Raw genomic sequence first — 54411 nt, 5'->3', positions numbered from 1 at the left:
CGGCGAAGTGGAACGCCTCGGTCAGCCCCGTGATCAGGGTGATCAGGAACAGGTTCACCGAGAACTTCATCAGCAGCGCGCCCGGGACCGCGCCGCAGCCGAACGTCTCCCGGTGCATGGGGGCGAGCAGAGGCCGTACGGCCGCCACGGCGTCGTCGTCACCCGCCAGCATCCCCACCAGGTCGCCCTGCTCGGCGGGGACGCGGGATCCGGATACCGGGGCCTCGACGTAACGTCCGTCCGCGGCCCGGATGTCGTCCTGGAGGCTGCCCGAGTACTCGGCCGAGGTCGTGCCCATGTGGACGACTGTGTGACCGGCGACGCGCGCGGCGAAGTCCGGGGTGCCGCGCCCCAGTACGGCGTCGATCGCTCCCTCGTCGGCCAGCATGAGAATCACGGTCTCGGTCCGGTCGAAGACCTCGCTCGGGCTCGCCGCGACCTCGGCGCCGGCCGCGCGCAGCGGCTCGCACCGGTCGGCAGTGCGGTTCCAGACCACGAGCCGTGTCCCCGCGCGGGCCAGGTTGAGTGCCATGGGCTGCCCCATGACCCCGAGGCCGACGAAACCGACGTACACGATGCGCCGCCTTCCTGGCTCACGCCGAGGCCGAGCCGCCGCTGTCGCCACCGACTATGACAGCGGTCATAGTAGTGGCGGCTATGACGGCGGTCATAGTGTGGGCTCCGGAACGCGCGGGACATGATTGCTGGAGGTCGAAAATGACGGTGCCCGAACGGGGACCGCGCGAGCGGATGGTTTTCAGCGCGGCCCAGCTCATCCGGCGGGACGGGGTCGACACCACCGGCATGCGTGACGTCGCCGCCGATGCCGCCGCCCCGCGCGGATCTCTCCAGCACTACTTCCCCGGCGGTAAGGTGCAGCTGGTCAACGAGGCGGTGGACTGGGCGGGCGGGTACGCGGGAGGCCGTGTCGCCCGATTCCTGGCCGCGCTGCCCGAGCCGACGCCGAGTGGGCTGTTCGCCGAGATGGTGCGTCAGTGGACCGACGAGTACGAGGCTGTCGGCTTCGCGGGGGGCTGCCCGGTGGCTGCTGCCACGGTGGACTGTGCGGAGTCGGTCCCCTCCACGCGGGAGGCCGCATCCGCCGCGTTCGCCACCTGGAACGGGGCGGTTGCCCAGGCCCTGGCCGACATGGGAGTGCCCGAGGAGCGGTCCGGTGCGCTCGCCACGCTCATGATCAGCGCCCTGGAGGGGGCGATCCTCATCGCCCGGGCCGAGCGGGATATCCGTGCCCTGACGGCCGTGGCCCGGGAACTCGGGCCCCTCCTTGACGCGGCGGTGAGCAGGGACGACTGACCCGCTTCCCCTGCTGAAGGGTAGCCACGAACTTTCCAAGCCGGGCGAGCCCCCTTCGCGTAGTTCGTCGGCCGACGCCCCGTACGAGAGGCAGACGTGGCTGTCCGCAGTGCGGATGACCAGTGCCGGCGTCGCCTGGTCACTGGATTCGCCAGACGGCGACGTCCTTACCCGGGACTGGGCGCTGGAACTGATCGGCCGGATCGTCGCTGCCGTCGCGGTTCCGGTCACCGCTGACATCGAGGGGTGCCCGAATCGACACCTTCCTGTCCGGGCCCGGCACCCCGGACACCCGGCTGACGGAAACTCTCTCCCGGGCGCACTTGTACGTCGATGCGGGCGCGGACGGCATCTTCGTCCCCGGCGTCCCTCGCCGAAGGCATGGCCTCCCCGGAACTCAACGCGCTGCTCTCCGCCCCCTCACTGACCCTGATCGCGTCGGGCGGCGCGGCCAGCGCTGCCCCCCTGCCTGGCAACGGGTACGGGCGCAGATCGTGCTGCACGCCGCGCGGCCGCTCCAACGCCCGCATCGCGCGGGAGGCGCGTCCGACGACGAGTACGTCATCAGCGCAGACGCAGAGCCTTATTGCTGGGGACCAAGATCATCTCGAGGTGGCCCGCAAGGACGCGGCCAGTTACTCCGAGGACGTGTAAGGGGTTCCCGGCGTCGGTCATCCAGGCCAGCCCCGTAGCGCCGACTCGAGCGACCGAGGTCGGTGACTGGTGGGGTGCGGTGCAGGCGTCCGACCAGGGCGGATGGCATGCGCACGGTGCCGCCCGCGCCCACGCCCTGTTCCTGCTGACCGCGTACGTGAGCGGCGCCGAGCTGCCCGGACGGCAGCGGGTCCTCGGAGTAGTACTCGAAGTTGCGCCCGCACAGCGGGGATCGCTTGATATTCACGCCGGACCCCAGGACGACATGCACACCGAGCGCACGGGCCTCGCGTCCGACCGCCGCGCCGATGCGGGCGGCGACCTCCGGGTCCCCGTTGCATCCCACCGCCACCGCGGGAGGAGGCAGGTGGACGGCAGGCTCTCATGGATCCCCATGTGGTCGAACGCCCCCACCCGGCGTCACACTCCATGCGGCCTGTCGGTCAGAACGACCGGGGCGACACCGACCTCCTCCAGCGCGCGAGTGGACCAATAGTCCCGCCCCGACAGCAGCGAAGCCTTCTGCTCCAGGGACAGGAGGGACAGGTCGATCTGCGGCATCTGGGCATCCTTCGACCTCGTGGTGGCGGAGCCCCGGCACGGGCCGGACCTTCCGTCGGCGGGCACGGGGACACCTGCGTGGACGATCGCGGGTGGCCGAGCGTCTGGGGCCGGGAAGCCAGGGCAAGTGACCGCACAGCGGCTTACTGACGCGCGTCAGAAACAGCGCCGGTTCTGCCACCCGCACAGCTTGGCGCAGACGCGCCATCCAGACGGCACGTCACATCGCAACAGGGCGAATGTTGCCGGGCCTGCCCGGGCCTATCTGGTGCGGCGCTGCCGACTTCATGCCTGCGCGTGGCCGTACCGCGCCCTGGCCGAGGTCAGGTCGGGTTCGCCGAACCGGGCACGCAGAAGGCCGAATGCGTGGACCTTGTCCGCGCCGAACCTCTCCACCTGCGCTGCATAGGAGTCGGCGGTGAGGAACGTAGGGGGTGTCGTCTTGCTGTGGAACTTGTCCGCGTACATGACCAGTTGCTCTTCGATGGTCTCGGCCAGGTAGTCAGCCTCGGGTATGGCGAGCTTCTGCTCGCGGATGTCGTGCCGGGAAAGACCGACTCCCGTGTGACAGGAGCAGAAGCGGCGCAGGGGCTCCGGGAAGCCCTCCTCGTGGAGGATCTCGTAGCCGAGGACGCCATGGCGGATGTAGTTGCGGTGATCGAGCCGGCCGGCCTGGTCATAGAGCCGGTAGACGCCGATGTCGTGGAGCAGGGCGCCGACACGGACGAGGTCGGCGTCGAGAGGGACGGCGGTCTGTGCCACAAGCTGTGCGGCGATGCCGCAGACGATTTCGCAGTGGGTGAAAACGAGGTCCAGCGCCTCATGCGACGGCGCGTACCGCTCGTGCAGCGCGCGTACCTCATTGACCGTCGGAAGGATCACTCCGGCAGCGTACTTTCCCACCCCCGAGCAATCTGTCGCCAACACACCAGCCAGCCGGGCGCCATGAGGGCGTGACTCCCGGCAGGGACCGTCAAGCAGGGCGAACGTTGCCTGATGCGGCACTAGGGTCCGTCTTCAAACGGATCTTGCCGGTGCCCGAGTCGCCGATGAGCACGAGCGGCCGCCCCTCGCGGACTCAGGACGGGCTTTTGAGGTCGCCGACCGTCTCGGGCAGCACGTTGGGGTTGCGCTCGTAGTCGAAGTCCTCCAGCCGCTTGTGCCGGGGGAACTTCGCCGCGCGGACCAGCCGCTGCTGGCGGCGGACGTCGCGGTCAGCGACCTCGACCTGCAGCAGGTTCAGCAGGTAATGCTTGTAGGAGGCATGCTCGTGCCGGGCAGTGGCCGCCGGCTCCGCAAAGCGTTCCCGGAAGGCAGGAAGCCGCAGGCCCCGGCAGGCTTCGTCGATCAGGACGTCCTCCGGGTCGCCCTCGGCAAGCGGCATCCGGGTGGGCGGGACTTCGGCGCCCGTCTTGGCGGGGCTCATGCGCTGGTGCCCTTTCTCTGCTCTTCGCGTGGTCGGCGAACGGCGTCAGCAGCCGGTCGTACTTGCCCATGTCGGGCAGCGCGGGCCGGGCATCGGGCGGTGGGGGTGCAGAGAGATCACCTTCGCCCCCTCGTCGGCGAGGCCGGGCTCGTCGTCCAGGCCGGCGATGTGGTCGGTGCAGGCTCCGGCGGGATCGGCCGCCTCGTCCAGGCCCTGGTGCTCCATTGCCTTGCGGGCCTCGACCGCCACCAGGTCGGTGCTGATCGCGCCGATCCTCAGCACCGTCTCCATGATGACCGCCGGGGCGGGCAGCTGGCGGTGCAGCAACAGCACCTCGATCAGCATCCTGGTGCCCTCTTTGTCATCGCCCTTGGCCTTCGCCGCCGCTCAGAACGCCTCATGGACCCGGGGGCATCCGCCTTCCGGGCCTGAGCCAGGGCTGCGGCCCCGGCGAACGCACCGGGCTTGACCAGCAGGATCTCCAGGTAGTGGTCCAGGATGTCGTGGTAGGTGTAGCGGCGGGTCAGCCTCGGGTGACGGGCGACGACGTTCCGCCCGTCGAAGATCCACACCTCGTTCGCCCGCAGTTTCACCCTCACCTTGGTGCCGATGAACTTCGCCGGCATCGAGTAGTAGCACTGGCGGACGGTGACCCGGCCATTGCGGTGGACCACCGGCGTCAGGTCGATCCCGGTGATCATTGCTCATTTCCCTGCGAGGTCTTCTCGGCCAACGCCAGGGTGACGGCGCCGAGTTGGCGATCCAGCGCTGTGGCGCGGTCGGCCGATGTGGATCGCGACCCGGTTCGACGACATCCGGGCCGCCCTCGGCGACCCGCGGCCCAGCGCGGACGACCGCACGCCCGGCTTTCCCGTCCCCAGCTCTTCCGGACCGGACGTGGCCCAGGCATGCATACGGTTGGACGCCCCGGAACACACCCGCCTGCGCCGGATGCTCACCGGCGAGTTCACCGTCAAGCTGCTCGGTGTGCCGTACGAGGACCATGCCTTCTTCCAGGAGCACAGCGCCACCATCGTCACGGCCGACGCCACGGAGGAGGAACGGCGGACCGCCTCCGTGGCGCTGGCCGGCTATCTGTACGAGCTGGTGGCACGCAAGGAGCGCGAGCCCGCCGACGCCCTGTCAGCCGACAGCTCCAGCGGGTCGCCGCGGGCGAGATCGGCCGCGAGACCGTGGTGGTCAAGCAGCAACCTCCGGGTACTCAGGAATTCAGTCCGTTGTCCACCGGGCGCGAAGCAGGTGTGCGGCGCCCTTCGGGCGGCGGTCGCGAGTGAACACGCCTTTCTTGTTTCCATCGACGCGGAAGATTGCCGCCGAGGTTTGAAAATCGGCGAAACTCCAGACGTGCTCACCGATAACGGCATCGATGCGATCGAATACGCGATGATACAGGTCCAGCAACGCGCTCTGGTACTCCTCGCTCCACGGCTGCGAGTGCACTGAGTGCAGCCCGGCGAGGGTGTCGGCGCCGTATTCTGTGATGATCAGTGGTTTGCCGAGCAGTCGTTCCCAGCGTTTCAGTTCGTCCTCAAGGTGCAGCTCTGCGGTGTCGAGGTCGTTGGTGTCCTCGTACCAGCCGAAATAGCGGTTGATGCCGATGACGTCGAAGAGATCCGCGATACGGTCGGACTCGGGCGGCGCCATGCCGAGGTTGGCGAACATGACGGGGCGGCTGGGGTCGGCTTGTCGGGTGAGTTCGACGAGCGGCTCGAAGTACTCGCGGACGCCGTCCTCGTTGGACGCCGGCTCGTTGGCGATCGACCATAGAACCACGGAAGGGTGATTCTTGTCGCGGTCGATGAGTTCGCGGATCGCATCCGCGTGAGCGGCCCGGGTGCGGTTGTTGATGGTGTTCGGCGAGAAGGTTCGCTCGTTCTTGGATCCGAAAATGCCGCCACCGATGTTGAGGTTCAGCCCGACGGCGGAGACCTCGTCGATGACGACGATGCCGTGGCGGTCGGCGTATTCCAGGACTTCCTCGGCATAGGGATAGTGGGATGTGCGGAAGCTGTTGGCGCCCATCCACTGCATCAGCTGGAAGTCGTGCACCATATATGCCGGGTCGTGTCCCTTGCCGCGTATGGGGCTGTCCTCGTGTTTGCCGAACCCGGTGAAATAGAACGGCTCGTCGTTGATCAGCAGCCGCAGGCCGTCCACCCGGACGGACCGGATGCCGACGGGAAGCTGGTACGTGTCGATGACATCACGGCCGTCGCGGAGCTGGACGCGGAGCTGGTAAAGGTAGGCGGCGCCGGGTTGCCACGGGTGTGCCTCGGGTACGACGAGCCGATCGTTGTCACCAGTGCCACTGGCAACAACGCGCTCCTCAGCCTCGATCAGTTCGGTGTGGATGGTGCAGCCACGCTGGGTGGCGTCGATCCGGTAGTCGACGATGCCCGTGGCGTCGACGAGGTCGGTGACGACCGTGATGTCGTCGATTCTGGCCCGCGGCGTGCTGAACAGCGTCACCGACCGTGCGAGACCGGCGTAGTTGAAGAAGTCATGCAAATACCGCTGTTGTCGACGGCCGGTCTCGCTCGTGGTGACCGAACCCGGTGGGATCGTCTCGTTGGTCAGCACGTTCTCGACGCCGATGGTCAAGCGGAACTCGGTGCCGGGTGTCACGAGTGCGGTGATGTCCGCCTCGAACGGGGTGTATCCGCCGACGTGTTCAGCGACCAGTTGATCACCGACGTAGACGCGGCCGCGGTGAGTGGCCGCGTCGATGCGGATGAGGATGCGCTGGTCGCGCCAGCCACGCGGCACCCGGACAGAACGCTGGTACCAGACCCAGCCCACGTGTTCGCGCAGGCTCGGGTTCACGAAGATGTCGTTGTAGCTGGCCGGGACCGGAGCCTCCAGTGTGCCGGGCAGGACACCGGTCCAGGGCTCATCGCCGGTGACGGTGTCCGGTGCGAATCGCCACAGGCCATCCAGGGGCAGAGTTTCCCGAGTGGCGGTACTCATGGGCTTCAGCACGGTGCTTCCTCCGCGTGCTCGAAAAGCACGTCTTCCAGGTCGTGTGGCACGTCAGAATCGCTGGTGTAAACGGCCCGCATCGTCGCGGGCAGGTCAAACGGCGGCTTGCCCTGAGTGCTGTCCGGCTCCGCGAGGACATCGAAGATGGCTCGGTCAGGTGTGCCGATCAGGCCGGCGACCCGTTCCGCGACGGGCAGCGTCGGGTTCTCGTACGGCTCCATGACGCCATTGCCGTTGAGATCGCGGAACGGTGTCCCGTTCGGTGCGACCGAGAGCGAAAGGTAGGGGAAAGACAAGGTGATTCCTCTCAGCGGACGCGGCGGATTGCCCCAATGAGCACGGCGGATATGACGGCTAGGACGACGGCCAGGATGAACAACATGCGGTAACCCATGCCGGTGCTGAAGGCGAGGGCGGCGAGCCCGGGCGTGACGAACCGGGGCGCGGTATTGGCGATGTTGAGGATGCCCATGTCCTTGCCGTGAGCCGCGTCGTTCGGCAGGACATCGCTCATCAGCGCCTGGTCGACGGCGATGTAGACGCCGTACGCGAGGCCGGCGACCCCGATGAACAGCAGGAACGTGGTCTGCGATGGCCACAGGATGAGCGGGACGAAGGTTGCGCCGATCACCAGGGACGCGGCGACCACGAGGGGTTTGCGGCGCTTGATGAGGTCCGACAGCGGCCCGGAGATCAGTGTGCCGATCGCCGCGGACACTGCCATGAGCGTTCCGCTGATCGCGATGGCTCCGGCGACACCGGCCTTCGACAGGTGCAGGTAGTCCTGCAGGATGTAAAGCTTGTACATCAGAACGCAGTTGAAGGCCAACAGCAGCAGCATGCGGCCGAACAGCGCGAACAGGTAGTCGCGGTCCAGCGGGATGCGGAAGGTGCGCAGCACCTCGCGGAAGGTGAGCTCCACCGCGGGTTGATCGCGGTTGGACTTGTCGCGAGCGAAGACAACGAACAACGCGCTGGTAAGGCAGACGATCAACGGGATCGTGCCCAGGCCGAGGCGAATGTCGCTCAAGAAGGCCGCGCCGACGACCGCGCCGAGGCTCTGCGCCAGGAGCGTGCCGCACCCGATGAGCGTGGATGCCAATCCGCGTCGGCTCGGGTGCACCCGGTCGGGCAGCACGGCCGCCAGCGGCGCCAGCAGCATGTTCAACCCGATCTCGTACGCGACGAAGAGCAGCACGAGCGTCGGAAAGGCGGTCGCGAGCGACATCGCGGCGAGGGACAGGCCGGCGAGCACGCCGCCGCCGAGGATCCATGGGTTGCGGCGGCCCCAGCGGGAGCGGGTGCGGTCGGAGACGGAGCCGAACACGATATTCGCCACGAGGCCCGTCAGTCCGCCGATCGAGGACAGCGTGCCGTACAGCGCGACTTTGGCCGACGCGTCCACCTGCTCCATGAGGGCGGGCAGCAGGGTCCCGGAGATGCCCGAGGCGAACATCCAGCCGAAGTTCGCCTGGAACAGCATCACCCCGAGGGCGCCGAGTTTCGGCTTTGGTTGGTTGCCGGTGTGGGGGACCGGTTTGACGCTGTCGCCGGGTAGCTGGGCTGAGCCCTGAATGGCTTCCGACATGACAACTCCTTGCCTTGTTACAGGGGGGACTGGCCGCTTGGCTGATCGTGGGAGCCGGATGGAGGAAGAAGCACCGGCAAGTGAAGTGCCCCCACCTTCCGGATCTTGCGTTCCGCGTCATCCGGGGGGCTGAAGAGCAGGGCGCGGTTCTTCCTCACTCGGGAAGATGCCTGCAAGCGGTGAGGTACGTCCGGCGGCCCGTGACGTCCACGGTGTCTCCGGCGATCTCAACGAGCTCACTGAGAGGGAGGCTGTCCGACACGGGCCCGACGGCGACGGCGACGGCGACGGCGATCGGACCGGGGCCGACAATCCAGCCTCCGATGAGCCCGCGGTATGCGGGGATCGGCAGTTCGACGTCCCCGCCGATGGCCCACTGTCAGGGTGTGTTGAAGGCGTACGGGTGGATCAGCGAGCGCCATGAGGCAGATGGGGCGGGCCCTTCGGTACCCATCGCCCACACGGTGATATGGCTACGGGCCGGTGGGCTGCCGGTCGGACCGTCTGCGGAAACCTTGGTCGTGTCTGGGGTCGGGCGGCCGCGCCCGGCCGGGATCAGTGCCGCGGGCAGGCCACCGAGGAGTGTCCTCGCGACCCTTGATGTGAACATCGTTGTCCTGTTCCTCTCCACCCTTGGAACACGTGCGTCGTTCCATCGCATGTCGTGGTGTGGGGGTGAGCGAGACGGTACTCCGAAAGCCGAACAGGTGCCATAGTTTCGGCGTGGCCAAAATCCGTACTTCTGCCGCCGCCCTCGCCGCCGCGTGGACCGCTGATCGCCCGAGCGAGGGCTCGGGCGGGGAGGGCGGTGGAGGGAAGTACGCCATAGGGTCGACACCATGACCGAAGAGATGAGCGCTCGTCCCGCCACTCGGCGGGGCCCGTACGCCAAGAGCGCGCGCCGCCGGGCCGAGATCGTCAACGCCGCGACATCGGTGTTCGCGGCGCGCGGCTACCGAGGCGGGTCTCTGCGGGAAATCGCGAAGCTGATCGGTCTCAGTCTGACCAGCGTCGTGCACCACTTTCCCACCAAGAGCGCGCTCCTCGTGGCCGTCCTCGATCACGCCGACACCGCAAGGGCCGACTCCTTCGACTCGGACAGCCGGAAGGAAGGGGTGAAGTACGCCATCCTGCGATACGTTCGTCGCAACCTCGATCGACCGGAAATGCTGAGGCTGCTTGCCCTCATGGCCGCGGAGTCCTCAGCACCGGACCATCCCGCGCACGAGTGGTTCCGCGAACGGTACGAAGCGGTGATCACCGCCGTCGAGATCGCCGTGCGCCGGGATCAGGACGAGGGCCGTATCTCCAACGGCAGGGCCCCGAGGATGGTCGCGGAGTCCGTCGTCGCCAGCTGGGACGGACTCCAGCTCCAATGGCTCATTGACCCGAGCCGCGACCTCGTCGCGGGGATGACAGCCGCACTGGACGATCTGCTGGGCACTCAAGACATCCGAGACGCTTAGCTGAGCCCCCCGCCGCTGCCGACATCTCGTGCTGACCGCGAGAACCAGCGCGCGGTCGCCCCGCAGGCAGCCGAGGTCGTGCCCGAGGAACCGAGGAACTGCTTCCCGGGGCGGCTCCTCGAGGCCCCCCATGCCCCGGGACCGTCGCTCCAATCGCTGCCGATGTCCCCGCGTCTGGCCGAACGGGTGCGGTAGCGGCGCCCGGGAGACGGGCAGGCGCAGGACCAGGAGGCGGGGCTGGGGGACTTTGCGACGGCCCCGATGTCGTGCGGGCGAATCGGCTGGGGGAGCTCGGACCTTCCTGAAGCCGTGTGCGTGCAGAAGTGTCGCTATCAACCCCGTCCACTACCCGTCGAGCGCGGCCGCGTACGCCTCCTCGGGCTGTTCCCCTTGGAGGACGATGCCGTCGCGGAAGCGGACGACGGGGATCGAGCCGGCGTCGATGCCGAGGTCGCGTACGCGGGCGAGCGCCGCGCGCAGCTCGTCCGCTCCGGTGTCGTCCGTCACGACGCCGGTCTCGGCGGCGAGCCGGGCCAGGGTGGGGCGGTCGGAGAGGTGTAGGCCGTCGGTGAAGTAGGCCCGGAACAGCCGCTCCGCCATCTGCTCGCCGCGGCCCTGGGCGGCTGCCTGGCCGAGGAGGCGGTGAGCGTCGAAGGTGTGGGTGAACAGGGCCCGCCGGAAGTTCAGCTCCAGGCCGTCGGCGGTGCCGAGGGTGGTGTCGGAGGCGATCTGCCGGGCGGTCGCTTCGCCGAAGTCCCGCTTGTGGACCTCGAAGAGCGGTTCACCGGCGGCGGGGGCGTCCGGTGCGGCCTGGAAGGGGAGGAAGGCGAGTTTGACGTCGCCACGGTGGCGGTGGGCGGCGCGGCGGAAGCGGGTGAAGCCGATGTAGCAGCGGGCGCAGACGAGGTCGAGGGCGAGTTCGACGCGTTGTGCCGTCATGGGTGCTCCGTTCTCCGGGAGGGTTACCAGGGGAGAGGGCCGGTGGCGGAGAAGTAGCCGCCGGTGGGGCCGTCGGCGCCGATCGTGGCCAGGCGGACGATGATGTCGGCGCCCTCGGCCACGGTCCGCGACCCGGCGTGCCCGTTGAAGTCGGTCGCGGTCAGGCCGGGGTCGACGGCGTTGAACCTGATGCGCGGGCAGGCGTGGGCGTACTGCGCGGTGATCATGTTGAGGGCGGCCTTCGAGGAGCCGTACGACAACGCGGGGATCCAGTCGGGTACGTCCGCCGCGCGGGCGGCGGGATGGGTGGCGGCGGCGATGGACCCCAGGCCGCTGCTGACGTTCACGACGACGGGCGCCTCGCCAGCCTCCAGCAGCGGCAGGAAGGCGCGGACGACGCGTACGGGGCCGAAGACGTTGGTGTCGTACACCGTCAGCAGGTCGTGAGCGGTGACCTCGGCGGCGGGGCGGGCGGGCCCGGCGATCCCGGCGTTGTTGACCAGGACGTCGAGATGGCCGGTGCGTTCCCGGACCAGCTCGGCCGCCGCCCGTACGGAGTCCTCGCAGGTGACGTCGAGCGCCACGGCGTGGGCCCCGGTCAGTCCCGCGGCCCGCTCGCCGCGCCGGGCGTCGCGCGCCCCGAGGTACACGGTGTACCCGGCCTCGGCCAGCCGCCGTGCGGTCTCCGCGCCGAGGCCTCTGGTGGCTCCGGTGACAAGTGCTGTCCTCATGCGGCCAGCCTCGGCGCCGGGACGACGGACAGGAAGTGCCCCGCTCTTCCTGGGAACGGGGGTACCAGGCTGGGCCCGGGCCTCCGGGCGGATACTGGGGCGATGAGCGATGGCCCGGACGACGAACTCGGCGGGGCGCTGCGCCGATGGCGGGACCGGCTCGATCCGGCGGCGGTCGGCCTCCCCACCGGGCGCGGCCGCCGCGCCCCGGGGCTGCGCCGCGAGGAGGTGGCGCTGCTCGCCGGGGTGTCCGTCGACTACGTCATCCGCCTGGAGCAGGGGCGGGCCACCGCGCCGTCGGCAGCGATCGTAGAGAGATCCGACGGGGGGCTGCGACTGCAGGAATCTGAGCGCAGCCATCTATCCCTGCTGGCGGGACAGCTGCCGCCCGCCGACGCCCGCATGACGGGCCGGCTCACCCCCGGCGTACGGCGGCTGCTGGACCAGCTGGCCGACCCGGTGGGTGTGTACGACGCGGCGTGGACGCTGATCGCCTGGAACCCGCTGTACGCGGCGCTCCAGGGCGACCCGTCCGGCTGGCCGGAGCGCGAGCGCAATGTGCTGTGGCGCCACTTCACCGGAGGGCCGCATCGGGTCCGGCACACCCCCGAGCAGGAGACCCGCTTCGAGGCGGCGGCGGTCGCCGACCTGCGGGCGGCTTGCGCCCGCTACCCCGCCGACGCGGGACTGCGGTCGCTGGTCGCCGACCTGCGGGCCGCCAGCGACCGGTTCTCCCGCCTCTGGGACTCCCACGCCGTCGGCAGCCACACGATGGACACCAAGACCGTCCATCACCCCGACGTCGGTCAGCTCACCCTCGACTGCGACGTCCTCGGCGTGCCCGACAGCGACCTGCACGTCGTCCTCTGCACCGCCGCCCCGGGCAGCGAGGCCGCCGCCAAGCTCGGTCTGCTGAGCGGGGCGAGCGCTATCCGGGGCGCTTGCGAAACTCCATGACGCAGAACGTCCGCCCGGCAACGGGTGTTCGTGGCGGCCGACGGACAAGCCGCGTATCGCCGGTGTCAGCGCGACCACGGCGACCGTGCGCGGGCCCAGCGGAATGTCCCCGTCGGATTCCCGGCCGTCGGGCTGAACGTAGGTGCGACATCGCACCTTCAGGACGTCCCCGGGGCGATGTCGTGCTGTCCGGCGCCGTCAGGGAAGTGGCTCGACCTCCAGATAGCGGTGGCGGCCGCGGCCGCGGTACTCCAGGGCCTCCCAGCCCAGCCCGCGCAGCACGCGCGCGCAGTTGCCCAGCTCCTCTGCCGCCGCGTACGCGGCGCCACTTCCCGCGGGCCCCAGCCACTCGACCCGTACCATCCCCGCCTGCTCGGCCTCGCCGCAGCGGTATCCCGTCGCCAGCCGGTCGCCCTCGGCGCCGATCGCCGAGGGTGGAATGCCCGCCGCCTCCAGGGTGATGGCCACGGCCCGTACCGGCTGGTGCCGCTCCCAGGCGGCGGGCCGCTCGGTGTTCATCAGCCGCCGGATCTCCAGCAGGCCCTCGAACGCCGCCCGCACCGCCGCCGTTCGCTCCCGCGGGTCCGTCTCGATGGGCGCCTCATCGCCCGTGGCCGCATCGAACTGCGCCGTCACCCGCCGCCTCCACGCGCGACGCGGAATCCCACGTCGTCCACCCGGAAGGTCGGATGGCTGCGGCGTCGTACGGAGGCCCGGCAGCTCCAGTGTTCGTCGAACCAGCCACCGCCACGGAGGACGCGGTAGGTGCCGTAGACCTCGGCGTCGTAGAGGTCCCAGCACCACTCCCAGACGTTGCCGAGCATGTCGTGCAGGCCCCATGCGTTGGGCTGCTTGTCTCCCACGTCGTGGAGTTGCTCCCCCGAATTGGCGCGGTACCAGGCGATGTCGTCGAGGGGCCCGTAACGCGGTCCGGTCGTACCGGCGCGGCACGCGTGCTCCCATTCGGCTTCGGCCGGCAGCCGGTACCCCTCCGCGGACGCGTCCCACTCCACACCGTCGCCATCGGCATCCAGGCGATAGGCGGGCGCGAACCCGTCCCGCTCCGACAGGGCGTTGCAGAACGCCACCGCGTCCCGCCACGACACGCCCTCGACGGGCGACGCGTCCCCGTGGGCGGTGCTCGGCCGCCCGCCGGTGACCTGGGCGTACAGCGCCTGGGTGACCGGGTACGCGCCGAGCTGGTACGGCGCGAGCCGGACCGGCCAACTGCGCTGGGTGCGCCGGTCCGACAGCGTCACCTGCCCTGGCGGGATGTCGATCATCTCGTGCCCTGCGCTCGCGTCCACGCACAGACGGTACCGGCTGGACGTCTGCGGCTGGATTCCCTATTTTTCCTACTGGGTTAATAGGGAATCATGGCGCAGGGTTTTCGCCGGATGAAGAGGAGCGCGCGTGACGGTCGTGGAAGCGGTAACGGAGACACCCGACCGCGCGCGGTGGCTGCATATCGCCCGTGAGGCGGCGGACGACCTGGCCACCGACGCGGTGGTTCGCGACCAGGCGGGGAAGACACCGTTCGACGAGGTCTCGCGGCTCCGGGAGGCGGGACTGCTGTCGTTGCTGATACCCGTCGACAGCGGGGGCGGCGGGGCGGACTGGCCCACGGCGCACGCCGTCATCCGGACGATCGCCGCGGCCGACGGGGCGATCGGTCAAGTGCTCGGCTGCCACTACCTGCTCTCCTCCAGCGCGCGGTTCTTCGGCGGACCCGGCATCGCCGCACGCGTCGAGCGGGAGTCCGCGGCGGGCCAGTGGTGCTGGGGTGGCGGGCTGGCCTCCGTGGAGCCGCGGCTGACGCTGACCCCGGGGCCGGACGGCTATGTGCTCAACGGGCGCCAGGGGTACGCCACCGGCGTCCTGGTCGCGGACCGCCTCGCGGTCCGCGCCGACCACTCCGAGACGGGCGAGCCGCTGGCCGTGCTCGTCGACGCCGCCCGGCCCGGTGTGGTGTCCGGGGGCGACGGCGGGGAGACCTTCGGGCAGCGACTGGCGGCAGGCGGGAGCGTGGAGTTCGACGAGGTGGCGGTCGAGCGCGACGCGGTCCTCGGCCCGCTCTCCCCGGACGACGGCACCCTGTCGCCGTTCGCCGGGCTGTCCGCGCCGACCGGGCGCCTGGTCTCGGCGCAGATCTGTCTCGGGATCGCCCAGGGGGTGCTCGCCGAGGCCCGCGAGTACAGCAGGGCCGTGGACGTGCCGTGGCAGCTGGACGGGCCGTCGTACAGCTCGCCCCGTAATCCGTACGTACTGACGACCTACGGCGAGCTGACCGTCGCCACGTTCTCCGCGTCCGCGCTCGCCGACCAGGCGCTGGAAGCGCTGGACTGCGGGCTGGCGCGCGGCGAGGACCTCACCGACGAGGAGTGCGCCGAGATCACCATGCTGGCGGCGGCGGCCGAGGCGGCCGCCGCCGGTGCCGCGCAGGACGTCACGGCCCGCGCGCTGGACGTCCTCGGGGCCCGCTCCGCCGCCTCGGCGTACGGCTTCGACCGCTTCTGGCGCAACGTACGCACCCACACCCTCTGTGTGCCGGTCGCGCCCCGGCTCCAGGAGGTGGGGGACTACTTCCTCCACGGCGAGCACCCTCCGTTCGCCCTGCCCTTTTGATCGCCACGCGTCCCGGTGGCGGATAATCACCGCATGCGGATCTCTGCGAAGGCGGACTATGCGGTGCGGGCGGCTCTGGAGCTGGCGGTGGCGGTGGACGGTGTCTCCGTCAAGGCCGAGGCGATCGCCGCGTCGCAGGGCGTGCCGCACAAGTTTCTCGAAGGGATCCTGGGCGATCTGCGCCGGGGCGGGCTGGTGGCCAGCCAGCGCGGCGGGAACGGCGGCTACCGGCTGGCCCGCCCCGCCGACGAGATCACGATCGCCGATGTGATCCGCGTGGTCGACGGACCCCTGGTCTCGGTCCGGGGCGTGCGCCCGCCCGAGCTGTCGTACTGCGGCCCGGCGGAGTCGTTGCTGCCGCTGTGGATCGCGGTGCGGGCCAACGTCCGCAAGATCCTCGGCGAGGTCACCCTCGCCGAAGTCGCCGCCGCCGAGCTGCCCGACCAGGTCCTGGACCTCGCCGAGGACCCCGAGGCGTGGACGAACCCGTAGCCAGTACGTGGGACACCCCTTGACGTGACTCGCGGGGCGCTCGACACTCCTCGGGAGGGATTCCTAGCGGATAGGTGGGGAATGATGGGGCCAGGGCAGGCGGCCGCCGGTCACGCGGTCCGCGCGCATCGGCCATCTCCCCTTCTGACCTCTCCTCTTCTGACGTCCCGCCGCCACATCGACCTGCTGCGCGTCTGCAGCGCCGCAAGTCTGCCCTTCTGGGCCTTCTGAGCTTCCTGAGCCTCCTGACACGCGACGACGCTCGCGGGCGCCGCCACGCGCTCACCACAGGCCGCTCACCGTACGTCTCACCACCAGCGAAGAACACGATCTGGGGAGAAACGTGTCCGTCACACCTGGGAAAGCCGCGCAGTCCTCGCTGTCCGTCGCATCGTTCCGGGGCAGGATCGGCCGGGACGCACGCAGTGGACACTATGCCGTGCCGCGCCGCTACCGCCTCCATCTGACGCTGTCCTGCCGCCACTGTCTGCGGATCGCCATCACCCACAGCCTGCTCGGCCTCGAAGACACCCTCCCGGTGACCCTGTTGCCCGCCGTGCCCGACGGACCGGACGGCGGCCACTCCGCCCTGCGTCTGATGTACGAGGCCAGCGCGCACCGCTACGCCGGGCCGACGGCGGCGCCGGTGCTCAGCGACGACTGGTCGGGCAGGATCGTCAGCACGCACGCCCCCGACATCCTGCGCGACCTGGACCGCCGCTTCGGCAGCGGGAGCCCCGACCGCGCCGTGCTCCACCCGTCCGGCACGGAGCGGGAGATGGAGGCGATCGCGCACCTCTGCGAGCACGGCATCAACGAGGCCGTCCAGCGCGCCGGACAGCCCGGCGCCGACGACGCGCCGCGCGAGGCCGCGCTCAGCACCGTGTTCCGCGCGCTGGACGCGCTGGAGCGGCGGCTCTCGACCCGGGACCACGTCCTGGGCGACGCGCTGACCGCCTCCGATGTGCAGGTGTGGGTGACCCTGGTGTGGCTCGACACCGTGCACCGGCAGCATCTGGACGCCGCCGCGGTGCACCGGATCACGGAACATCCGCACGTGTGGGCCTTCGCACGGCGGCTGGCCGCCCACCCGGCGTTCGGCCCCCACCTCGATCTCGACGGCATCGCCCGCCGCCACCACGCGCACTGCCGGGGCCTGGAGGCCGCCGGAGCGGCGGTGCAGATCCTGGACTGGGCGGCACACACCCGGACCAGGACCGCCGTCGAACCCGGCTGACGCCACGTCACGAGCCGCCGCCCTGCGTGTATCCCCCGCGCGTGTCACCGCCACAGCCGGGTGCGCAGGGCGGCCGCTTGTCCGCGCAGGCGCTGCACCGGAGTGGGCGGCAGCGTACGGGCGGCCCCGCGCGCGTAGTGGCGCTCGACGTAGAACTGCCCGGCGCTCAGCACCGTGGTGACGGCGATGTACCAGAGGGTGGCGACCATCAGCAGCGGGATGACCTGGTACGTCTGGTTGTAGACCAGCTGCACCGAGTAGAGCAGGTCGTGCACGGCCAGGACACTGACGATGCTGGTGCCCTTCAGGGTGCCGATCAGCATGTTGCCCGCTGTCGGCACGATGGAACGCATCGCCTGCGGTACGACGATCCGGCGCAGCGTGCGCCACCGCCCCAGGCCGAGCGCCTGGGCCGCCTGAGTCTGGCCGGGGTCCACGGAGAGGATGCCACCGCGCACCACTTCGGCGGCGTACGCGGCCTCGTGCAGCGTCAGGCCGATGACGGCGGTGAGGGCGGGGCCGAACAGGTTGACGGTCTTGACGGTGATGAACTGGGGACCGAAGGGAATGCCGACACCGAGCGTCGGGTAGAGGGCGCCGATGTTGAACCAGAACAGCAGCTGAACCAGCAGCGGTGTGGAGCGGAAGATCCACACATAGCCCCAACCCAGCGTCGCGAGAACGGGGTTGACGGACAGCCGCATCACGGCCAGCAGGGTGCCCAGCAGAAAGCCCAGCACCATGACCACGGCCGTCAGCCACAGGGTGAGCAGCAGCCCGTCGAGCACGGCGGTGGTGGTGAAGTAGCGCCCGACGACGTCCCATTGGAACGCGGGGTTGCGGACGACTGAGTTGACCACCATGGCGAACACCAGCAGCGCGACGGCCGCGGTGAACCATCGGCCGGGGTGACGGCGTGGCACGATGCGCGGCAGGTCGCCGGAATCGCCGGGGCCGGGGGAGCCGTGACCCGGGCGCCTGTGTACGGACACCGATACGGCGTCGGATAGGGGGTCGGGGGCCGGGGCGGTGACTTCGGAAGGCGTGGCCATCTGAGGGTTCTCCGGGGGAGGGGCGCGGGCGTGGGCGGAAAGACCCCTGGCAGCAAACGGCACGGTGGCCAGGACGGGGCCAGGGTGGGGCATCATCACGCTCGCCGCGTCCCTCAACGCGGCCGGAGAGGCTGCCGCGCGCGGGCGGAGCCGGTCCAAGGGTGATGGTATGCGCCGTCAGCGTGCAAATGTCAATGCGGCAGGAGAAGTGGCGGGAAGTCAGGCCACCGCCCGTCCGCCATCCGAGCACTGGTTGACGCGACGCCGTTCGTCCTGCTCAATTAATCCCATGACTGCCCAGCTGCGCTTGGTCTCCCGCGACCACATCGACTTCGGTCGTGTGTGGTCCGCGATGTGTTGCGCCTGACTCGGCAGCGGGCTGTCTGACCGGCCCTTCCCTCCCTCGGTGACCCCGTCGCGGGCCGAGTTCCTTCCTCGCATGAACGCCGTCCCCGGGCGCTGACCCGGGGTACGAACGGCTCTGCGTACCCAGACACGCGCTGCCTTCGCACCCCTCCGGCCTCATCACGCTGACGCACCGCCACATACGGCTCAAACAGCGGTAGTCCGCCCTGACCGCAGGACACCTCCGTTCTGACGCAGGACACCTCCGCCCTTTTCCGAAAGGCCCTACGCATGCCTGTGGAATTCCTCGGCATCGCCGCCACCCACGACGGCTCCGAGACCACCCCGCGCTCCGGCGCCGCCTTCGACAAGGACTACACGCTCCGGCTCGCCCGGGCACACGAGGACCACGGCTGGGACCGGGTGCTCTTCGCCTACGGATCCGGATCGCCGGATCCCGCCCCGGCCGCCGCGTACATCGCCAGCAGGCTGGACCGCCTGCAGATCCTGCTCGCCCACCGGCCCAACGTCTCGTACCCCACATACGCCGCCAAGACCTTCGCCACCCTCGACCAGATCAGCGAGGGCAGGCTGACGGTGCACTTCATCACCGGTGGCAACGACCACGAGCAGGGCCGGGAGGGCGACACCCTCACCAAGGACCAGCGTTATGAGCGCACCCGCGAGTACATCCGGATCGTGAAGAAGATCTGGACGGACCGCGAGCCCTTCGACCATGAGGGGGAGTACTACCGCTTCCACGACTTCGTCAGCGATGTCCGCCCCGTGCAGCAGCCCAGGCCCCGGGTCTCCTTCGGCGGCTCCTCCCCGGCGGCGTACGCGGCCGGGGGAGCGGAGGCCGACATCTACTGCCTGTGGGGCGAGCCCCTGGAGAAGACCGCGGAACAGATCGAGGCGGTGAAGTCGGCCGCGCGGGCGGCGGGCCGCACCGATGTCCCGCGCATCCAGGCGGCCTTCCGGCCGATCATCGCCCCGACCGAGGAACTGGCCTGGGAGAAGGCCCACCGCACGGTCGGCGCGATCCGCGCGCGGCGCGAGGCGGGGCTCGTACGGCACCACCGGAGCGGCGCGCCCGAGAACACCGGCTCCCAGCGGCTGATCGACATCGCGGAGCAAGGGGAGCGCTACGACCGCGCGCTGTGGACCCCGACCGCCGCCGCCACCGGTGGCGCGGGCAACTCCAACGCCCTGGTCGGCACCCCCGAGACGGTGGCCCAGGCGCTCCTGGACTACTACGACCTGGGCGTCGACATCCTCTCGGCCCGGGGCTACGACCTGCTGGGCGACGCGATCGACTTCGGGCGGCACGTCATCCCGATCGTCCGCGAGGAGGTCGCCAAGCGTGATGCCGAGCGCGCTTCCCAGCGCGCTGCCGAGCAGCCCGACGGCGAGCGCGCCGCGCGCGGCTCACAGGCCCTCGCGGCGGTGCGCGCATGACCGCTGTCACGCAGCGTCCGGCCACCGGGCTGACCGTCGTCACCGTCGAGGTCGGCGACCCGCGCGTGGCGCCGCTGTTGCGTGAACTGGGCGATGAGTACTCCACCCGCTACGGCAAGGACGCCCACGCCGAGCTGGCCCGGTACCCCGACGAGGAGTTCACCCCCGCACACGGCGGCGTGCTGCTCCTGCTGCTGGAGCAAGGCGAGCCGGTGGCGGGTGGCGCCTTCCGCCGGTACGACGCGACCACGGCCGAACTGAAGCGGATCTGGACCCACTCCGGCCACCGCCGCCGGGGCCTCGCCCGCCACGTCGTGGCCGAACTGGAGCGCGAGGCATGGGACTTCGGGTATCGGCGGATCTATCTCACCACCGGGCCGCGCCAGCCCGAGGCCCGCGGTTTGTACCTCGCCACCGGCTACACACCGCTGTTCGACACCGAGGCCGACCCGGAGACCATCGGCCCGCTCCCGTTCGAGAAACACCTCGCCACCGAGGGCGGCACCCGCACCGGCGCCCGTACCCGAAAGGCCATCGCCCCGTGAACCACACCCGCACGAGTCCGCGCCTTCGTCCGGCCGCTGCCGCAACCGTTCTCGCGTTGACACTTGCGGGCTGCGGCTCCGGCGGCACCGCAGGGACCTCGGCGGCGGGCGCCGCGTCCCCCGCACCGACCCAGAATCCGGCCGCCAAGGTACACAAGGTCGACTCCGTCGCCGCCCTGCTGCCCGCCGACGTCAGGAAGTCGGGCAAGCTGCGCATCGGCAGCTCGGTCGGCGGACCGCCGGGCGCGTACTACCCGGAGGGGACGGGCGGGAAGCCGGTGGGCCAGGACATCGACTTCGCGGACGCGGTGGCCAAGGTCCTCGGCGTAAGGCTCCAGCGTCAGGACGCCTCGTTCGAGACGATCCTGCCCGCCCTCGGCAGTGGCAAGTACGACGTCGGGACCGGCAACTTCGGCGTGACCGCCGAGCGCCTGAAGACGATCGACTTCGCCACGTACATCAACGACGGCCAGGGCTTCGCGGTGAAGAAGGGCAACACCGCGCTCGGCGGCGGCAAGGTCACCGACCTGACCAAGCTGTGCGGCCGGACCATCGGCACCGGCGCCGGAACCACCTTCGAGGCGACCCTCGAAGCGCGGAAAAAGGTGTGCACGAAGGCGGGCAAGAAGCCGTACGACGTGAAGGTGTTCTCGGAGAACGGCGCCCTCCTCACCGCCCTCCAGCAGGGCCGCGTCGACGTGGAGATGTCCACCATCAACGGCCTCCGCCACCAGGCGGCGCAGCAGGCCGCGCAGACCACCTTCCTCGGCGAGTACCACCGCCTCGACGTGGGCTTCGCCTTCAAAAAGGGCTCACGGCTCACCCGGGCCTTCCAGGCCGCCGTCAACGAGCTGATCAAGGACGGGACCTACGCCCGCATCCTCGACAAGTGGGGCACCGGCCCCTCCGCGATCAAGACGTCGCAGATCAACCCGCCCGAACACCCCTCGTAACAGGCGAACAACCTCGCCGGGCCGAATCGCGTCTTGATCGGCAGCGGACGCGCGGCGGACAACCCGGCGGGGGTTGTTTCCGACCCGCTATACACTGAGTGTATAGCGGTGCTGGACAGAAAGGTGGCGCGCGCTCCGGGAGATCGACGACGGAAAGGCACCCATGTACGGCAAGGCATTCGCCCCGGAGTACCAGGGCTCCCTCACCACCCTGTCCGTGAACTCTTCGCTGGCCGACGTACTGGCCGCGGGCACCGAGCGGTTGCGGGCCGCCGAGCGGAGCGGCTGCCCGCGGGAGACGGCGCGTGTGGGACTGGCGGTGGCCGAGGCCCACCGGAGGCTGGGGAATGTGTCGGATGCCGACCGCGAGTGGAAGTCCAGCTATCGGGCGGCCCGCACGGCGGGGGACGCCGGGGCGATGGCGTGGGCGCTGTGGAGCGGCGGCACCCTCGCCCGGCAGCGGGGCGCCCTGGCACTGGCGTGGCGGCTGCTCGGGTTCGCGGCCGAACTCGGCGAACAGGGAGGGGATATCCTCGCCCGCGGCTACTCGCTCGCCGGTTTGGCGGAGACGGGCCGTATCCAAGGGGACTACGACGCGGTGAGCGCGCTGCACGAGCAACTCCTCGCCGAGGCGCGGGAGCGCGGCGAGGCGCGGCACACCGTATGGGCGCTGGAGGGGATCGCCCAGATGCATCGCAACACCGGGTCCTACGACACGGCGTACGCGATGTTCGAGGAGTCCGCGGCGATCGCCGCGCAGGCCGATGACCGGCGCGGACACGCCTGGGCGCTGCGGGGTCTGGCCGACATCGTCTCCGTGCGCGACGGGGACGCGGACCGTGCGCTGGACCTGCTCGCCGAGGCGGAGGTGACGTGTCGGACGATGAAGCTGATGAGCGCGCTCGCCTACAACCACAAGATGCGCGGCAATGTGCTCTACCGCGCGGGCCGCTTCGCGGAGGCGCGTGATGTCTACCAGGGGGCGCTGACCGAGTTCCGCGCCATGAGCGAGCCGCGCGGCGAGGCCCTCGCCCGGCTGGGGCTCGTCAAGTCCCTGGCCCAGCTGGGGCGTGACCGGGCCCGGACGGCCGCCGACCTGACCGAACTGGCCGGTGTGCTGGACCGGATCGGACTGCGGCACGCCCGCCGGATGGTGGACCGGGCACGGGTGGAGTTCGGCATCACGGAGGAGGACGTGGTCCCGGAACACCTGAGGGAGGCCGTCACCGTCGGCGGGTGAGATCCGGTGGCCGTCGGCCACGGCGAGGACCGTCGCCCCGCCGTGGCCGAGGTCAGGACGGCCGGGGACTTACCCGGACGCCTGGTCGTTGTCCTTCATCGAACCCCAGCCGTGCCACCGCTCGACCTCGATCCAGGCACTGGTCCGGGCGCGGACCCGGTCCGGGTAGGGCCCGCCGATGTAGTGGTGTGCGATGCGGTCGATGTCGGCCAGACCCTCGTCCTCGCGCATCTCCACGACACGTCCGATGAGCGTGACATGGGTGTACCAGTCGTCCTTGTCCAGGACGGTGAGGGTCACCCGCGGATCGCGGCGCAGGTGCTTCAGCCGGACCCGGCCGTCGTCCAGGTTGACCAGGACGCGCCCGTCCTCCCACGTGTACCAGGTGGGAGTGGACACGGGGGTGCCGTCCGAGCGCACGGTGGCCATGACGGCCGGATTGGGGCGGCGCAGCAGGTCTACGGCCTCGGGCGGCAGCGGCGGCTTGGACATGAGAACTCCTTGCTGACGGGTGGCGAGGCGAGCGGTGTCCGGTGGCAGGCCCCGCACTGCCCGGATGGTACGTGAGAGGGCGTGCCCCAGCCCAAGAGACGCAAACAGGGGTCACTGTCCGAAGTGGCCGAGCGGTTGCGCCCGGGCGGTGGTGCTGAGGGGTACGAAGTCCTGCTGCTGGAGCGGCAGACCGTCTACCGAACTGCTGCGGCTCGGCCTGGAATAGAGCCTGCTCGATGCCGGTGGCACCTATGTGAACCGTTTCGTCTGCGACCCTCGCTGGCGCGGGGGCCGACACGCAGCGTGGCCACGGGCGCAGGCCGGTCACGGCGGGGCGGTCACGCGGGTCACGCGGGACCGGCGGCCGTGGCTGTGTTGACGAGCTTCTCGAACAGGAACTCGTGCTTGAGGAAGGACACGTCGTACTCGTGGCCCGGGTAGGGCGGGATGAGTTGCGACGCCTGGAACAGCCGCCAGCCGTCGAGCAGTGCCGCCACGCCGGTGGCGTACGGCGGCTCGTCCCCGTCCCCGGCGGTGGGTGAGGTGGTGCCCGTGCCGTCGTAGCGCGCCCAGCCGATGACGCCGCTGTCGAGGGAGGAGTTGTTCAGGTAGAGGACGAGCACCTGCTGCCGGACGGTGCTGGCGAGGGCGGGCTCGGCGGTCGTGGGCTGTGTGGTCACGGTGGACAGCTCCTGGTGTGAGGCGACGGCGGGGGAGGGGCGGAGGTGAAGGCGGCGGGCGGGACGGCGCTCAGGCGTCGACGGTGGCCCTGCCGGGCCGGTTGGTCACCCGGGTCACCCAGTGGTCCAGATCGAAGGACGGATCCCCGGTCAGCGCCCGCCACAGCCTGATCCGGTTGTGCAACTCCAGCCGCCCGGTCGCCTGCTCGTACCACGGGAACCGGGTCCGCAGCTCCTCGGCCACCGCCGGGTCGCCGAGGTCGTCGGTGTTCCACAGGCGGACCTGCGGGACGGTCGGATTGAAGCGGATCTTGAACATGTAGCGCGGGACACCGCTGTCGTTGCGTCGGCCGCCGTGCCAGATGCCGTGGTGCAGGATCAGCACCGTGCCCGCCGGACACACCATCCGCTGCTGGCCGAGCAGGTTCTGGTACCGGCCGGTGTCGCTCTCGTTGGTGCGCCTCAGATGGCTGCCCGGCACGATCAGGGTCCCGCCGGCCTCCAGCGTCACCTCGCGCGGGTAGTACATGAGCTGGACGTCGAAGGCGTCCGGTCGGACATCGATGATGGCGTCACCGTGCAGCGGCTGGGCCTGGCCCTCCCGGGGCTGCCGGATGTGCACGGCGTGGTGGTCGATGGTGGGGTCCTGGCCGACCAGGCTGTAGAGCGCACCGGCCACGGCCGGGAGGTCGAGCAGGCCGCGCGCGAAGGAGCCTTCGGGGAACGCCTCGGCGACCGGAGTGCCGTAGGGGACGGCCGGCACGCCCGCGGCGAGCACACCAAGGGCTTGGTCGTTGAGGGAGTCGGGGACGACGGAGTCGAGGCGCAGAAAGCCGTGGGCCACGAACCGGGCCATGCGCGCCGAGGTCAGGAGCTGTTCGCGAGCGGGTCGGGCGGCCATGTTCTCCTCCGGTCGGGAGAGCGGGAGTGGGTGGTCACTCGTGGTTCGTCTCCACGACGCTAGAACGCGGCCATCCCGGGACGCGTGGGCCTTGCTCACTATTACTGGTAATTTTTCACCATGACGGGCATGACGGGAGCAGCTCCCGAGTCCCAGCCGCAGCGGGTCCCGGTCCGGCTCGACTCGCCCCCGCACATCGAGGGGCTCGGCGTCGGCGTCCACGGCACGCGGCGCCCCCGCGACGTCTTCCGCCTGCCCGACCTGTGGCAGCTGCACCTCTACCGCTACACCGCCGAGCTCACGGTCGACGGCGTCGCCTACACCGTGCGGCCCGGTTACGTCAGCCTCGTCCCGCCCGGTGTCCTGGTGCGCTACCGCTATCGCGGGCGCTCCGAGCACCTGTACGCCCATCTGCGGCTACCCGACCGCGGGACGGCCCGTACGGTGCCGGTGGTGCAGAACGCGGGGGCCCAGACGGCCCTGCTCTCCAGCCTCCTGCTCCAGGCCATCGCGGCCGTCCCCAGGGCCCCGGCGCAGGCGGTCGCCGAGGTGTGGTCGGTGCTGTGGCGCGTGGCGCAGCTGTCCGTCCCCACCGGCACGGGCGGCGGGCACCCCGCCGTCGCCGCCGCGATCGCGTACGTCGAGTCGCGTCTCGCCGAGCCGCTCACCGTGCCGGACGTGGCGCGCGGGGCGGGCGTCTCGCACAACCACCTCACCCGGCTCTTCCGGGCCGAGACCGGGGACACGGTGGTGGCCCACATCCGGCACCGCCGCATGGAGCGGGCCCGGCACCTGCTGCGCGAGACGACGCTGCCGATCGCGACGATCGCGGCGTCGGTGGGGATCGCGGACCTCCAGGCGTTCAACAAGGCCTGCCGCCGCGAACTCGGCGCCTCGCCGCGGGCGATCCGCGCCGGAGCTACCTCGGCCTTGGCGCACCGGTCGGTCATCGATCCCGCTCGGGCATGAGCGATCGACGCTGGTCGGCATGGCCGAACGGGTGCGGGTAGCAGATGCCCGGAGAGGGGGCAGGCGCAGGACCAGGAGCTGGTCCTCGAGGACCCCTTCGACCTCCGCCAGCCCGGATAGACCCAGCTCACCGACGAGAAGAACACCGCGTTCAAGCGCCTCGGGCTAGCGGTCGGGGGCTGCCTGCACGCCTGGTGCCTGGCCTGAGCACCCCACCGCGCGCCCTCGCCCTGTCACCCGGCGGGGGCGGCGCCGGTCCGACTGCTGTGGGCCTCGCCGGTCTTGCCCGGCGCCCTCCACGATGTCCGCGCGGCTTGCGAACACGGCATCATCGACGCCCTCGCCGAGGCCGGCGTCACATGCTGGGCAGACAAGGCGTATCGGGGCGTGGGCGGAACGGTCCGCACCCCGTGCTGGGGCCGCTGGGAAACCCTTTCCGCCGGTCAGAAGGCCGTCAGCCGGTCCCACACCGCTCTCATCCAGGCCATCCTCGCCCCGTACCTGGCCAGCTCAGCGTGAGGATGGAAAGTGAGGCTGCGGGCGGTCAGATCTGGTTGAGGCCGCCATCGACGAAGAGTTCGGTACCGGTGACGAAACTGCTGTGGTCGCTGGCGAGGAAGAGCGCCGCGGCGGCTGCCTCATCTGGGCGGCCCATGCGGCCCAGGGGCACCTGGCTCGTGAAGAAGCCCCATAGCTCGGCTGCCTCATCCGGATTGGGAGCGAGACCAGCGGTGCCGGCTGTCGCGATGGGCCCGGGGACGAGGACAGCCCCCAGCGCTCCTTCCTCGGCCACCGCTTCCGCCGAGCTTCCCGACCCCCGGCCGCCGACGAAGCACGGGCGGAATCGGCCGAGTCGACCGTCTGCCCGCTCGGCGGAGGAACGGCCCGGGTCGTCGACCCGGGCCGTCTTATCGTTCAGGTCCCGGAGGACCCTTGCGATCTCTTGAGGTCCCCTCAGAACCCCTCAGGGATGGATCCGTCCTGGTCGATGACGTTGTCGCCGGGGCCGCCGTCGATGCCGTCCTGGCCGGGGCCGCCGAAGAGGTAGTCGTTGCCCGGTCCGCCCTTGATGGTGTCGTCGCCCTCTTCGCCGTCGATCGAGTCATCGTTGCCGGCGCCGTCGAGGTAGTCGTCGCCGGGGCCGCCGTAGATCTCGTTGGCCACGTCATCGCCGATGACGATGTCGTCGCCGTCCCCGGCCCATACCGCGAACGAGTCGGTGATGGTGTCGTTGCCGGCGTTGCCGTTCGCGTTCGTGGCGTGGCTGACGGTGTCGCCGCCGTCGCCGCCCACCGCGACGGAAGCGCCGCTGATGGTGTCGTCTCCGGACCCGCCGTAGACGTTCACATCGCCGCCGGAGATCTTGACGCTGTCATTGCCGTCGCCGAGTTCGACGTTGCCCTGGTCGCCGCCGTGGTCTGGGTCGGGGACGGGCACGGTGCAGGTCACATACGTCAGGTCGGTGGTAGTGGGGTGGGTGCAGTCGGTGCCGGCGGTGATCTCGACAACGTCGTCGACGCCGAAGGTCAGCGTGGTGTCGGTCTCGCTGACCCGTTTGACGATGAGCTTGTTGGGCTGGCCATCGGCCGCCCTGTAGGCCATGACTCCGTCGGTGACGGTCACGGTGGCCGACGACGCGGCCGACGACACCGGCGGCGACGACGCGGGCGAGGTGGCGGCCTGGGCGTTCCAGGCGAAGAGTCCGGGGCTGGCCGCGATGGCCAGTAAGGCGGCGACGCCGACCGGGCGGACGCGGCGGGAGCGCGGGCCAAGGGTGGACACGAAAAACCTCCGTGGGGAGTGGATCTGATTTCCGATCACCCGTTTCGACGTGGAAAATCCGCGCGGGGTTGTGCCACTCTCATGCCTTGTTCACCGGTCTCTTCGAATTCCCATTTCGTGTTCAGCTCTACGACACCGGGAATTTTCTCCGCGTTGTCGGAATGTGCGTTCTCTGCGGGCGCCGGCAATTCCGATGAGTCCCGTCCACGTACCCGCCGACACCGCCCGCCGGTGCACCGCTCAGGACGCCCGCTCCCTGACAACCGGCTCGTGGCTTCCCTGGCGAGCTGTCCGACGCACTGCGGCAGGTCGACCGTGTCGGAGGTCGCGCTGGCGAGGGCTGGACGACGTAGCGTCACGCCCATCGGCCACGTCACGTGGCCGGAGGTGGGGTGTAGAGGGCGGCGGTCGCCGCGGCCCTGCGGGCCAGAGCCTGGCGGAGCTCGTCGGGGGCCAGGACTTCGACGTCGGGGCCGAACGCCAGGAGCATCTCGGCGGCTACGAGTGCGCGGAAGCGCAGTTCGACCCGCGTCCAGCCCGGCTCACCCTCCGGCTCGGGCGGGGAGCCGGACGGGGCGGGTGCGGCGAGGTCGGGTTCGTGGATGCGCAGGAACTTGGCCAGGATCTCGTCACGGGCGCGAACGGTGACGGCGAGTGGGGCGGGGATGTCGTCGATGCGGCGGCGCAGGGGGTCCCACACCTCGGTCAGTTCCATGCCGTCGCGGCGTTGGACGGGCTCGTCGAGGACGGTGGCGGATGTGGCGCGGTCGATGCGGAAGAGTCGGGGTTCACCGTCGTGGTCGGCGACCAAGTACCAGACGCCGGCCTTGTTGACCAGGCCGTAGGGGTCGAGGGTGTAGGTGCGCAGCCGGTTGTCGCGTCCGTGGCGGTAGCGCAGGCGCAGGCGCCGGTCGGTGAAGACGGCCTGCTGGTAGGCGGCCAGGTCGGTGGTGGGCTGTTCGGGGCCGGGGGTGCCGCGCCATCGGTGCGGAAGCCGGGGAGCAGGGCGATCCCGCCCTGGGGGCCGCGGACGGTGTAGACGGGCACGCCGGCCGTGGACAGGGCCTCCACGTCCCGCATGATGACCGCGGGACATCCGAGTTCCCGGGCGAGTTCGTGGGCGAGGGTCGTCTTTCCGGTGCCGGGTCCGCCGCTCACGACGGCCAGGGTCGGTGATGTCATGGTGCTCTTTCGCGTTCCTCGGTCAATGGTCGGGGCATACGGCCGCGGCGGTCTTGGCGAGCGGAAGGCGATGAAGCCGGGCTCGCGGGACAGTTTGGCGCGTACGGGGGCGTGCTCGTGCGCCATCTGCGGGTCGGGCCGGCGCTCCACCAGGTGTTCGATGACGAAGCTGACGACGGTGAACTCTTCGATGTGGGGGGGCATCGAAGTAACTGCCGCCGTGGGTGAGCCAGTCGACGGTGACGTAAGGGCGAGGGTCACCCAGCCCGGCGCCCCGTCCCCGCAGGTGATCGTGCTGACCACCTTCGACGAGCACCGGCTGGTACTGGAGGCGATGCGCGCCGGCGCCGCCGGATACCTCGTCAAGCACGCGGTGCCCGAGGGAATCGTGGAGGCGGTACGGCGGGCCGCCCGCGGCGAGCCCGCCCTGTCGCCGTCCGCCGCGCGGGCACTCATCGAACACGCGGCGACGGAACCGGACGACCGGGCCGAACGCGCCCGGCAGGGGTTCGCGTTGCTCACCGCACGGGAGCGCGAGGTGGCCGAGGCGGTCGCCGAAGCACGACGCCCGCCCGCGGACCATCCGAGATCAGCCGCAGTGACCGGTGCCCTTCGTGGAATACGTGGTGATGCCGCCTTCCCAGGTGACGCATTCTCCGGGGGCGTGAAGGTAGACGGGCCCGGCGTAGGTCGTGAACTGGCCGCTGTCGGTCGCCTTCCCCTCCTTCACAGAGCTGAGCGAGGCGAACATGTACACCGGCGACCCGGTGTGGGTGCGAACGGTGACCACGCAGTTGTCGCCGGTCGTCTTGTTGTACGTCAGGAACGTGGTGCCCAGGTTCTCCATGTCGGCGGAGTCGATGACCTTGTGGCCGGCCCCACAGGCTCCGTTGTACTGCGCGACCGGGCCGACCGACTCGGCCGCGGACGCGGGCCCGGCAAGGGCGAGGGTGCTGCCGCCGACGATGATGGCGATGGTGGTGACGGCGGCTGTGCGACGTGCGAGCTTCATGGGGTTCCCCTCGTATGTGTGGTCCGTACGTGCGTGTCCGGCGGCGCGGCCGAACCGCTCAACCGGCGCCAGTCACACGTGTGGTGAGACCCGATGGCCCTGGGGTTGGTTGTGGCCTCACCGCGTCACAGTTCTGTCACCGCACCGGCTGCTCCTGCCTCCTCGTCGTGTGCGGGCAGCGGATAGCCGGGGCGCCCGGCCCGGAGCCGTGCGGCAGCTCACCAGGCCGCGTCCTCCCATTGGTCCAGCAGGTCGTCGGCCGACGCTCCGTCGGGATCGCTCGCCGGGCTCCGGGCGGACTGTTCGGCCCAGATCACTTTGCCCCGGGCCACGTAGCGGGTGCCCCAGCGCTGTGCGAACTGGGCGACGAGGAACAGTCCGCGTCCGCCTTCGTCGGTGGTGGCGGCCCGGCGCAGGTGTGGCGAGGTGCTGCTGCCGTCGGCGACCTCGCAGATCAGGCTGTCGCGGTCGTGCACCATCCGCAGCCGGATCGGTTCGATTCCGTAGCGGATGGCGTTGGTGACCAACTCGCTGATCATCAACTCGGTGGCGGAGGCCATCTCTCCCAGCCCCCAAACCCCTAGTCGGTGGGTGGCCTCCGCCCGGATACCGGCGACGACCGCCGGATCGTTCGGCACGTCCCACTCGGCCACGTGGGACGGATCGAGGAGGCGGGTGCGGGCGACGAGCAGCGCGATGTCGTCGCTCGACTGGGCGGGTAGCACCGCGTCGAGGACGTCCTGACAGGTCTCCTCCGGTGTTCGGCCCGGGTGCGCCAGGGCGTGGCGCAGTGCCTCGAGGCCGGTGTCGATGCCCCGCTCCCGGTCCTCGACCAGGCCGTCCGTGAAAAGGACCAGGCGGGAGCCCTCGGGGAGGGTGAACTCGGCAGTCTCGAAGGGCAGTCCACCGCCGAGACCGAGGGGCGGCGAACCGGGCACCTGAAGGTACTCCACGGTGCCGTCGGGGTGCACCAGGGCCGGCTCGAGATGCCCGGACCGCGCCAGTGAGCACGTCCCGCACGCCGGGTCGTAGATCACGTAGAGACATGTGGCTCCCGAGACGCTCTCGGCGTCCCGATCGGCGTTCTCGTCGCTGTCGATCCGTGCGACCAGCTCGTCCAGGTGTCCAAGGAGCTCGTCCGGGGGCAGGTCCAGGGCGGAGAAGTTGTGCACCGCGGTGCGCAGCTGGCCCATGGTGGCCGCGGCGTGGAGGCCGTGCCCCACCACGTCGCCGACCACCAGTGCGGCCCGGGCGCCGGGCAGGGGGATCACGTCGAACCAGTCGCCGCCCACGCCTTCCAGGGCGGGCAGGTAGCGGTGGGCGACCTCCACGGCGGAGTGGGCGGGCAGGGAACTGGGCAACAGGCTGCGCTGGAGTGTCTCGGCGAGGGCGTGCTCGCGTGTGTAGCGGCGGGCGTTGTCGACGGCCACCGCGGCCCGGGCGGCCAGTTCCTCGGCGAAGGCCACGTCCTCCCCGTCGAAGGGAACGGCCCCCGAGCGCCAGAAGCTCGCCATGCCCAGCATCGCACCGCGGGCCTGGAGCGGCACGGTGATCAGGGAGTGGAAGCCGAGGTCCAGCAGGCGCCGGGCGCGCTCGGGGTCCTGGTCGGCCAGCCAGCCGCCGGGAGCGGTCAGGTCGGTGTCCAGGACCGCATGGCCCCGCTCGGCACCGAGGGCCACGGGTGAGGTGGGGGCGAAGCGGATCAGCTCTCCCGTCGGATAGAGGGACCGGGCACTGTCGATGCCGTGTACCGCCACCCGGCGCATCTCGGGGTGGGGAGCGGGTGGCACGGCACCCTGCAAGATCGGGTCCAGCAGATCGACCGTCGCGGCTTCGGCGAACCGGGGGACCGCCACCTCGGCCAGTTCTTGCGCGGTGCGCACCACGTCCAGCGTGGTTCCGATGCGTACCCCCGCCTCGTACAGCAGCCCCAGACGCCCCCGTGCCACCTCCGCGCGGCCCGTCAGTGCGCGTAGTTCTGTCGTGTCGCGCAGCGTGACCACGCTGCCGACAGGGCGGCCGTCGGGGTCGACCGGCCGTATGTTGACCGCCAGCAGCCGGTCGCCGGCCAGGTGCACCACGTCGGTGACCGCCCGGGCCGAGCCCAGCAGCTCGGCGGTGTCCGCCGCCAGGCCGAGATCGGTGACACGCCGCGACTCGGCGTCCGCGGGCAGGGCCAGCAGCCGCCGTGCCTCGTCGTTGGCGAGCAGCAGCCGGGCGTCACCGCCGATGATCAGTACGCCTTCCCGTACCGCGTGCAGCACCGCGTCGTGGTGCTCGTACATCCGGGTCATCTCGGACGGATCCAGGCCGCGGGTCTGCCGCCGCAGCCGCCAGGAGACCAGCGCTGTCCCGACCGCCGCCACCGCGAGGGCGCCGCCGGCGAAACCCAGCAGCTGCGGCAGCTGGTCCTGCACCACGGAGTCCACGCTGGCGACGGTGACCCCGACCGACACGAAGCCGACGATGGTGGTCCCGTTGGTGTCGTAGGCGGGAACCGTCGTGTCCACGGCAAGGCCCAGGCTGCCCTCGAACGTCTTGGTGAAGGGCCGGTCGGCGGCGGCGCCCTCGCGATGGGCGAAGATGTGCTTCCCGATCAGCTTCCGGTCGGGGTGGGTCCAGCGGAAGCCCTGAGGGTCGAACGCGACCACGTAGTCGACCCCGGTGTGCTTCCGGGTGTCCTCCGCGCGCGGCTGAAGCAGCTTGGTGGGATCACGGGACTTCATGGCATCCACCGTGCCCGGGGACCGCGCGAAGGACTGGGCCACGCCCATCGACAACTGCCGGGCCTCCTGCATGCTCGAGTTCCGGGCCTGCACTACGAGAGCCGCTCCCGCGGCGGCGGCGAACAGCACCATGATCACCAGCTGGAGCAAAAACACCCGGCCGGCGACGCTGCGCACCCTCGGCAGGGCCCTCCAGCGCCTCCCCGGGGGCCGGCCGCCAGGCTCCGGCCGCGGGCCGGGCTTCTTGAACCGTCGCGAGGCCGACCGAGGCCGCCCCGCGCGGTGTGCGTGGGACCAGAAGGCCGGGAGCCGACCAAGATGCCTGGCCATAGATCTCTTTATCATACAGATCTATATGCGAACATATTGTGCAATTCGGTCGGTCAATCGTGCGCCCACTCCTGCCAGCGCCTGGTCACGGAGTCCTGGTTCTTGAGCCACCACTCGACGTCCAGGTCGAAGCCCGACAGCAGGTGCCCAGGGGTGCTCGCCAGGTTCACCGCCGTGGACTCGGTGAGATATCCGTAGGCGGCGGGCACCACGGGTGCGTCGGGGTAGATCCGTGCCATGTGGGCCTGCACCTCGGGTCGCAGCGCGAAATCGATGAGCCGATAGGCGTCGTCGGGGTTCGCGGAGCCTTTGGGAATTCCGTAGCCGTTGCTCTGCCTGCGAGCACCGTTCCACTCGTAGGCGAGCGGAGACCCGCGCTCGATCAGGCTCTGGAGGCGACCGGCCCAGGAGCTGGAGGCCGTGACCCTGTTGCGATCCAGCAGCTGACCCGGCTCCGCGCCGTCTTCCCAGAATGTCCGCACGGAGCTCTTGATCTCATCGAGGACCTTGAAGGCGCGGTTCACATGGAGTGGGTAAAGCCTGTCGAGCGACACACCGTCGGCGAGCAGGGCGAACTCCAGCTCCGGCCAGTCCACCGTGCCCTGTAGCGCCCGGCTGCCCGGGAAGGTGCCGACGTCCCAGAAATCCGCCCATGACTCGGGCTTCCTTCGGCCGAAGGCGTCGGTGCGATAGGCGAGGACGCTGGCCCAGTAGCTCTTGCCCACGCCATTGGGGGTGAGCAGGGACTCGGCGATTCCCGCGTTCCTGGTGTTCTTCAGCCGGCCGTAGTCCAGTTCCTCGGAGGCGTCCTCGTGCTCGAAGCGCACCAGATTGGACATGTCGATGTCCATGACGTCGAACCGCGGACGGCCTTCCTTGATCTGGGCGAGCATCTGGGTTTGCCCGAAATTCACCACCGTGATCCGGACGCCGGTTTCCTTGGTGAACGGGTCGTAGACGGCCTTGCGGCTCGCCTCGCCGTAAGAACCACCGAAGTTGCGGACGACGAGCGTTTTACTGCTCTTGGTGGTGCTCCGGTCGCCGCTGCTCTCGCATCCGGTGAGCGCTGCGGCAGATGCGCCGACCGCGATCGAGCCGACGCCGCCCAGGAACGCCCTGCGGCCGATTCCGACGTCTCCCACCGGCTGCCTCCCTTGTGTCTTCAGCGCCGCTGACCAGGCCCGTTCCTGTGTGGCGCTGCCTGGAGTACGGCATCGCCCGGGGGCCAGTCGTTCGTCGCGGAGCCTTGGTCCGTGCTTACCGGGTAAATCATCGCTTTACGGACATAATGGAGGTCAAGCTCTTCGGGGCGCCAGGAAGAGTGAGCCAGGGTGGTGTCCACCACGCACCCGCGACGCCTCTCCCCGGTGGTTTCGCCCGCCGTGTGGTCGACGAACGCCTTCTCGTCGACCAGAGGGCCGTGGCCGACGTTGATCAGCCGGGCCCCGGTTTCATGGCCGACAGCACCGCGCCGTCGACCATGCCCCGGGTGGCGTCCGTGCGGGCGGGAGCGCGCTGCGGAGGCGGCCAGGACGAGGGACGAGTGCGAGATGCCGGAGCGGGGCCCGTCGGCGCCAGCGGTCGAACAGATCGTCCGCGCCCGCCGACGCCTCCTCTGCCGCGCTGCTCCACCGCCAACATCGAGAAGGCGCCAGACGCGCGCCCCAGACCCTGCTGCGCCGTCTGTCCGACGACGAGCGGAAGGTGGAGTCCGTGATCGTGGTGGACCGGGTGTCGCCATGATGACGCTCCCCGCGGGTGCCCACCGGCTCGCCGGGTGCGGGGACATGCCGGGGCGTTACCGCCGTCGCGTGAGCCTGGGGAGGCGGGCGGCCGAGGTTCCCAGGCCGGTGGGGATGTCGAGGCGGCGGTGCGGACGCCCGGGGAGGTCGCGGCGCAGGTCGTCCTCCTTGTAGCGGTGGCAGCCCTGGTGCCAGGTGAGGATGCCCGACAGCCAGTTCTCCAGCTCGCGCACGTAGCCGTCCAGGATGCGGCGGGCGTCCGGACCCAGCTTGAAGTCGTCGTAGACGACGGGTAGTTCGTGCTGCGCGACATGCTGGAACTGACGCATCCGGGAGGTCATCAGGTCGTGGACGATGCCGAGGGCGGTCGGGTAATCGCAGTTGAAGAAGTTCTGGACGACCAGGACACCGTTGTGCACCTCGCCCTCGTACTCGATCTCCTTCTGGTAGGAGAAGACGTCGTTGAGGAGGCAGGCGTAGTCGGCGGCGGCGTTCTCCAGGGAGCGCAGCGGGCCGCTGCGGTAGACCTCGGGTGGGACCTGCTGCCCGTGGCCCAGCCGGCACAGGCTCATGGTGAGGTCGGAGCCGAAGGTCATCCGGCGCATCTCGATGTAATCGACGGGGTCGGGGATACGGTTCTGGGCCTGGTTGGCCAGTTCCCACAGCCAGCTGGAGGTCATGTCCTCGATGGCCGTACGGAAGGTGCGGCGGGCCTGCGGGGTCATCGGGCCGGCGGTGCGGGCCCAGAGGTCGGCCAAGCCGCGCTCCAGCGCGTTGGCGGGGGCGGGCGGCACCGAGCCGTCCACCGGCATGAAGGACGAGAGCCGCTGGTTGGCGGCCTTCGCCCCGGCCAGGTCCCGGGTGCGGCCGAAGACGACGGGGAAGTAATCGTCCCCGTACGTGCCCCAGGTCAGCCAGCCGGAGGTGATGTCGAGCTGCTCGGGAGTGGCGTCGGGGTGGATACCGGCCGCGCACAGGGGGAAGTCGAAACCGGCGAGCTTGCGCTCGGTCCAGATGTGCGAGCCGGGGATGCCGGGCTGGGCTTCGAGCATGCCCATGCGGCGCCCCCACTCGACCACGTTCCGCCGGGCGCCGTCCAGGTGCGGACTGAGCCGGGTGGTGAACGGCATGAAGAAATCGGGAAGTTGCGAGGGCCCCACGCGCTGATGCGGGACGTGGGTGAAGCTCCGCAGCCGCCCGGCCTCGGCCCGGCGGGTGGTCGTCAGCCCGATCCGCGCCGCCGACGTGCCCAGCCCGCTCGGCAGGAGCGAGAACCCGCCGAGTCCCGACGGGGCCGGGCGCCCCTCCGCTCCGCTCCCGTTCATGTAGCGGCTGGACCGCATGTGCCACTCGTGGCCGCCCGACTGCCAGTCCTGCAGCCCCTTGACGTAGGCGAGGACGGCCGCGCACTGGTCCGGGCTCAGGGCGGTCTCGGCGAAGAGCGGGGGGAGTTCGGTGAAGACGGTGTTCTCGAACTGCTGGAGGCGGGAGGTGAGCAGGTCGTTGACGGCGTCGGCGGCCTCCTGGGTGGCGCAGCCGAGGAAGGTCTCCAGAACCAGCACGCCGTTGCTGTTCTCTCCCTCCTCCTCGACCTCGCGCTGGTACGAGAAGAGGTCGTTCCGCAGGTGCACGGCGTCGGAGAAGCCGTCCCGCAGCACCTGCAACGGGCGTGACGCGGCCACCGGCGCGGGCACCTCGGCCCCGATCGCGTACTCGACGAGCCCCGCCGACCAGGGGGCACCGCCGACCTTGCGGCGCATCTCGATGTACTCGACAGGGTTGGGAATGCGGTGGGCATTGATGTTCGACAGCTCCCACAACGACTCGTTGAGGAGGTTCTCGGTGCTCTCCGCGAACCGCGCCCGCCAGTTGGCCGACATGCTCGGCACCGTACGGGCCCACAGGTCGGCCAGACCGGCCTCGACCGGGTTCGTCGGCTCGGGGACGGCCGCGGCCGGATCGGTCGGCATGAAGAGCGGCAGCCGGTCCAGGTACGCCTTGGCGCCCTCCCGGTCGTTCGTGTACTTGAATTCCTCAAGGAAGTGGTCGTCGAAGAAGAAGACCCACACGTACCAGTCGGTCACCAGGGAAAGGGCCGGGCCGGGCGCGTCGGGGTGGGTGTAGGCGCACAGCAGCGCGTAGTCGTGCGCGTCGAGGTCCCGCTCCTCCCAGACCCCCGAGCCTTCGAGCATGCCCATCTCCCGGGCCCACCGCTTCGAATGCTGCCGCGCCTCCTCCAGATGAGGGTTCAGGCGCGCGGGGTGCGGCATGTAGAAGTCCGGCAGTTCAAAAGGCTGTGTCACGGGTGCCCGGCCCTTTCCTGAATGCGAAGCGTGCGGTCAAGCCGTGTCCGGCGGATCACGCCGGGGCGGGTGCGGGGCGCGCGCGTGTCGCGTGGCCGGTCGCGCGGTTACCGGCGCCCCTCGGGGGCGCGCACCCTGACCCGCCTGGCACTGTCTAGTTCTCGTAGTGGCCGATCTCGACGTCTTCGAGGATGCCGAGCGCGTCCGGGACGAGTACTGCCGCGGAGTAGTACGTACTGACCAGGTAGGAGATGATCGCCTTCTCGTCGATGCCCATGAAACGGGCGTTGAGGCCGGGCTCGACCTCGTCGGGGATGCCCGTCTGGTGGAGGCCGACAACGCCCTGGTCCTCCTCGCCCGTGCGCAGGGCCAGGATGGAGCTGGTGCCCTCGGGGCTGACCGGGATCTTGTTGCAGGGCAGGATCGGGATGCCGCGCCAGGCCGGCACCTGGTGGCCCTCCAGCTCCACGCCCTGCGGGTAGAGCCCGCGCTTGTTGCACTCCCGGCCGAAGGCCGCGATCGCCTTCGGGTGAGCAAGCAGGAACTGGGTCTTGCGCCGCCGCGAGATCAGCTCGTCGAGGTCGTCGGGAGTGGGCGGGCCACTGTGCGTACGGATGCGCTGCTTCAGGTCCGCGTTGTGGAGGAGGCCGAAGTCACGGTTGTTGACCAGTTCGTGTTCCTGGCGCTCGCGCAGTGCCTCGACCGTGAGACGGAGCTGCTGCTCCACCTGGTTCATGGGGTCGTTGTAGAGGTCGGCGACGCGGCTGTGCACGCGGAGCACGGTCTGGGCAACGCTCAGCTCGTACTCGCGGGGGCTGAGCTCGTAGTCGACGAAGGTGCCCGGCAGGGTCCACTCGCCCTCGTGCCCGGAGGCCAGGTCGATGGCGGCCTCTCCCTGCTTGTTCTGCGGCGGGCGAGTGGCGGAGCGGAGTGCCTCCAGGTGCGTGCGCAGTCCTTCCGAGCGGCCCTGGACCTCCTCGAACGCCGCCCGCGACAGGCTCAGGACGGTGCACGTCGTCACCGCGCGCACCGTGAACTCCCACTCGGCGGCCGAGCCGGTCAGCAGCCCCTCGCCTACGTAGTCGCCGTCCGCGAGCACACCGAGGACGGTCGGGTCGCCGTACTTGCCGGTGCCCAGCTTGTTGCCCTTGCCGTGCGCGATGAGAACGACCTCGTCGGCCGGGCGGCCCGACTCCACGATGGTCTCGCCGGCGGCCACCTCCCGCTGCTCGAACCGCTCCGCCAGCGCGCCCAGGGCCTGCTCGTCCGTGAAGTCCCGCAGCGGCGGCAGCTCACGCAGCTCGGCGGGGATGACCCGGACGTCCGTGCCGGTGGCGACGAACTCGACCCGGCCGTCGCCGAGGGTGTGCGTGAGCCGGCGGTTCACCCGGTACGCACCTCCGGAGACCTGCACCCACGGCAGCAGGCGCAGCAGCCACCGCGAGGAGAGGCCCTGCATCTGCGGAGGAGTCTTGGTCGTACTGGCCAGATTCCGCGCGGCAGCGGTGGCCAGGCTCAGCTGAGGCTGTTGGCCGTCCTGGCCGGCAGGGGGCGGGTCGAGCGGCATAGACATGAAGGCGCCATCCATCCATGAGAGCGGGAGAGGGAACGACAGCGACGGCCGGTCGCAACTGTCGGGGCGCGGAAGTTGATCTTCGCCCGTACCGGACCCTAACACTCCGTTCTGGGGGTCAACGAGGGTCGTCAGATGGAGAGTTTTCGGTGGAAGCGACCTAATGTCCTTCTGTCGCAGGCCGGTTGCGGCAGTGCGGTCGGACCGGCCGAATGGGGACCTCAGGGCGCCACGCCCCCGGAGGGGCCGCCCGTCATCCCCCTCAAGGCTCGGCATCCGTCGATCCATGGGGCGGGCGCCAGCGCGGGGTTGAGGCTTCCTGGCTTGCTGCGCCGTCCCCAGCCCGGGAAGTGCAGCCCCCCGGCCCCCAGCACAGATGGGCCAGGGGAGATGTCGTCGGCGGGTTGGGACTCGGACACGCGACACGGGCAATACATCGGATCTCTATGTGTTGATGCTCTGGACAGCTTGTGCTGGTTGCCCTATTTTCGCGGGGTGAATTTCAGATCGCCGAGAGACTGAAAGGGATTGATCGGATGTTAAGGAAGTCAAGTCAGAAGTGGATCCAAGCTGTATGCGCTGTCGTGATGATCGCCGGCCTTGCCCTGACCGGCGGACCCGCCGGAGCAGACACCCGCGCCGACACGAGCGTCCAGGCATGGCCCGCCGGGGTCTACTTCCAGAACGAGGGCACTGTTCAGGGTTGGTCCAACTACCCGCAGAAGCCCCAGAAGCAAGGCGTCATACGCAACGTCTCCACCCCCGCCTACAAGGGTGGCAACGCCATCGAGGCCAAGCAGACCTACATCGATGAGGGCGGCGGCTACCACTCCGAGACCATTCAAGGCTCCACGCAGGCCGTCGGTCAGGACCGCTATTACGGCCAGGCCGTCTACCTTGCCCCCACCTGGCAGTTCCACAACCAGAATGTGACGTTCCAGCAGTGGTCGCCCGAGGACCCCGAGGGCCCCTGGGAGCTGATGTTCATCCAGAATGACGACCTGCGCATCGGCGGCTCCGGCGGCTTCAGCGCGAACGTCGCCAAGGTCACGGATCTGCGCGGCACCTGGATCCGGATCGTCACGCGCCTGAAGTTCGACGCGACCGACGGCGCCATCGAGATCTGGGTCAACGGCGTGAAGGCGTACAGCAAGACCGGGGTCCCCGTGCTGCCCAAGACGTCCAACACGGTCCGCTGGTCCTCTGGCATCTACTGCACCGGTTGGCGCGAGAATCTCCCCGCCGGGCCCCGGGAGCTCTCCGTCTTCCACGACCAGGCACGCATCGCGAACTCGTACAGCCTGGCGGAACCCGCCAACTGGTGATGTCACGGACGCCCACCGTGCCTCCGCTTCGTCGGCCTCCTGCGGTGCGAGTGGGCCGGTGCGTGTGGCCGTGACGCGGTACGCAGATTGTTCCTCCATTTCGCATGGCGGGAACGTCATTGACGAACTGACCACCGACCACCGCGAGGTCGATCATCTCTTCGGGGAGATGCAGGGGGCCGCTGCGGGAAGCTCGGAGCGGAAACGGCCACTGGATCAGGTGACCATCGAATTGGTCCGGCATTCAGTGGCCGAGGAGGAGTGCCTCTATGCCGCGGTACGCCGCTATCTGGCGGGCGGCGACGCCATCGCCGACAAGGAGATCGCCGACCACTCCCGGGTCGAGCATCTGCTCAAGGAATTGGAGGGGCGCGACGCAGACGCCCCCGACTTCGACGACCTCGTGCTTAAGCTGAAGACAGAGGTGACGAGCCACGTCCACGACGAGGAAACGAACCTCTTCGTCCAGATGCGCCAGGCATGTGGCAAAGAGGACCTGGACGATCTCGGGAACAAGGTGCGCAGCGCGAAGAAGACCGCGCCCACCAGGCCGCATCCCGGCGCGCCGGACAGCCCCAGGAACGGGCCCGCTCCGGGGAGGCGGAGTCCGCGAGCAGGAGCTCGACCCAGGACACGAAGTCCGCGCCCCAGCGGGGCGGAGAGCGTTCGCACAGTGGCCCCCAAGCCCCGACCCGCGACCAGCTCTACAACGAGGCCAAGCAGCGGGGCGTCGAGGGCCGCTCGCACATGACCAAGGCGCAGCTGGCCAAGGCCCTGGGCCGCTGACCGCCCGGCACCGCCCCTCCGCAGGAGCGGGACGGGGCGTGCGCCGTGAGGCGGGACAAGCGATGACCATCGCACGAGAGATCGTGACACCGGGCACTGAGTGTCGCCCGCGCGCTGCCGGGCCCCGCGCCGGTGACCTGCTGGAAGCGCTGTCCACGGAATGAGTGGCCGCGGTGCCCGGACGCCTTCGCCACCCCCGTTACCAGGGTCGCGCCTACAACCCCCGCGAGCTGCTGCCCCGCCATAGGCGGCGCGGAGACTTCTCCGGCTACCGCGATGTCATCGACGCGCTGGAGCGTGTCACGTACCAGCTCGGCTCCCTCACCCTCAGCCTCCATCAGTGGCGACAGAAGGAAGGGGGCGACGAGTGCGACGGCTTTCTGCGTGACTACGCCGACCTGCTCGAAGCGCTCGTCCAGTTCATCCGGCCTTTCCGTGAGATCGACGAGAACCGGTTGTCCCGCCAGGCCGAGGAGCTGTGCGAAGTGCCGGCGAGTGACTGCTGCTGGACGTCACGCGACGGCGGGGCAGACGCGGCACTCGGGTGACCGTGGCTCCGTTGGGTGGAGTGAGGTGGCCGCACCGGGTATTCGACAAGACATGATCAAGCGCGTGTTGTGGCAGGGGCTGCTGGCCGGCACGGCCGGAGGGGTGGTGATGACCTGCGGCGAGAAGGTGGAGCAGGCCATCACCGGCCGTCCCGACTCGCACGTTCCCGGTCGTGTCCTCGTACGCCTGATGGGGATGGCTGAGCGTCCCGGCAAGCAGCCGCCGACAGCGAACTGGGCCATGCATATCGGCCAGGCCGCCCTGCTCGGCGTTCTGCGGTCGGTGATGGCCCACGTGGGGCTGCGTGGGCCGGTCGCCTCGGCGATGTTCGCTGTCGTCCGCCTCACCAATGACCAGATCCTGGAGAACGCCACGGGTGTCGGCGCTCCGCCCTCCACCTGGCCCCGGACGGAACTGGCCGCGGACGTGTTGCACAAGACCGTGTACGCCGTCGCCACCGGAGCCGTCGCCGACGCACTCGCCGCCCGGAGCGGCCCCGGCCCCGGACAACGCCACGCCGCGCTCCGCCCCGGCCGCCACGCCGATGTCGGGCCCCTGCCGCGCAAGGGCTCTTACGGACGGTGAGCGCCTGAGGGCGTGAGCTAATCGGCTTCGGCGGTTCCGGAGCCGCAAGTCGGTCATTCCTCCGGCTCGACCGGGTTGATGGTGGTCAGAACCGGCTGCTGACCGTCACCGTGGCGTCGGCCATCGCGTCAGCGGCGCTGTCGGTGGCGCTCCAGCGCCAAGGACTGGCCCCCTGAGCACGATGCCTCTCGTGTCGCGTCGCTGAGTGGCGCATCGCAGCGGTATTGATAGTTCTGTGCTGACGATCAGAACCGAGGAGGCGCCACGGCGATGTCTTCGTCGCTGAGTGACCGGGGCGCCAGGGGACGGCGGATGCTGGCCGGTTTGCTGGCCGAAAGCCACTTGATGCCGCTGGAAATGCTGCCCGCCAAGACGAGCGAGTACGCGGCGCTTGCCGGTCTCACCGAGGTGGTGATCTATCTGCGCGATCTGCAGGGCAACATCCTGCGCAGGCTCTCCGGCGCCGGGCTCACCGCGCCCCCCGCGGTGGACGCCCCTGAGGAACTGGCGATCGAAGGGACCACGGCCGGGCGGGCGTATCAGCTGGGGAAGATCACCGCCGACGACATGCCGTACGAAGACCTCCGGCGGTGGGTACCGCTGCTGGACGGCACCGAGCGGGTCGGTGTGATGCGGGTGACCGTGGACACCGACGACGCGCGGGTCAGGGAGGACATGGAGGCGCTGGCCGCGCTGCTGGCCCTGCTGATCGTCCGCAAGGCGGAGACCAGCGACACCTACGCGCGCCTGACGCGTACCAAGGCGATGGGGATCGCCGCCGAGATGCAGTGGAACCTGATGCCGGAGCGCACATTCGTGGACGGCAGGGTGGCGATCTCCGGCGTCCTGGAACCCGCTTACCAGGTCAGCGGGGACGCCTATGAGTACGCCACCGACGGACCATGGGTACATCTGGCGATCTTCGATGCCATGGGACACGACACGGCCGCCGGTCTGGCCACGGCCCTGGCGATGGGTGCCTGCCGCAACGCACGCAGACAAGGAGCCGGGCTGGTGGAGATCGGGCGGGCCGTGGACGACGCACTGCTCGACCAGTCCCCGCAAGCCCGCTACGTCACCGGTGTGCTGTGCTGCCTGGACACTCGCACCGGCGATCTGTCCTGGATCAACCGCGGACACCCGCCGCCGATCGTCATCCGCAGGGAGGCCGGCGGTCCGGCCTGTCTGGACTGTCCGCCCGCGCCTCCCATGGGGATCGGTCTGGGGCCCGAGGCCACCGTGTGCCATGAACAGCTGGAGCCCGGGGACCGTATCGTCCTCTACACCGACGGCATCACCGAAGCGCGCCGCCCCGGCGAGGAGGAATTCGGGATCGACCGCTTCACAGCCCTGCTCACCCGCCACCACGCAGCGGGCCTGCCGGTGCCCGAGACCCTGCGCCGGGTGATCCACACCGTCCTGGACCATCACGGCGGGGAACTGAAGGACGACGCCACCATCCTGTTCTGCGAATGGTTCAGCGCCATCCCCACGCCCAGTGGACAGGCCGCCAGACTGGCGGGAATCCCCCAGCGCCCCGATTAGCGTGGCGAGAGCCGGGTACTTGCCCGGCTCGGAATGGGGCGGCCCGGGCAACGGGAACGGCCGTGCGTCGGAAGGAGAACACCATGCCGACGACCGATGCCCTCGAGGAATATCGGCGCAAGCGCGACTTCGGGAAGTCAGCGGAACCCAAGGGCGGCGGGAGCCGCGGCGGCCGTCCGGGGCGGCGGGCCTCCTTCGTCGTCCAGATCCATGACGCGACCACCACGCACTTCGACTTCCGGCTCGAAGTGGACGGCGTTCTCAAGTCGTGGGCGGTCCCCAAGGGGCCCTCCGGCAATCCGCACGACAAACGGCTCGCCATGCCCACCGAGGACCATCCGCTCGAGTACGCGGACTTCGAGGGCACGATCGCAGAAGGCGAGTACGGAGCGGGCACCGTCATTCTGTGGGACGAGGGGACGTACCGCAGCACGTCGACCGATCGCCGGGGCAACGAGATCCCCTTCGCAGAGGCCCTGGAACGCGGTCATGCCTCGTTCCGGCTGCACGGCCACAAGCTCCATGGCGGGTACGCGCTCACCCGCATCCGCCAGGGCACGGACCGGGAGGCATGGCTGCTGGTGAAGAAGGACGACACCCGCGGCTCCCGGCACAGCACCCCCGATCCGGAGAGGGCCCGTTCCGTACGCACCCGGCGCACGCTTCGCCAGGTGGCGGCAGCCGAGGCGGATGCCGGGTAGTCCGGTAGCTACGCACGTGAGGGCGCGGACGTCGCCATCGTCTACCCTGCCCTACGAGCAGCCCGACGCCGAAGAAACGCGGCACGTCATGGAAGAACAGGGCCGCACATGCCTGCTGCTCCCGGGGGACCTGTGCGATCCCGACTTCTGCCGAGAGGTGGTCGAACGGACCGTTCAGCACTTCGGCGGCCTGAACGACTAGGCCGAGGTGCCTGAGGGTCAGGAAGGACTGGGCGGCGGTGACGAGGGTGACGTGGTGGTGCCGACCGCGCCAGGTACGGCCTTCGAAGTGGTCCAGGCCCAGGCCGCGTTCGAGTTCGCGGTAGTCGTGCTCGATGCCACGGCGGGCCGGGATCAGTGAGCGTGCGCCTGGCGGGTGCCGCGGTAGGCGACCGCCGCCAGCGTGATCACCGCCAGCACCGCGGCGCCGACCAGGATCGCGGGCGGGGAGAAGACCCCGCTGAACAGGGTGATGACATAGGGGGCGAGGAAGCCCAGGTAGGCCAGCGTCCAGAAGTACGAGGTCAGGCGCGCCAGCTGGTGCGGTGGCGCGAGGGCGGCGACCTCGGTCAGCCCGTAGGCGACGCACAGGCCGTAACCGGCGCCGAGTACGACCGAGGCGAGCAGGGCGACCACGGGCTGGGCCTGTGCCGCGGCGAGCGCGCAGATCAGCAGCCCGAGGGCGACGGCGACCAGTCCGATCGCACCCGTGGCGACCCGGTGCCGGGCGGCGAGTGACCGTGCGAACGGCGCCACGAGGATGCCCGCGCCCGGGGTGACGGCGGTGATCACACCGGCGTACACGGTCTCCCAGCCCTTCAGCTCGGCGTCGACCAGCCCGGGCAGCGTGGCGAACGCCACCGCCGGAGCGATGAACACCCACGGCGCCACCGGGGCGACCATCCGGCGGAACTCGCGCGCCGGATCCGTGTCGGAGTGGGTCGTGCCGGAGCGAGCCGTGCCGGAGTGGGCCGGGGAGGACTCGGGGGCGCGGGCGGCCAGCAGCGCGGCGACGGCAGAGAGGGCCAGATGCGGGATGTAGGCGGTGACCATGGGCTGCGGAGCCCACTGGGCGATCAGGGAAGCGGCCAGACCGCCGGTCGCGAAGCCCGCGGACAGGAACAGTCCGGAACGGCGGGCCGCCACTCCCGGGTTGGGCGCGGTGCCGTGCGGAGGAGAGGACAGATCCTTGATCCAGGCGCTGCCCGCCGCCAGCAGGGCGCCCGCGCCGATCCCGGTCAGAAAGCGCCCGGGCCACAGGAAGGCGGAGGCGCTGGGGCCGATCATCAGCAGGCAGGTGGCCAGTGCCGACGTGCCCAGCGCGAGGAAGACGACGGGCCGACGTCCCCGACGGTCGGCGAGCGGCCCGCCCAGCAGCAGACCGGGGATGAGCCCCAGCACGTAGAGGCCGAACAGGGCCGTCGTATCGGCCGTGGTCAGCCCCAGATCGTCGCGGTAGGCGCCCAGCAGGGCGGAGAACTGGTTGGCGCTCCAGCCGGAGGCCGTCATCACCCAGCCCGCCCTCAGCCAGTGCCGGGGCGCGGGCGTGGCGGCGTCCGGTGGCGGGGCTGGGGTGGGGGTCGCGGGCGGAGCGGTGGTGGCGGCGTGCTTGCTCATACCAGCCGTTGTACGGGCCGGGCGGCGCCCGGCGCAGCCTCCGTTCAGACATCGTGAATGCCGTCGTGACCACGCGCGAGGCGGTCGTATCGTGGCCGGTATGGATCTGCGCAAGCTGTCCTCGTTCCTGGCTGTGGTCGAGGAGGAGCACTACGGCCGGGCCGCCTCCCGGCTCTTCCTGTCACCGGCCGCCGTCACCCAGCATGTGCAGCATCTGGAGCGGGAATTCGGCACCCGGCTACTGGACCGCGGCAGCGGCCCCGTCGTGCCGACCGTCGCCGGGCGTCGGCTCGTCTCCCACGCCCGGACCCTGCTCGCCGCCGCGAACGCGGCCGTCGAGGACGTGACCGAGGCCGCCCTCGCCCCGCCGAGGGGCGTCGGCACCCTGCGGGTGGGCATCATGGGCCACGGCTCGGCCGAGGTCACCCCCGCCGCCGTCAGCGCCTTCCGTCGCGCCCGGCCCGAAGTGCCCGTGGAACTGGTCCAGTTGACGTTTACCGAGCACATCAGCGCGCTGCGCGAGGACCGGGTGGACGTGGCCTTCGTGCGGCCCGCCTTCGAGGCCGAGGGCATCGACGTGGACCTCATCACCGCGGAGCAGAGGATCGTGGCGGTCCCGGCCCGTTCCGCCCTCGCGGACGCCGCCGGAACCGGTGTCCGGCTGGCCGACGTCATCGACCTGCCCTACCTGCGGCTGCCGCCGCACACACCGCGCGACTTCACCGACTACCTGTATTTCGAGACCGCCGAACGCCGCGCACCCGATTACGCCCTCACGCCCCAGGACATCCTCACCAGCGTGGCGGCGGGCCGCGGCGCGGGCTCGGGGCTCGCCTCGTTCGCCCGCTACTACCGCTGGCCGGGCGCACGGTACGTACCGGTGCTGGACGCACCCCGCGCGCACAGTGTCCTCGCCACCCGCACCACCGACACCAACCCCGAAGTGCGGATCTTCCGCGCCCTGACCGTGGCGCTGGCCCGTGAGATGGGAACCGGGGCCGGGTAAGCCCCCATGCATTGACATGTTCACGACATCTTTCTATGGTCCAGGCCAACGAGCATGGAAGAGGTCATCGGATGGCACGCACCAGAACCGCCCTGCTCAGTGTTCTCGCCCTGCTGGCCGGACTGGTGAGCCTCCAGCTCACCGGACCAGCCCCACGCGCCACCGCAGCGCCGACTGCCTTCACCCACCCCGGAGTGCTGGTGAGCCGGGGCCAGCTCGACTACGCACGCGCCAAGGTGCAGGCTGGTCAGCAGCCCTGGAAGGCCGCGTACGACGACATGATGGACAGCTCCTACGCCTCACTGTCGCGCACCGCGAAGCCGCGCGCCGTCGTGGAGTGCGGATCGTCGTCCAACCCCAACTACGGCTGCACCGACGAGCGCCAGGACGCCATCGCGGCGTACACGGACGCGCTCGCCTGGTACTTCACCCGGGACAGCAGATACGCCAAGAAGGCGATCGAGATCATGGACGCCTGGTCCGCCACCATCACCGATCACACCAACACCAACGCCCCGCTGCAGACCGGCTGGGCCGGCTCCACCTGGCCACGGGCCGCCGAGATCATCAAGTACACCTACGACGGCGGCTGGTCGAACTCCAGCCGCTTCGCGACCATGCTGCGCACCGTGTACCTCCCCGAGGTGATCAGCGGCGCCGAGACCAAGAACGGCAACTGGCAACTGGTCATGACCGAGGCGGCGATCGGCATCTCCGTCTTCATCGAGGACCGCGCCAGCTACGACAAGGCCGTGAACACCTACCTCGCCCGCGTCCCGGCGTACGTCTACCTGACCGGCGACGGCGATCTGCCCAAGCCGCCCGCGAACAGCAGCATCGACACCAAGGCCGAGATCATCAAGTACTGGCAGAACCAGAGCACCTTCACCGACGGCCTCTCCCAGGAGACCTGCCGCGACTTCGGGCACACCGGCTGGGGCATCGCCTCCATCGCGGACATCGCCGAGACCAGCCGCATCCAGGGCCAGGATCTCTACCCGAAGATCCAGGAGCGGCTGCGCCAGGCACTGGGCTTCCACACCTCCTACGAGAACGGCGCCACCGTGCCGTCCTGGCTGTGCGCGGGCTCGGTCAAGAAGGGCCTCGACGAGGTCACCGAGGTCGGCTTCAACGCCCTCCACAACCGCCTCGGCATCGCCATGTCCAACACCCAGAAGTACACCGAGGCACACCGCCCGTCCGGTACGGACAACTACTTCAACGCCTGGACGACCCTCACCCACGCCGACAACCCGTCCTGACCGTCATCAGCCGTCGAGGGGGAAGTGGCACAGGCCCTCGTGCGGCTCCTGCCCGGTGTGCGCCGCGGGTGCGCGGGTGACGGCCGCCGGAGCCGTCTCCGCACACCGGTCCTCGCTCTTCCAGCAGCGGGTACGGAACCGGCAGCCCGAGGGGATGCCGTACGGGGAGGGGATCTCACCGCGCAGCGGAATCTCCTCCCCGTCCGCCGCCCCGGACACATCGAGCCGGGGAGCGGAGGACATCAGTGCGGCGGTGTAGGGATGCAGCGGCCGGTCGAAGACGTCGTCGGCGAGGCCGTGTTCGATGACCTTGCCCAGGTACATCACCGCCACCCGGTCGGAGACGTACCGGACCACGGACAGGTCGTGCGAGATGAACACGTAGGAAACACCGAGCCGGGTCCGCAACTCCGAGAGCACATTGAGCACTTGGGCCTGCACCGACAGGTCCAGCGCGGACACCGGCTCGTCGCACACGATGAGGTCGGGTTCGAGGGCCAGGGCGCGGGCGATGCCGATGCGCTGCCGCTGCCCGCCGGAGAACTCGTTCGGGTAGCGGTGGGCGTCGCTCTCCCGCAGTCCCACGAGGGACAGCAGCTCCCGGACCCGGCGGTCCCGCTCCCGCGCCGTGGGCACGATGTCGCGGTGGGTGCGCCACGGCTCGCCGATGAGGTCGGCCGCGGACATCCGGGCGTTGAGCGAGGCGAAGGGGTCCTGGAACACCATCTGTACCCGGCGCCGCCACGCCAGCAGGTCCTTGCCCTTCAGGGTGAACGGGTCGGTGCCGTCGAAGCGCACCGTTCCCGCGTCCGGCCGCTCCAGCCCCAGCACCACCCTGGCCAGGGTCGACTTCCCGCATCCGGACTCGCCCACCAGGCCGAGGGTCTCGCCGCGCCCGACCCGGAGGTCGACTCCGTCCACCGCGGTCAGACGGCGGCGTCCGTGGCCGAACGACTTCGTCACGCCCTGGACGTCGAGCAGAGGTGTTCCCTCGGGCAGAGGTGTTCCGGGGGTCTCAGACACGGTCCAGCTCCTCGGGGAAGTGGCAAGCCGCCAGCCGTGCGGCGCCGACCAGCTCCAGGGGAGGGCGTTCGCGGGCACAGCGCTCAGCGGCCAGCGGACACCGGGCCTGGAAGACACAGCCGGACGGCACCGCGCTCAGCTCGGGCGGGCTGCCGGGGACGGCGGGCAGCGGGTGGCCCCGGACGGCGTGTTCGGGAACGGAGTCGAGGAGCGCCTTGGTGTAGGGATGGCGGGGGCGGGCGAAGACCTCCCGTACCGGGCCGGTCTCCACGACGTTGCCCGCGTACATGACTACGACGTCGTCCGCGTGCCGGGCGACCACCGCCAGGTCGTGGGTGATGAGCACGAGCGCCATGTCCCGTTCGGTCTGCAGGTCCCGCAGCAGCCGCATGATCTGCGCCTGCACGGTGACGTCGAGCGCGGTCGTGGGCTCGTCGGCGATCAGCACATCGGGGTCCAGGGCGACGGCCATCGCGATCAGCAGACGCTGGCGCATGCCGCCGGAGAACTGGTGCGGATACGAGCGGGCCCGCAGCCGGGGCTCGGGGATGCCGACGCGGGTCATCAGCTCCACCGCCTTCTCCGCGGCCTGACGCCGTGACATCCCGCGATGGATGCGGAACGGCTCGGCGAGTTGCCGCCCGACCGGCTGCACGGGGTTGAGCGCGGCCAGCGCGTCCTGGAAGACGATGGACAGCACGGGCCCGGCCAGCTTTCTGCGCTCGGCCCGGCTCGCCCGCGTCACATCGGTGCCGCACACCCGCACGGCCCCGCCCGTCACCTCGGCCACCGGGTCGAGCAGCCCGGCGATGGACAGCGCGGTCATCGACTTCCCGCAGCCGGACTCGCCCAGCAGGGCCAGGGTGCGCCCCTTGTACACACCGAAGCTGACGCCGTCCACGGCGCGGACCGTGCCGGAGGGGGTGTGCAGATCGACGCGGAGCCCCTCGACCTCCAGCGCGGGACGGCCGGTCGCGGCGGGCAGCGGCGGGGCAGATGGCTTCACGCGATCATCTCCGGGGGAACGGCGGTCCGCTCGCCGCGCCGTTTGCGGGACAGCGTCAGCCGCCAGCGCTGGCCGGGGTCGGTGGCCAGGCGCACCCAGGCGGCGAGCACCGCGGCGGACACCGTGGTGAGCATGATGGCGAGGCCCGGCAGCACGGCGATCCACCAGGCGCTGCGCAGGTACTGGCGGCCCTGGGCCACCATCAGCCCCCAGCTCACGTCGGGCGGCTGGATGCCGATGCCGAGGAAGCTCAGCGACGACTCGGTCAGCATGACGAAGCAGAAGTCGAGGGTGGCCACGGTCAGCAGCGTCGGCAGCGCGATCGGCAGCAGGTGCCGGGCGATGATGGCCGTGCTGCGCGTACCGAAGGTCCGGGCCGCGTCGACGAACAGACGGCTTCGCAGCTCGGCCGCCTCCGCGCGGGCGGTGCGCAGGTAGACGGGGATGCGCGCGATGGCCAGGATCAGCACGATGTTCATCGCGCTGGGTGCGAACACGTACAGCACGACCACCGCGATCAGCAGTGATGGGAAGCTGAGGATGACATCGGCGACGCGCATCGCGACGCTCTCGCGCACCCCTCCGTGGTATCCGGCCCACAGCCCCAGGGCGGAGCCGATCAGCAGCGAGCACAGCACCGCGGGCACCGCGATGGACAGCGTCGTCCCGGCGGCGTCGATCAGCCGGGCCAGCACGCTGCGCCCCAGGACGTCCGTGCCGAGCAGCCCGGAGAGGCCGTGATCGAGGGAGGGCGGCCGCAGCGAGGCGCGCAGATCCTGCCGTACCGCCCGGTCGCCGAGAAAGAGCTGCCCGGACAGTGCGACGAGGAACACCAGGGCCAGGATGACGGCCGCGGCGGCCGCGCCCCGGTCCCTGCCGAGCAGCCGCCACCAGCGGGGCGGACGGGAAGGCGGCGTAGTGGCCGAAACGGAGCGTGAACGGCCGTCGGACGCGGGCATGGTGGCTCCTTCGCTCACGCCGGTACCGCCTGGCGCACTCGGGGGTCGATCAGCGCGTGGCAGACGTCGACGAGGATGTTCAGCGCGAAGATCGTCACGGCGGTGAGCAGGACGGCGGCCTGCAACACCGCGAAGTCGCGCTGCAGAATCGAGTCGATCATGAGCTTGCCGATCCCGGGCCAGCCGAAGATCGTCTCCACCACCACCGCGCCGTTGACGAGGCCGACGGCGAGATCGCCCGCGACGGTCAGGACGGGGGTTACGGCGTTGCGCAGGGCGTGTCCGAACACCACCCGCATGGCATCGGCCCCCTTGCTGCGGGCCACCTTGACGTACGGCGCCGACAGCGCGCCGACCATGCTGCCGCGGACCACCTGGACGAGCACCCCGAACGGGCGGATCAGCAGCGTGGCGAGCGGCAGCACCCACACCTCGGGACCGCCCAGGGTGCCGGAGGTCGGCAGCCAGCCGAGCCCCACGCCGAAGACCAGCACACCCATGATCGCGAACCAGAAGTCGGGAATGCTGGCCGCCGTCATCGACAGCACACTGGCGAGCCGGTCGAGCGCCGAGCCCGGCCGGTAGGCGGCGAGGCTTCCGACCAGCAGGGCGCCGAGCACCGCCAGCAGCATGGTCATGCCCGCGAGCTGCAGGGTGACGGGAAAGGCCTCCAGCACCATCGCGTCGGCGGGCTCCCCGGTGCGCAGCGATTCGCCGAAGTCGAGCCGCGCCGCGTTGCTGAGGTAGTCCCACAGCTGTACGGGGACCGAGTCGTCGAAGCCGTGGGCGGCGGAGAACTCCGCGCGCTGCTGGTCGGTAGCGCTCAGCGGGAGGTAGAGGTCGACGGGGTTACCGGTCAGCCGGGCCAGGCAGAACACGCCCAGCACCACGAACACCAGGGGGATCGCGCTGGAGATGACGCGCTTGCGCAGAAAGGTCGCCATGTCAGTGGTTCCCCGCCTTCACGGGCCGGACCTCGGCCAGCCGCATCTCGTCCCCGGTGGCGGAGTCCGGGCGGTACCGCACCGAGCGCGACAGCCCGAGCAGCCCGCGCATATGGGCCAGGTACGCGTACTGTGCGACGCTCTCGTTCTGGTAGGCGAGCACATCGGCGAAGGCCTTCTGCCGGGCCCTGCCGGACAGCGCGTTCGCCGCGGCGATACGGCGATCCAGCCGCGGGGTGCCGAAGGTGGACTGGGGGCCGTCGCTCAGCAGGTACTGACTGGTCGTGAAGGCCGCGTCCCCGGCCTGGTTGCCGTGCATGATGAGCAGCGCGATCGGCCCGACGCCCCGGGGGAGCGGGCGCAGCTGGTACTGGAGGTGGGTGGCGGTGTCCGCCATCCGTATCCGTACGTTCAGCCCGATGCGCGCCATCTGGTACTGCAGCGCCTCGGCCACCTCCGCTATCCCGGCGAACTGGCCGTTGCGTGCGACGAGGGTGATCCGGCGGCGGACGGGGACACCGTCGGCGGCGGCCCGATCGACCAGCGCGCGGGCCTTCGCCACCTGGTACGGGGTGGTGGCGAGGCCGTCGTTGTGGCCCACCACGCCGGGCGGGACGAGTTGCGCGGCGGGGCGGGCGAGTCCCCCGAGCAGGGCGTCGGTGATGCCCGTGCGGTCGACGGCCATGCCGATCGCCTTGCGCACCCGGATGTCGTCCAGGGGCGCCTCGCGTCCGTCCAGCCGCAGGGCGGTCGTCTCGTTGTTGGGGTAGGCGACGGTGGTGTCCTTGGCCGCGTCCACGGGGTCCAGCGCCGTCGCGATGTCGGCCTCGCCCTTGTCGATCATGGCGGCGCGGACACTGGCGTCGCCGCGCCAGACATACCGGGCCCGGGGATAGGCGGGCGGCTTGCCCCAGTACCGGTCGTTGCGGGCCAGGGAGATCGAGACCCCGGTCTCCCATTTCCTGACGGCGTAGGGGCCGGTCCCGACCGGTATGCGCACCTTGGCTTCGGTGTCGGTGGTGCGCGGCACGATCTCGATGAAGCTGAGCCGCAGCGGGAGGATGGGGTCGGCCTTCCGGGTGGTGACGGTCAGCCGGGTGGGGCTGACGGCCCGTACGTCGAGCTTCTCGTCGCCGAAGACATAGCCGTCGACATTGCAGGCGAGGTCCGAGTTGACGGCCCGTTCGATGGAGAACGCGGCGTCCTCGGCGGTGAACGGCCGCCCGTTCTGGAAGGTCACGCCGGAGCGGATGCCGAAGGTCCACGTGGTGGGCTTCGTCTGCCGCCAGCCGGTGGCCAGCAGCGGTTCCAGTTTGCCGGAGGTGGGATCCCGTTCCACCAGCGGTTCGGTGACGTTCGAGCGGACGACGACTCCGGTCGCGGTCAGCGAGGACTCGCACGGCTCCAGTGTCGGGGGCTCCTGGGTGAGCACCACCCGCAGCGTGCCACCGCCCGCGCTCCCGGCGTCACCCGCGGCATCGCTGTTCGCCACGGCGCACGCGCTGGTCAGCAGCAGCGTCCCCGAGACCACAAGGGTGAGCACGGTGCGCCGCGCCCGGTCGGATCTCATCCTGGCCCCCGAGACTGTCTACATGTGCGTACTCGGTCTGCATTTATAAACGCCGAAGCTAAGGCGGAGGTGGCGAGGCGTCAAGAGATCTGACACAAGCGGAAGTTGAACCGGCGCGGTTGGATCAACCTGAGGTCAGGCCTCATCCGGGCGGCGGGCGGTGGTGGGCACCCCGGTGAACGCGGCGAGGAAGGGACTGTCGTGGGCCGTGGCGGCCTGGGCCTCCAGCCGCGACCGGAGTTCCTCGCGCCGGCCGGATTCCCGCTCCAGCGCGAGGCGCAGGGTGTCGTGCACGATGCCGCGCCACACCGGTTCGTTCGCGGAGAAGGAATACGGGGACGCCGCCACCTCCGCCGGACCCGGCGCGTACATCAGCACCCGCTCGGTGCGGACCACGTCGTACGACTCCTCCGCGAGCCCCGACGCTTCCAGGGGCGCGTGGACCCAGGTGAGGTTGGACGGCGGCGGGACGGCACGCTGCCGGGCGGTGTGCGCAGATGCGGATTCTTGTCCAGCCCGGTGAAGTCGGCGTCCGGGTGCTCGTGGGCCAGCCGGGTCACCTCGAGCCCGATGCCGCACCCGGCGTCCAGCAAGCGCGTCCCGGGGCGGATGCCGAGCGCCCGGCGCATCGCCCGGTGGATCGCCCGCACTCCCGGCAGTCGGTCGACTTCGTCCAGGAACCCGGTCAGCGCGGCCGAGCCCGCGAGCAGGGGGTCGCGGAACCCCTCGTGGAGGTCGGCCCTCGGAGCGTCGGTCATGGCTGGTCCTCGCGGCCTCGGTGAAGAAGCGCGGACGGGTGGAGCCGTTCGCTCCCGAGGTAGCGCCCGCAGCCGGGAGGTGACCTGCGCCGAGGTCCGTGTGTGAAGGGGGTGTGAGCGGCGGACCCTGCCTGCTCGGCGGGGCGGCCAATGACCTTAGACTGCCCACGTCTTCAAGTCGATCAGGAGCACCACATGCAACGCCGCCTCGCCCCCGCCCTCGCACTCGTGGCCGTGACCGCCCTCGCACTCACCGGGTGCGCACAGGACTTCGAGAAAGGCCCGGAGGGGAAGGTCACCGAGAAGGTGAAGGACGGGAAGAAGTTCTATCTGGTCGTCGATCCCGCCAAGGGGGGCGAGGAGAAGAAGTTCCGCGTCAGCAAGTACGACTACCACGACTGCAACCGGGGCTCGAACTACCCCAAGTGCGTCGACGGTTAGACCTACTCGAAGCGCGCGGTGTCGCCCGCCCCCCGTCGCACGATCTGGGCTTCGCCATC

Annotated in this window: 55 protein-coding genes and 5 pseudogenes (1 of these 60 only partly in view); 24 read left to right on the top strand and 36 right to left on the bottom strand. The window is 70.3% G+C overall.

What is annotated here, in order from left to right; translation table 11 throughout:
• Positions 1-574, bottom strand: partial view of an NAD(P)-dependent oxidoreductase gene (locus ACZ6CL_RS33210; RefSeq protein WP_468942667.1) — the 5' portion only. Its footprint begins 341 nt before the window's first position; only the first 574 of its 915 coding nucleotides appear in the window; its start codon is at positions 572-574; its stop codon lies beyond the left edge, outside the window.
• A gap of 143 nt (positions 575-717) precedes the next feature.
• Between ACZ6CL_RS33210 and ACZ6CL_RS33205 the strand changes: the two genes are divergently transcribed.
• The 3 genes and pseudogenes from ACZ6CL_RS33205 (at position 718) to ACZ6CL_RS33195 (ending at position 2006) form a co-directional block, all read left to right on the top strand.
• Entirely contained in the window at positions 718-1314 is a 597-nt protein-coding gene (locus ACZ6CL_RS33205) for a TetR/AcrR family transcriptional regulator (RefSeq protein ID WP_468942664.1), read from the top strand.
• A 115-nt stretch (positions 1315-1429) separates the two neighbouring features.
• Positions 1430-1504, top strand: a pseudogene (locus tag ACZ6CL_RS33200) (hypothetical protein); the annotation flags it as partial.
• 19 nt (positions 1505-1523) lie between these two features.
• On the top strand, positions 1524-2006 hold the full coding sequence (locus ACZ6CL_RS33195; protein ID WP_468942763.1) for an isocitrate lyase/phosphoenolpyruvate mutase family protein: 483 nt from the start codon (positions 1524-1526) through the stop codon (positions 2004-2006).
• Here the strand turns inward: ACZ6CL_RS33195 and ACZ6CL_RS33190 are convergent.
• The 9 genes from ACZ6CL_RS33190 to ACZ6CL_RS33150 form a co-directional block, all read right to left on the bottom strand.
• Positions 1898-2314 carry a glycoside hydrolase family 3 N-terminal domain-containing protein gene (locus ACZ6CL_RS33190; RefSeq protein WP_468942761.1) on the bottom strand — a complete coding sequence of 139 codons (417 nt, stop codon included), beginning with the start codon at positions 2312-2314 and terminating at the stop codon, positions 1898-1900. The two genes, ACZ6CL_RS33195 and ACZ6CL_RS33190, sit on opposite strands and share 109 nt — an antisense overlap.
• A 74-nt stretch (positions 2315-2388) precedes the next feature.
• Positions 2389-2529 carry a hypothetical protein gene (locus ACZ6CL_RS33185; protein WP_468942662.1) on the bottom strand — a complete coding sequence of 47 codons (141 nt, stop codon included), beginning with the start codon at positions 2527-2529 and terminating at the stop codon, positions 2389-2391.
• 285 nt (positions 2530-2814) lie between these two features.
• Positions 2815-3411, bottom strand: coding sequence for an HD domain-containing protein (locus tag ACZ6CL_RS33180; protein ID WP_468942659.1), 597 nt, complete (start codon positions 3409-3411; stop codon positions 2815-2817).
• Between the two features lie 196 nt (positions 3412-3607).
• Entirely contained in the window at positions 3608-3955 is a 348-nt protein-coding gene (locus tag ACZ6CL_RS33175; RefSeq protein WP_468942657.1) for an ATP-binding protein, read from the bottom strand.
• Positions 3956-4000: 45 nt separating this feature from the next.
• Positions 4001-4300, bottom strand: a complete 300-nt coding sequence (locus tag ACZ6CL_RS33170; RefSeq protein ID WP_468942656.1) for a hypothetical protein — start codon at positions 4298-4300, stop codon at positions 4001-4003.
• On the bottom strand, positions 4294-4656 hold the full coding sequence (locus ACZ6CL_RS33165; RefSeq protein WP_468942654.1) for a Mu transposase domain-containing protein: 363 nt from the start codon (positions 4654-4656) through the stop codon (positions 4294-4296). Before ACZ6CL_RS33165 ends, ACZ6CL_RS33170 begins: the two co-directional genes overlap by 7 nt.
• Positions 4657-5185: 529 nt before the next feature.
• A complete protein-coding gene (uidA, locus tag ACZ6CL_RS33160) occupies positions 5186-6955 on the bottom strand; it encodes a beta-glucuronidase (protein ID WP_468942652.1) in 1770 nt (589 codons plus the stop codon).
• Entirely contained in the window at positions 6949-7251 is a 303-nt protein-coding gene (locus tag ACZ6CL_RS33155; RefSeq protein WP_468942650.1) for a hypothetical protein, read from the bottom strand. The genes uidA and ACZ6CL_RS33155 overlap by 7 nt, the downstream gene beginning before the upstream one ends.
• Before the next feature lie 11 nt (positions 7252-7262).
• Positions 7263-8543, bottom strand: coding sequence for an MFS transporter (locus tag ACZ6CL_RS33150; RefSeq protein WP_468942648.1), 1281 nt, complete (start codon positions 8541-8543; stop codon positions 7263-7265).
• Positions 8544-9382: 839 nt separating this feature from the next.
• Here ACZ6CL_RS33150 and ACZ6CL_RS33145 point away from each other — a divergent pair.
• A complete protein-coding gene (locus ACZ6CL_RS33145) occupies positions 9383-10009 on the top strand; it encodes a TetR/AcrR family transcriptional regulator (protein ID WP_468942645.1) in 627 nt (208 codons plus the stop codon).
• A gap of 345 nt (positions 10010-10354) precedes the next feature.
• Here ACZ6CL_RS33145 and ACZ6CL_RS33140 read toward each other — a convergent pair whose 3' ends face one another.
• On the bottom strand, positions 10355-10948 hold the full coding sequence (locus ACZ6CL_RS33140) for a DsbA family oxidoreductase (protein ID WP_468942643.1): 594 nt from the start codon (positions 10946-10948) through the stop codon (positions 10355-10357).
• 23 nt (positions 10949-10971) lie between these two features.
• Positions 10972-11679 carry an SDR family NAD(P)-dependent oxidoreductase gene (locus ACZ6CL_RS33135; RefSeq protein ID WP_468942641.1) on the bottom strand — a complete coding sequence of 236 codons (708 nt, stop codon included), beginning with the start codon at positions 11677-11679 and terminating at the stop codon, positions 10972-10974.
• 102 nt (positions 11680-11781) lie between these two features.
• Here ACZ6CL_RS33135 and ACZ6CL_RS33130 point away from each other — a divergent pair, with 102 nt between their 5' ends.
• Positions 11782-12636 (top strand): helix-turn-helix transcriptional regulator, encoded by an 855-nt coding sequence (locus tag ACZ6CL_RS33130; RefSeq protein WP_468942638.1) that lies wholly within the window; start codon positions 11782-11784, stop codon positions 12634-12636.
• A 198-nt stretch (positions 12637-12834) separates the two neighbouring features.
• Here the strand turns inward: ACZ6CL_RS33130 and ACZ6CL_RS33125 are convergent, their stop codons facing one another.
• The gene (locus ACZ6CL_RS33125; protein ID WP_468942635.1) at positions 12835-13272 is read right to left on the bottom strand and encodes a hypothetical protein; all 438 of its coding nucleotides are present in this window, start codon (positions 13270-13272) and stop codon (positions 12835-12837) included.
• Entirely contained in the window at positions 13269-13919 is a 651-nt protein-coding gene (locus tag ACZ6CL_RS33120) for a formylglycine-generating enzyme family protein (RefSeq protein ID WP_468942760.1), read from the bottom strand. Before ACZ6CL_RS33120 ends, ACZ6CL_RS33125 begins: the two co-directional genes overlap by 4 nt.
• A gap of 130 nt (positions 13920-14049) precedes the next feature.
• Here ACZ6CL_RS33120 and ACZ6CL_RS33115 point away from each other — a divergent pair, with 130 nt between their 5' ends.
• The 3 genes from ACZ6CL_RS33115 to ACZ6CL_RS33105 all read left to right on the top strand — a co-directional run bounded on the left by ACZ6CL_RS33115 (position 14050) and on the right by ACZ6CL_RS33105 (position 16990).
• Positions 14050-15261 (top strand): acyl-CoA dehydrogenase family protein, encoded by a 1212-nt coding sequence (locus tag ACZ6CL_RS33115; RefSeq protein WP_468942633.1) that lies wholly within the window; start codon positions 14050-14052, stop codon positions 15259-15261.
• A 33-nt stretch (positions 15262-15294) separates the two neighbouring features.
• Complete coding sequence (locus ACZ6CL_RS33110; RefSeq protein WP_468942630.1) at positions 15295-15753, top strand: RrF2 family transcriptional regulator; 459 nt, start codon at positions 15295-15297, stop codon at positions 15751-15753.
• Between the two features lie 343 nt (positions 15754-16096).
• On the top strand, positions 16097-16990 hold the full coding sequence (locus tag ACZ6CL_RS33105) for a glutathione S-transferase C-terminal domain-containing protein (RefSeq protein WP_468942628.1): 894 nt from the start codon (positions 16097-16099) through the stop codon (positions 16988-16990).
• Positions 16991-17034: 44 nt separating this feature from the next.
• On the opposite strand, the gene ACZ6CL_RS33100 is transcribed toward ACZ6CL_RS33105, so the two are convergent.
• A complete protein-coding gene (locus ACZ6CL_RS33100; RefSeq protein ID WP_468942626.1) occupies positions 17035-18042 on the bottom strand; it encodes an amino acid ABC transporter permease in 1008 nt (335 codons plus the stop codon).
• Between the two features lie 636 nt (positions 18043-18678).
• Here ACZ6CL_RS33100 and ACZ6CL_RS33095 point away from each other — a divergent pair.
• The 4 genes from ACZ6CL_RS33095 to ACZ6CL_RS33080 all read left to right on the top strand — a co-directional run bounded on the left by ACZ6CL_RS33095 (position 18679) and on the right by ACZ6CL_RS33080 (position 22583).
• Complete coding sequence (locus ACZ6CL_RS33095; RefSeq protein ID WP_468942623.1) at positions 18679-19845, top strand: LLM class flavin-dependent oxidoreductase; 1167 nt, start codon at positions 18679-18681, stop codon at positions 19843-19845.
• Entirely contained in the window at positions 19842-20390 is a 549-nt protein-coding gene (locus ACZ6CL_RS33090; RefSeq protein WP_468942620.1) for a GNAT family N-acetyltransferase, read from the top strand. The genes ACZ6CL_RS33095 and ACZ6CL_RS33090 overlap by 4 nt, the downstream gene beginning before the upstream one ends.
• Positions 20387-21343, top strand: a complete 957-nt coding sequence (locus ACZ6CL_RS33085) for an ABC transporter substrate-binding protein (RefSeq protein WP_468942617.1) — start codon at positions 20387-20389, stop codon at positions 21341-21343. Before ACZ6CL_RS33090 ends, ACZ6CL_RS33085 begins: the two co-directional genes overlap by 4 nt.
• Positions 21344-21506: 163 nt before the next feature.
• The gene (locus ACZ6CL_RS33080) at positions 21507-22583 is read left to right on the top strand and encodes a tetratricopeptide repeat protein (protein WP_468942614.1); all 1077 of its coding nucleotides are present in this window, start codon (positions 21507-21509) and stop codon (positions 22581-22583) included.
• 69 nt (positions 22584-22652) lie between these two features.
• On the opposite strand, the gene ACZ6CL_RS33075 is transcribed toward ACZ6CL_RS33080, so the two are convergent.
• The 3 genes from ACZ6CL_RS33075 to ACZ6CL_RS33065 form a co-directional block, all read right to left on the bottom strand.
• Positions 22653-23075, bottom strand: coding sequence for a PPOX class F420-dependent oxidoreductase (locus tag ACZ6CL_RS33075; protein WP_468942612.1), 423 nt, complete (start codon positions 23073-23075; stop codon positions 22653-22655).
• Between the two features lie 347 nt (positions 23076-23422).
• The gene (locus ACZ6CL_RS33070; RefSeq protein WP_468942610.1) at positions 23423-23755 is read right to left on the bottom strand and encodes a hypothetical protein; all 333 of its coding nucleotides are present in this window, start codon (positions 23753-23755) and stop codon (positions 23423-23425) included.
• A gap of 70 nt (positions 23756-23825) precedes the next feature.
• A complete protein-coding gene (locus ACZ6CL_RS33065) occupies positions 23826-24656 on the bottom strand; it encodes a phytanoyl-CoA dioxygenase family protein (RefSeq protein WP_468942607.1) in 831 nt (276 codons plus the stop codon).
• Positions 24657-24785: 129 nt separating this feature from the next.
• Here ACZ6CL_RS33065 and ACZ6CL_RS33060 point away from each other — a divergent pair, with 129 nt between their 5' ends.
• Positions 24786-25625 (top strand): helix-turn-helix domain-containing protein, encoded by an 840-nt coding sequence (locus ACZ6CL_RS33060; RefSeq protein ID WP_468942604.1) that lies wholly within the window; start codon positions 24786-24788, stop codon positions 25623-25625.
• Positions 25626-25883: 258 nt separating this feature from the next.
• Positions 25884-26135: pseudogene (locus ACZ6CL_RS33055) on the top strand (IS5/IS1182 family transposase); the annotation flags it as partial.
• Between the two features lie 34 nt (positions 26136-26169).
• Here ACZ6CL_RS33055 and ACZ6CL_RS33050 read toward each other — a convergent pair.
• The 9 genes and pseudogenes from ACZ6CL_RS33050 to ACZ6CL_RS33010 all read right to left on the bottom strand — a co-directional run bounded on the left by ACZ6CL_RS33050 (position 26170) and on the right by ACZ6CL_RS33010 (position 38269).
• The gene (locus ACZ6CL_RS33050) at positions 26170-26418 is read right to left on the bottom strand and encodes an SDR family oxidoreductase (protein WP_468942601.1); all 249 of its coding nucleotides are present in this window, start codon (positions 26416-26418) and stop codon (positions 26170-26172) included.
• 161 nt (positions 26419-26579) lie between these two features.
• Positions 26580-27407: a calcium-binding protein gene (locus tag ACZ6CL_RS33045; RefSeq protein ID WP_468942599.1), complete on the bottom strand. Its 828-nt coding sequence runs from the start codon at positions 27405-27407 to the stop codon at positions 26580-26582.
• Between the two features lie 373 nt (positions 27408-27780).
• Positions 27781-28503, bottom strand: coding sequence for a WYL domain-containing protein (locus ACZ6CL_RS33040; protein ID WP_468942597.1), 723 nt, complete (start codon positions 28501-28503; stop codon positions 27781-27783).
• A gap of 11 nt (positions 28504-28514) precedes the next feature.
• Positions 28515-28589: pseudogene (locus ACZ6CL_RS33035) on the bottom strand (AAA family ATPase); the annotation flags it as partial.
• Positions 28590-29178: 589 nt separating this feature from the next.
• Positions 29179-29601 (bottom strand): spore-associated protein A, encoded by a 423-nt coding sequence (locus ACZ6CL_RS33030; protein WP_468942594.1) that lies wholly within the window; start codon positions 29599-29601, stop codon positions 29179-29181.
• A gap of 218 nt (positions 29602-29819) precedes the next feature.
• Positions 29820-32459: a SpoIIE family protein phosphatase gene (locus ACZ6CL_RS33025; RefSeq protein WP_468942758.1), complete on the bottom strand. Its 2640-nt coding sequence runs from the start codon at positions 32457-32459 to the stop codon at positions 29820-29822.
• A gap of 251 nt (positions 32460-32710) precedes the next feature.
• Complete coding sequence (locus ACZ6CL_RS33020; protein ID WP_468942591.1) at positions 32711-33799, bottom strand: ABC transporter substrate-binding protein; 1089 nt, start codon at positions 33797-33799, stop codon at positions 32711-32713.
• A gap of 656 nt (positions 33800-34455) precedes the next feature.
• Positions 34456-36702, bottom strand: coding sequence for a family 2 encapsulin nanocompartment cargo protein terpene cyclase (locus ACZ6CL_RS33015; protein WP_468942589.1), 2247 nt, complete (start codon positions 36700-36702; stop codon positions 34456-34458).
• Positions 36703-36856: 154 nt separating this feature from the next.
• Positions 36857-38269 (bottom strand): family 2B encapsulin nanocompartment shell protein, encoded by a 1413-nt coding sequence (locus ACZ6CL_RS33010; protein ID WP_468942755.1) that lies wholly within the window; start codon positions 38267-38269, stop codon positions 36857-36859.
• Between the two features lie 593 nt (positions 38270-38862).
• Here ACZ6CL_RS33010 and ACZ6CL_RS33005 point away from each other — a divergent pair.
• From ACZ6CL_RS33005 to ACZ6CL_RS32975, 7 genes and pseudogenes are all read left to right on the top strand, one after another.
• Positions 38863-39600, top strand: coding sequence for a heparin lyase I family protein (locus ACZ6CL_RS33005; protein WP_468942586.1), 738 nt, complete (start codon positions 38863-38865; stop codon positions 39598-39600).
• Between the two features lie 169 nt (positions 39601-39769).
• Positions 39770-40003: pseudogene (locus tag ACZ6CL_RS33000) on the top strand (hemerythrin domain-containing protein); the annotation flags it as partial.
• Positions 40004-40080: 77 nt separating this feature from the next.
• Positions 40081-40386 carry a plasmid stabilization protein gene (locus ACZ6CL_RS32995; protein ID WP_468942584.1) on the top strand — a complete coding sequence of 102 codons (306 nt, stop codon included), beginning with the start codon at positions 40081-40083 and terminating at the stop codon, positions 40384-40386.
• Positions 40387-40559: 173 nt separating this feature from the next.
• Positions 40560-40934, top strand: a complete 375-nt coding sequence (locus tag ACZ6CL_RS32990; RefSeq protein ID WP_468942582.1) for a hypothetical protein — start codon at positions 40560-40562, stop codon at positions 40932-40934.
• Between the two features lie 52 nt (positions 40935-40986).
• Positions 40987-41520, top strand: a complete 534-nt coding sequence (locus tag ACZ6CL_RS32985; protein ID WP_468942579.1) for a hypothetical protein — start codon at positions 40987-40989, stop codon at positions 41518-41520.
• A gap of 270 nt (positions 41521-41790) precedes the next feature.
• Complete coding sequence (locus ACZ6CL_RS32980) at positions 41791-43065, top strand: PP2C family protein-serine/threonine phosphatase (protein WP_468942576.1); 1275 nt, start codon at positions 41791-41793, stop codon at positions 43063-43065.
• Between the two features lie 83 nt (positions 43066-43148).
• Entirely contained in the window at positions 43149-43766 is a 618-nt protein-coding gene (locus ACZ6CL_RS32975; RefSeq protein WP_468942573.1) for a DNA polymerase ligase N-terminal domain-containing protein, read from the top strand.
• 205 nt (positions 43767-43971) lie between these two features.
• Here the strand turns inward: ACZ6CL_RS32975 and ACZ6CL_RS32970 are convergent.
• Both ACZ6CL_RS32970 and ACZ6CL_RS32965 read right to left on the bottom strand, forming a co-directional pair.
• Positions 43972-44112, bottom strand: a pseudogene (locus ACZ6CL_RS32970) (IS701 family transposase); the annotation flags it as partial.
• Positions 44113-44120: 8 nt separating this feature from the next.
• Positions 44121-45383, bottom strand: a complete 1263-nt coding sequence (locus ACZ6CL_RS32965) for an MFS transporter (protein ID WP_468942570.1) — start codon at positions 45381-45383, stop codon at positions 44121-44123.
• Between the two features lie 100 nt (positions 45384-45483).
• Between ACZ6CL_RS32965 and ACZ6CL_RS32960 the strand changes: the two genes are divergently transcribed.
• Positions 45484-46389 (top strand): LysR family transcriptional regulator, encoded by a 906-nt coding sequence (locus tag ACZ6CL_RS32960; protein ID WP_468942568.1) that lies wholly within the window; start codon positions 45484-45486, stop codon positions 46387-46389.
• Positions 46390-46460: 71 nt separating this feature from the next.
• Positions 46461-47651 carry an alginate lyase family protein gene (locus ACZ6CL_RS32955; RefSeq protein WP_468942566.1) on the top strand — a complete coding sequence of 397 codons (1191 nt, stop codon included), beginning with the start codon at positions 46461-46463 and terminating at the stop codon, positions 47649-47651.
• A 6-nt stretch (positions 47652-47657) separates the two neighbouring features.
• On the opposite strand, the gene ACZ6CL_RS32950 is transcribed toward ACZ6CL_RS32955, so the two are convergent.
• The 7 genes from ACZ6CL_RS32950 to ACZ6CL_RS32920 form a co-directional block, all read right to left on the bottom strand.
• Positions 47658-48674 (bottom strand): ABC transporter ATP-binding protein, encoded by a 1017-nt coding sequence (locus ACZ6CL_RS32950; protein WP_468942564.1) that lies wholly within the window; start codon positions 48672-48674, stop codon positions 47658-47660.
• The gene (locus ACZ6CL_RS32945) at positions 48667-49680 is read right to left on the bottom strand and encodes an ABC transporter ATP-binding protein (protein WP_468942561.1); all 1014 of its coding nucleotides are present in this window, start codon (positions 49678-49680) and stop codon (positions 48667-48669) included. Before ACZ6CL_RS32945 ends, ACZ6CL_RS32950 begins: the two co-directional genes overlap by 8 nt.
• Complete coding sequence (locus ACZ6CL_RS32940; RefSeq protein WP_468942559.1) at positions 49677-50639, bottom strand: ABC transporter permease; 963 nt, start codon at positions 50637-50639, stop codon at positions 49677-49679. The genes ACZ6CL_RS32945 and ACZ6CL_RS32940 overlap by 4 nt, the downstream gene beginning before the upstream one ends.
• 14 nt (positions 50640-50653) lie before the next feature.
• Positions 50654-51583: an ABC transporter permease gene (locus ACZ6CL_RS32935; protein WP_468942558.1), complete on the bottom strand. Its 930-nt coding sequence runs from the start codon at positions 51581-51583 to the stop codon at positions 50654-50656.
• 1 nt (position 51584) lies between these two features.
• Positions 51585-53153, bottom strand: coding sequence for an ABC transporter substrate-binding protein (locus ACZ6CL_RS32930; RefSeq protein ID WP_468942556.1), 1569 nt, complete (start codon positions 53151-53153; stop codon positions 51585-51587).
• 135 nt (positions 53154-53288) lie between these two features.
• On the bottom strand, positions 53289-53549 hold the full coding sequence (locus ACZ6CL_RS32925) for a hypothetical protein (protein WP_468942554.1): 261 nt from the start codon (positions 53547-53549) through the stop codon (positions 53289-53291).
• Positions 53525-53911 carry a hypothetical protein gene (locus ACZ6CL_RS32920; RefSeq protein WP_468942552.1) on the bottom strand — a complete coding sequence of 129 codons (387 nt, stop codon included), beginning with the start codon at positions 53909-53911 and terminating at the stop codon, positions 53525-53527. Before ACZ6CL_RS32920 ends, ACZ6CL_RS32925 begins: the two co-directional genes overlap by 25 nt.
• A 195-nt stretch (positions 53912-54106) precedes the next feature.
• Here ACZ6CL_RS32920 and ACZ6CL_RS32915 point away from each other — a divergent pair, with 195 nt between their 5' ends.
• On the top strand, positions 54107-54352 hold the full coding sequence (locus ACZ6CL_RS32915) for a hypothetical protein (RefSeq protein ID WP_468942550.1): 246 nt from the start codon (positions 54107-54109) through the stop codon (positions 54350-54352).
• Positions 54353-54411 lie beyond the last annotated feature (59 nt).

The sequence above is a fragment of the Streptomyces sp. NPDC041200 genome, from assembly GCF_055591805.1.
Note: the sequence above shows the minus strand (reverse complement) of the source record. Positions and strands in the feature narration are given on the sequence as shown.

What these genes read in the sequence shown, in the direction of transcription:
- ACZ6CL_RS33205 (WP_468942664.1), top strand. Translation starts at nt 718, where the DNA reads ATGACGGTGCCCGAACGGGGACCGCGCGAGCGGATGGTTTTCAGCGCG.
- ACZ6CL_RS33185 (WP_468942662.1), bottom strand. Translation starts at nt 2,529, where the DNA reads ATGCCGCAGATCGACCTGTCCCTCCTGTCCCTGGAGCAGAAGGCTTCG.
- ACZ6CL_RS33175 (WP_468942657.1), bottom strand. Translation starts at nt 3,955, where the DNA reads ATGAGCCCCGCCAAGACGGGCGCCGAAGTCCCGCCCACCCGGATGCCG.
- ACZ6CL_RS33170 (WP_468942656.1), bottom strand. Translation starts at nt 4,300, where the DNA reads ATGCTGATCGAGGTGCTGTTGCTGCACCGCCAGCTGCCCGCCCCGGCG.
- ACZ6CL_RS33165 (WP_468942654.1), bottom strand. Translation starts at nt 4,656, where the DNA reads ATGATCACCGGGATCGACCTGACGCCGGTGGTCCACCGCAATGGCCGG.
- ACZ6CL_RS33150 (WP_468942648.1), bottom strand. Translation starts at nt 8,543, where the DNA reads ATGTCGGAAGCCATTCAGGGCTCAGCCCAGCTACCCGGCGACAGCGTC.
- ACZ6CL_RS33145 (WP_468942645.1), top strand. Translation starts at nt 9,383, where the DNA reads ATGACCGAAGAGATGAGCGCTCGTCCCGCCACTCGGCGGGGCCCGTAC.
- ACZ6CL_RS33140 (WP_468942643.1), bottom strand. Translation starts at nt 10,948, where the DNA reads ATGACGGCACAACGCGTCGAACTCGCCCTCGACCTCGTCTGCGCCCGC.
- ACZ6CL_RS33135 (WP_468942641.1), bottom strand. Translation starts at nt 11,679, where the DNA reads ATGAGGACAGCACTTGTCACCGGAGCCACCAGAGGCCTCGGCGCGGAG.
- ACZ6CL_RS33130 (WP_468942638.1), top strand. Translation starts at nt 11,782, where the DNA reads ATGAGCGATGGCCCGGACGACGAACTCGGCGGGGCGCTGCGCCGATGG.
- ACZ6CL_RS33120 (WP_468942760.1), bottom strand. Translation starts at nt 13,919, where the DNA reads ATGATCGACATCCCGCCAGGGCAGGTGACGCTGTCGGACCGGCGCACC.
- ACZ6CL_RS33110 (WP_468942630.1), top strand. Translation starts at nt 15,295, where the DNA reads ATGCGGATCTCTGCGAAGGCGGACTATGCGGTGCGGGCGGCTCTGGAG.
- ACZ6CL_RS33100 (WP_468942626.1), bottom strand. Translation starts at nt 18,042, where the DNA reads ATGGCCACGCCTTCCGAAGTCACCGCCCCGGCCCCCGACCCCCTATCC.
- ACZ6CL_RS33095 (WP_468942623.1), top strand. Translation starts at nt 18,679, where the DNA reads ATGCCTGTGGAATTCCTCGGCATCGCCGCCACCCACGACGGCTCCGAG.
- ACZ6CL_RS33090 (WP_468942620.1), top strand. Translation starts at nt 19,842, where the DNA reads ATGACCGCTGTCACGCAGCGTCCGGCCACCGGGCTGACCGTCGTCACC.
- ACZ6CL_RS33080 (WP_468942614.1), top strand. Translation starts at nt 21,507, where the DNA reads ATGTACGGCAAGGCATTCGCCCCGGAGTACCAGGGCTCCCTCACCACC.
- ACZ6CL_RS33075 (WP_468942612.1), bottom strand. Translation starts at nt 23,075, where the DNA reads ATGTCCAAGCCGCCGCTGCCGCCCGAGGCCGTAGACCTGCTGCGCCGC.
- ACZ6CL_RS33065 (WP_468942607.1), bottom strand. Translation starts at nt 24,656, where the DNA reads ATGGCCGCCCGACCCGCTCGCGAACAGCTCCTGACCTCGGCGCGCATG.
- ACZ6CL_RS33060 (WP_468942604.1), top strand. Translation starts at nt 24,786, where the DNA reads ATGACGGGAGCAGCTCCCGAGTCCCAGCCGCAGCGGGTCCCGGTCCGG.
- ACZ6CL_RS33040 (WP_468942597.1), bottom strand. Translation starts at nt 28,503, where the DNA reads ATGTCCCGCGGTCATCATGCGGGACGTGGAGGCCCTGTCCACGGCCGG.
- ACZ6CL_RS33030 (WP_468942594.1), bottom strand. Translation starts at nt 29,601, where the DNA reads ATGAAGCTCGCACGTCGCACAGCCGCCGTCACCACCATCGCCATCATC.
- ACZ6CL_RS33025 (WP_468942758.1), bottom strand. Translation starts at nt 32,459, where the DNA reads ATGGTGCTGTTCGCCGCCGCCGCGGGAGCGGCTCTCGTAGTGCAGGCC.
- ACZ6CL_RS33010 (WP_468942755.1), bottom strand. Translation starts at nt 38,269, where the DNA reads ATGCCGCTCGACCCGCCCCCTGCCGGCCAGGACGGCCAACAGCCTCAG.
- ACZ6CL_RS33005 (WP_468942586.1), top strand. Translation starts at nt 38,863, where the DNA reads ATGATCGCCGGCCTTGCCCTGACCGGCGGACCCGCCGGAGCAGACACC.
- ACZ6CL_RS32995 (WP_468942584.1), top strand. Translation starts at nt 40,081, where the DNA reads ATGTGGCAAAGAGGACCTGGACGATCTCGGGAACAAGGTGCGCAGCGC.
- ACZ6CL_RS32985 (WP_468942579.1), top strand. Translation starts at nt 40,987, where the DNA reads ATGATCAAGCGCGTGTTGTGGCAGGGGCTGCTGGCCGGCACGGCCGGA.
- ACZ6CL_RS32980 (WP_468942576.1), top strand. Translation starts at nt 41,791, where the DNA reads ATGTCTTCGTCGCTGAGTGACCGGGGCGCCAGGGGACGGCGGATGCTG.
- ACZ6CL_RS32975 (WP_468942573.1), top strand. Translation starts at nt 43,149, where the DNA reads ATGCCGACGACCGATGCCCTCGAGGAATATCGGCGCAAGCGCGACTTC.
- ACZ6CL_RS32965 (WP_468942570.1), bottom strand. Translation starts at nt 45,383, where the DNA reads ATGAGCAAGCACGCCGCCACCACCGCTCCGCCCGCGACCCCCACCCCA.
- ACZ6CL_RS32960 (WP_468942568.1), top strand. Translation starts at nt 45,484, where the DNA reads ATGGATCTGCGCAAGCTGTCCTCGTTCCTGGCTGTGGTCGAGGAGGAG.
- ACZ6CL_RS32955 (WP_468942566.1), top strand. Translation starts at nt 46,461, where the DNA reads ATGGCACGCACCAGAACCGCCCTGCTCAGTGTTCTCGCCCTGCTGGCC.
- ACZ6CL_RS32940 (WP_468942559.1), bottom strand. Translation starts at nt 50,639, where the DNA reads ATGCCCGCGTCCGACGGCCGTTCACGCTCCGTTTCGGCCACTACGCCG.
- ACZ6CL_RS32935 (WP_468942558.1), bottom strand. Translation starts at nt 51,583, where the DNA reads ATGGCGACCTTTCTGCGCAAGCGCGTCATCTCCAGCGCGATCCCCCTG.
- ACZ6CL_RS32930 (WP_468942556.1), bottom strand. Translation starts at nt 53,153, where the DNA reads ATGAGATCCGACCGGGCGCGGCGCACCGTGCTCACCCTTGTGGTCTCG.
- ACZ6CL_RS32920 (WP_468942552.1), bottom strand. Translation starts at nt 53,911, where the DNA reads ATGACCGACGCTCCGAGGGCCGACCTCCACGAGGGGTTCCGCGACCCC.
- ACZ6CL_RS32915 (WP_468942550.1), top strand. Translation starts at nt 54,107, where the DNA reads ATGCAACGCCGCCTCGCCCCCGCCCTCGCACTCGTGGCCGTGACCGCC.